Annotated in this window: 55 protein-coding genes and 1 other annotated feature (2 of these 56 only partly in view); of the genes, 3 read left to right on the top strand and 52 right to left on the bottom strand. The window is 42.2% G+C overall.

Annotated elements, in window-relative coordinates; translation table 11 throughout:
• The 45 genes from G476_RS0109875 to G476_RS0110105 form a co-directional block, all read right to left on the bottom strand.
• Nucleotides 1-83, bottom strand: the 5' portion of a protein-coding gene (locus G476_RS0109875) for a class I SAM-dependent methyltransferase (protein ID WP_026689965.1). The gene continues 571 nt to the left of window position 1, outside the view; 83 of the gene's 654 nt are visible here — the first part of the coding sequence; the start codon lies at nucleotides 81-83; its stop codon lies off the left edge, out of view.
• Nucleotides 61-720 carry an orotate phosphoribosyltransferase gene (gene pyrE / locus G476_RS21685; RefSeq protein ID WP_051314736.1) on the bottom strand — a complete coding sequence of 220 codons (660 nt, stop codon included), beginning with the start codon at nucleotides 718-720 and terminating at the stop codon, nucleotides 61-63. Before pyrE ends, G476_RS0109875 begins: the two co-directional genes overlap by 23 nt.
• Nucleotides 717-1,436 (bottom strand): orotidine-5'-phosphate decarboxylase, encoded by a 720-nt coding sequence (pyrF, locus tag G476_RS0109885; protein ID WP_035186354.1) that lies wholly within the window; start codon nucleotides 1,434-1,436, stop codon nucleotides 717-719. The genes pyrE and pyrF overlap by 4 nt, the downstream gene beginning before the upstream one ends.
• Nucleotides 1,412-2,347, bottom strand: a complete 936-nt coding sequence (locus G476_RS0109890) for a dihydroorotate dehydrogenase (protein WP_425387218.1) — start codon at nucleotides 2,345-2,347, stop codon at nucleotides 1,412-1,414. The genes pyrF and G476_RS0109890 overlap by 25 nt, the downstream gene beginning before the upstream one ends.
• Nucleotides 2,347-3,114: a dihydroorotate dehydrogenase electron transfer subunit gene (locus tag G476_RS0109895; protein ID WP_026689968.1), complete on the bottom strand. Its 768-nt coding sequence runs from the start codon at nucleotides 3,112-3,114 to the stop codon at nucleotides 2,347-2,349. Before G476_RS0109895 ends, G476_RS0109890 begins: the two co-directional genes overlap by 1 nt.
• On the bottom strand, nucleotides 3,111-6,314 hold the full coding sequence (carB, locus tag G476_RS0109900) for a carbamoyl-phosphate synthase large subunit (protein ID WP_026689969.1): 3,204 nt from the start codon (nucleotides 6,312-6,314) through the stop codon (nucleotides 3,111-3,113). The genes G476_RS0109895 and carB overlap by 4 nt, the downstream gene beginning before the upstream one ends.
• Nucleotides 6,307-7,413 carry a carbamoyl phosphate synthase small subunit gene (locus G476_RS0109905; RefSeq protein ID WP_026689970.1) on the bottom strand — a complete coding sequence of 369 codons (1,107 nt, stop codon included), beginning with the start codon at nucleotides 7,411-7,413 and terminating at the stop codon, nucleotides 6,307-6,309. Before G476_RS0109905 ends, carB begins: the two co-directional genes overlap by 8 nt.
• Nucleotide 7,414: 1 nt before the next feature.
• Nucleotides 7,415-8,695 carry a dihydroorotase gene (locus G476_RS0109910; RefSeq protein WP_026689971.1) on the bottom strand — a complete coding sequence of 427 codons (1,281 nt, stop codon included), beginning with the start codon at nucleotides 8,693-8,695 and terminating at the stop codon, nucleotides 7,415-7,417.
• Complete coding sequence (locus G476_RS0109915) at nucleotides 8,692-9,585, bottom strand: aspartate carbamoyltransferase catalytic subunit (RefSeq protein WP_026689972.1); 894 nt, start codon at nucleotides 9,583-9,585, stop codon at nucleotides 8,692-8,694. Before G476_RS0109915 ends, G476_RS0109910 begins: the two co-directional genes overlap by 4 nt.
• 338 nt (nucleotides 9,586-9,923) lie before the next feature.
• Nucleotides 9,924-11,243, bottom strand: coding sequence for a solute carrier family 23 protein (locus tag G476_RS0109925; protein WP_026689973.1), 1,320 nt, complete (start codon nucleotides 11,241-11,243; stop codon nucleotides 9,924-9,926).
• A gap of 150 nt (nucleotides 11,244-11,393) precedes the next feature.
• Nucleotides 11,394-11,930 (bottom strand): bifunctional pyr operon transcriptional regulator/uracil phosphoribosyltransferase PyrR, encoded by a 537-nt coding sequence (gene pyrR / locus G476_RS0109930; protein WP_026689974.1) that lies wholly within the window; start codon nucleotides 11,928-11,930, stop codon nucleotides 11,394-11,396.
• Nucleotides 11,931-12,132: 202 nt separating this feature from the next.
• The gene (locus tag G476_RS0109935; RefSeq protein WP_026689975.1) at nucleotides 12,133-13,056 is read right to left on the bottom strand and encodes an RluA family pseudouridine synthase; all 924 of its coding nucleotides are present in this window, start codon (nucleotides 13,054-13,056) and stop codon (nucleotides 12,133-12,135) included.
• Nucleotides 13,057-13,518, bottom strand: coding sequence for a signal peptidase II (lspA, locus tag G476_RS0109940; protein ID WP_026689976.1), 462 nt, complete (start codon nucleotides 13,516-13,518; stop codon nucleotides 13,057-13,059). It abuts the gene before it with no gap.
• A gap of 380 nt (nucleotides 13,519-13,898) precedes the next feature.
• Nucleotides 13,899-14,600 (bottom strand): TraR/DksA C4-type zinc finger protein, encoded by a 702-nt coding sequence (locus G476_RS0109945; RefSeq protein WP_026689977.1) that lies wholly within the window; start codon nucleotides 14,598-14,600, stop codon nucleotides 13,899-13,901.
• 217 nt (nucleotides 14,601-14,817) lie between these two features.
• Nucleotides 14,818-17,574: an isoleucine--tRNA ligase gene (gene ileS / locus G476_RS0109950; protein WP_026689978.1), complete on the bottom strand. Its 2,757-nt coding sequence runs from the start codon at nucleotides 17,572-17,574 to the stop codon at nucleotides 14,818-14,820.
• Between the two features lie 59 nt (nucleotides 17,575-17,633).
• Nucleotides 17,634-17,863, bottom strand: a binding site (T-box leader).
• Between the two features lie 75 nt (nucleotides 17,864-17,938).
• The gene (locus G476_RS0109955; protein WP_026689979.1) at nucleotides 17,939-18,442 is read right to left on the bottom strand and encodes a DivIVA domain-containing protein; all 504 of its coding nucleotides are present in this window, start codon (nucleotides 18,440-18,442) and stop codon (nucleotides 17,939-17,941) included.
• Nucleotides 18,443-18,840: 398 nt separating this feature from the next.
• On the bottom strand, nucleotides 18,841-19,614 hold the full coding sequence (locus G476_RS0109965; protein WP_026689980.1) for a YlmH family RNA-binding protein: 774 nt from the start codon (nucleotides 19,612-19,614) through the stop codon (nucleotides 18,841-18,843).
• 128 nt (nucleotides 19,615-19,742) lie between these two features.
• Entirely contained in the window at nucleotides 19,743-20,003 is a 261-nt protein-coding gene (locus G476_RS0109970; protein WP_026689981.1) for a YggT family protein, read from the bottom strand.
• Between the two features lie 13 nt (nucleotides 20,004-20,016).
• The gene (locus G476_RS0109975) at nucleotides 20,017-20,472 is read right to left on the bottom strand and encodes a cell division protein SepF (RefSeq protein ID WP_026689982.1); all 456 of its coding nucleotides are present in this window, start codon (nucleotides 20,470-20,472) and stop codon (nucleotides 20,017-20,019) included.
• Nucleotides 20,473-20,491: 19 nt separating this feature from the next.
• A complete protein-coding gene (locus G476_RS0109980) occupies nucleotides 20,492-21,175 on the bottom strand; it encodes a YggS family pyridoxal phosphate-dependent enzyme (RefSeq protein WP_026689983.1) in 684 nt (227 codons plus the stop codon).
• A gap of 34 nt (nucleotides 21,176-21,209) precedes the next feature.
• Nucleotides 21,210-22,043, bottom strand: coding sequence for a peptidoglycan editing factor PgeF (pgeF, locus tag G476_RS0109985; RefSeq protein ID WP_051314737.1), 834 nt, complete (start codon nucleotides 22,041-22,043; stop codon nucleotides 21,210-21,212).
• A gap of 70 nt (nucleotides 22,044-22,113) precedes the next feature.
• The gene (locus G476_RS0109990) at nucleotides 22,114-22,404 is read right to left on the bottom strand and encodes a YlmC/YmxH family sporulation protein (protein WP_026689985.1); all 291 of its coding nucleotides are present in this window, start codon (nucleotides 22,402-22,404) and stop codon (nucleotides 22,114-22,116) included.
• 274 nt (nucleotides 22,405-22,678) lie between these two features.
• Nucleotides 22,679-23,464 (bottom strand): RNA polymerase sporulation sigma factor SigG, encoded by a 786-nt coding sequence (gene sigG / locus G476_RS0109995; RefSeq protein ID WP_026689986.1) that lies wholly within the window; start codon nucleotides 23,462-23,464, stop codon nucleotides 22,679-22,681.
• A 121-nt stretch (nucleotides 23,465-23,585) separates the two neighbouring features.
• Entirely contained in the window at nucleotides 23,586-24,305 is a 720-nt protein-coding gene (sigE, locus tag G476_RS0110000) for an RNA polymerase sporulation sigma factor SigE (RefSeq protein ID WP_026689987.1), read from the bottom strand.
• 19 nt (nucleotides 24,306-24,324) lie between these two features.
• Complete coding sequence (gene spoIIGA, locus G476_RS0110005; RefSeq protein WP_026689988.1) at nucleotides 24,325-25,245, bottom strand: sigma-E processing peptidase SpoIIGA; 921 nt, start codon at nucleotides 25,243-25,245, stop codon at nucleotides 24,325-24,327.
• A gap of 222 nt (nucleotides 25,246-25,467) precedes the next feature.
• Complete coding sequence (gene ftsZ, locus G476_RS0110010; RefSeq protein WP_026689989.1) at nucleotides 25,468-26,652, bottom strand: cell division protein FtsZ; 1,185 nt, start codon at nucleotides 26,650-26,652, stop codon at nucleotides 25,468-25,470.
• 129 nt (nucleotides 26,653-26,781) lie between these two features.
• The gene (gene ftsA / locus G476_RS0110015) at nucleotides 26,782-28,092 is read right to left on the bottom strand and encodes a cell division protein FtsA (protein ID WP_026689990.1); all 1,311 of its coding nucleotides are present in this window, start codon (nucleotides 28,090-28,092) and stop codon (nucleotides 26,782-26,784) included.
• Between the two features lie 207 nt (nucleotides 28,093-28,299).
• Nucleotides 28,300-28,665 carry a small basic family protein gene (locus G476_RS0110020; protein ID WP_026689991.1) on the bottom strand — a complete coding sequence of 122 codons (366 nt, stop codon included), beginning with the start codon at nucleotides 28,663-28,665 and terminating at the stop codon, nucleotides 28,300-28,302.
• Nucleotide 28,666: 1 nt separating this feature from the next.
• Entirely contained in the window at nucleotides 28,667-29,365 is a 699-nt protein-coding gene (locus G476_RS0110025; RefSeq protein ID WP_026689992.1) for a DUF881 domain-containing protein, read from the bottom strand.
• Complete coding sequence (locus G476_RS0110030; protein ID WP_026689993.1) at nucleotides 29,362-30,075, bottom strand: DUF881 domain-containing protein; 714 nt, start codon at nucleotides 30,073-30,075, stop codon at nucleotides 29,362-29,364. Before G476_RS0110030 ends, G476_RS0110025 begins: the two co-directional genes overlap by 4 nt.
• Entirely contained in the window at nucleotides 30,053-30,844 is a 792-nt protein-coding gene (locus tag G476_RS0110035; RefSeq protein WP_026689994.1) for a cell division protein FtsQ/DivIB, read from the bottom strand. The genes G476_RS0110030 and G476_RS0110035 overlap by 23 nt, the downstream gene beginning before the upstream one ends.
• Nucleotides 30,845-30,986: 142 nt before the next feature.
• Nucleotides 30,987-31,889 carry a UDP-N-acetylmuramate dehydrogenase gene (gene murB / locus G476_RS0110040; RefSeq protein WP_026689995.1) on the bottom strand — a complete coding sequence of 301 codons (903 nt, stop codon included), beginning with the start codon at nucleotides 31,887-31,889 and terminating at the stop codon, nucleotides 30,987-30,989.
• A 498-nt stretch (nucleotides 31,890-32,387) separates the two neighbouring features.
• Nucleotides 32,388-33,488 (bottom strand): stage V sporulation protein E, encoded by a 1,101-nt coding sequence (gene spoVE / locus G476_RS0110045; RefSeq protein ID WP_026689996.1) that lies wholly within the window; start codon nucleotides 33,486-33,488, stop codon nucleotides 32,388-32,390.
• Between the two features lie 65 nt (nucleotides 33,489-33,553).
• Nucleotides 33,554-34,906, bottom strand: a complete 1,353-nt coding sequence (murD, locus tag G476_RS0110050) for a UDP-N-acetylmuramoyl-L-alanine--D-glutamate ligase (protein ID WP_026689997.1) — start codon at nucleotides 34,904-34,906, stop codon at nucleotides 33,554-33,556.
• Entirely contained in the window at nucleotides 34,907-35,881 is a 975-nt protein-coding gene (gene mraY, locus G476_RS0110055; protein WP_026689998.1) for a phospho-N-acetylmuramoyl-pentapeptide-transferase, read from the bottom strand.
• A 47-nt stretch (nucleotides 35,882-35,928) separates the two neighbouring features.
• Nucleotides 35,929-37,293 carry a UDP-N-acetylmuramoyl-tripeptide--D-alanyl-D-alanine ligase gene (locus G476_RS0110060; RefSeq protein WP_245579651.1) on the bottom strand — a complete coding sequence of 455 codons (1,365 nt, stop codon included), beginning with the start codon at nucleotides 37,291-37,293 and terminating at the stop codon, nucleotides 35,929-35,931.
• Nucleotides 37,280-38,758 (bottom strand): UDP-N-acetylmuramoyl-L-alanyl-D-glutamate--2,6-diaminopimelate ligase, encoded by a 1,479-nt coding sequence (locus G476_RS0110065; protein ID WP_026690000.1) that lies wholly within the window; start codon nucleotides 38,756-38,758, stop codon nucleotides 37,280-37,282. Before G476_RS0110065 ends, G476_RS0110060 begins: the two co-directional genes overlap by 14 nt.
• Before the next feature lie 95 nt (nucleotides 38,759-38,853).
• Nucleotides 38,854-40,797: a stage V sporulation protein D gene (locus tag G476_RS0110070; protein WP_035186365.1), complete on the bottom strand. Its 1,944-nt coding sequence runs from the start codon at nucleotides 40,795-40,797 to the stop codon at nucleotides 38,854-38,856.
• Between the two features lie 97 nt (nucleotides 40,798-40,894).
• Nucleotides 40,895-43,135, bottom strand: coding sequence for a penicillin-binding protein (locus G476_RS0110075; protein ID WP_026690002.1), 2,241 nt, complete (start codon nucleotides 43,133-43,135; stop codon nucleotides 40,895-40,897).
• Between the two features lie 17 nt (nucleotides 43,136-43,152).
• Nucleotides 43,153-43,521, bottom strand: coding sequence for a cell division protein FtsL (ftsL, locus tag G476_RS0110080; protein WP_026690003.1), 369 nt, complete (start codon nucleotides 43,519-43,521; stop codon nucleotides 43,153-43,155).
• 34 nt (nucleotides 43,522-43,555) lie between these two features.
• The gene (gene rsmH, locus G476_RS0110085) at nucleotides 43,556-44,488 is read right to left on the bottom strand and encodes a 16S rRNA (cytosine(1402)-N(4))-methyltransferase RsmH (RefSeq protein WP_026690004.1); all 933 of its coding nucleotides are present in this window, start codon (nucleotides 44,486-44,488) and stop codon (nucleotides 43,556-43,558) included.
• A gap of 43 nt (nucleotides 44,489-44,531) precedes the next feature.
• On the bottom strand, nucleotides 44,532-44,963 hold the full coding sequence (gene mraZ / locus G476_RS0110090) for a division/cell wall cluster transcriptional repressor MraZ (protein WP_026690005.1): 432 nt from the start codon (nucleotides 44,961-44,963) through the stop codon (nucleotides 44,532-44,534).
• A 297-nt stretch (nucleotides 44,964-45,260) separates the two neighbouring features.
• On the bottom strand, nucleotides 45,261-46,892 hold the full coding sequence (gene bshC, locus G476_RS0110095) for a bacillithiol biosynthesis cysteine-adding enzyme BshC (protein WP_026690006.1): 1,632 nt from the start codon (nucleotides 46,890-46,892) through the stop codon (nucleotides 45,261-45,263).
• A 106-nt stretch (nucleotides 46,893-46,998) separates the two neighbouring features.
• Nucleotides 46,999-47,382, bottom strand: a complete 384-nt coding sequence (locus G476_RS0110100; protein ID WP_035186368.1) for a DUF3397 domain-containing protein — start codon at nucleotides 47,380-47,382, stop codon at nucleotides 46,999-47,001.
• Nucleotides 47,367-48,287 (bottom strand): 2-dehydropantoate 2-reductase, encoded by a 921-nt coding sequence (locus G476_RS0110105; RefSeq protein ID WP_026690008.1) that lies wholly within the window; start codon nucleotides 48,285-48,287, stop codon nucleotides 47,367-47,369. The genes G476_RS0110100 and G476_RS0110105 overlap by 16 nt, the downstream gene beginning before the upstream one ends.
• A gap of 263 nt (nucleotides 48,288-48,550) precedes the next feature.
• On the opposite strand from G476_RS0110105, the gene G476_RS0110110 reads away from it, so the two are divergent.
• Nucleotides 48,551-49,033, top strand: coding sequence for an N-acetyltransferase (locus tag G476_RS0110110; RefSeq protein WP_026690009.1), 483 nt, complete (start codon nucleotides 48,551-48,553; stop codon nucleotides 49,031-49,033).
• Between the two features lie 203 nt (nucleotides 49,034-49,236).
• Here G476_RS0110110 and G476_RS24040 read toward each other — a convergent pair whose 3' ends face one another.
• The 4 genes from G476_RS24040 to G476_RS0110135 form a co-directional block, all read right to left on the bottom strand.
• Entirely contained in the window at nucleotides 49,237-49,788 is a 552-nt protein-coding gene (locus G476_RS24040; RefSeq protein ID WP_026690010.1) for an RsfA family transcriptional regulator, read from the bottom strand.
• Between the two features lie 163 nt (nucleotides 49,789-49,951).
• Nucleotides 49,952-50,704 carry an enoyl-CoA hydratase/isomerase family protein gene (locus tag G476_RS0110120; RefSeq protein ID WP_026690011.1) on the bottom strand — a complete coding sequence of 251 codons (753 nt, stop codon included), beginning with the start codon at nucleotides 50,702-50,704 and terminating at the stop codon, nucleotides 49,952-49,954.
• A 337-nt stretch (nucleotides 50,705-51,041) separates the two neighbouring features.
• Nucleotides 51,042-51,215 carry a 50S ribosomal protein L32 gene (gene rpmF / locus G476_RS0110130; protein ID WP_026690012.1) on the bottom strand — a complete coding sequence of 58 codons (174 nt, stop codon included), beginning with the start codon at nucleotides 51,213-51,215 and terminating at the stop codon, nucleotides 51,042-51,044.
• 40 nt (nucleotides 51,216-51,255) lie between these two features.
• The gene (locus tag G476_RS0110135; RefSeq protein WP_026690013.1) at nucleotides 51,256-51,759 is read right to left on the bottom strand and encodes a YceD family protein; all 504 of its coding nucleotides are present in this window, start codon (nucleotides 51,757-51,759) and stop codon (nucleotides 51,256-51,258) included.
• Between the two features lie 651 nt (nucleotides 51,760-52,410).
• Between G476_RS0110135 and G476_RS0110145 the strand changes: the two genes are divergently transcribed.
• Complete coding sequence (locus G476_RS0110145; RefSeq protein WP_026690014.1) at nucleotides 52,411-53,658, top strand: nucleotidyltransferase; 1,248 nt, start codon at nucleotides 52,411-52,413, stop codon at nucleotides 53,656-53,658.
• 167 nt (nucleotides 53,659-53,825) lie between these two features.
• Here the strand turns inward: G476_RS0110145 and G476_RS0110150 are convergent, their stop codons facing one another.
• Nucleotides 53,826-54,875: a SepM family pheromone-processing serine protease gene (locus tag G476_RS0110150; RefSeq protein ID WP_035186371.1), complete on the bottom strand. Its 1,050-nt coding sequence runs from the start codon at nucleotides 54,873-54,875 to the stop codon at nucleotides 53,826-53,828.
• The gene (locus tag G476_RS0110155; RefSeq protein WP_026690016.1) at nucleotides 54,847-55,656 is read right to left on the bottom strand and encodes a patatin-like phospholipase family protein; all 810 of its coding nucleotides are present in this window, start codon (nucleotides 55,654-55,656) and stop codon (nucleotides 54,847-54,849) included. The genes G476_RS0110150 and G476_RS0110155 overlap by 29 nt, the downstream gene beginning before the upstream one ends.
• A 297-nt stretch (nucleotides 55,657-55,953) precedes the next feature.
• Here G476_RS0110155 and ylbJ point away from each other — a divergent pair, with 297 nt between their 5' ends.
• Complete coding sequence (gene ylbJ, locus G476_RS0110160; protein ID WP_026690017.1) at nucleotides 55,954-57,165, top strand: sporulation integral membrane protein YlbJ; 1,212 nt, start codon at nucleotides 55,954-55,956, stop codon at nucleotides 57,163-57,165.
• 106 nt (nucleotides 57,166-57,271) lie between these two features.
• On the opposite strand, the gene coaD is transcribed toward ylbJ, so the two are convergent.
• Nucleotides 57,272-57,671: the 3' portion of a pantetheine-phosphate adenylyltransferase gene (gene coaD / locus G476_RS0110165; protein ID WP_026690018.1), read on the bottom strand. Its footprint extends 86 nt past the window's final position; only the last 400 of its 486 coding nucleotides appear in the window; its start codon lies beyond the right edge, outside the window; it ends in the stop codon at nucleotides 57,272-57,274.

The following is a 57,671-nucleotide window of genomic DNA, read 5'->3' on the forward strand; positions in this document are numbered from 1 at the left end:
AGCCCGGAAAGCCATGTTGTTTGCGCCATACGATCAAAAAAATCGACCCGTTCGTCAAATTCACCACTTGAAAACTTTCTCATTGGTATCACTCACTTCATGTTGTTGCGACCAGGTTTGGGGATCTTTTTGCCATTCCTTCAACATCTCTTTTTCTCTTAGGTTCAAATCAGTTGCTTCCTCAATAAGGGTGTTGAAATTCGTAATGGTGTGGCAAGGCATATCGGCCTCAACAAAAAGGTCCTCGGCTCTCTTTAATCCGTATGTAAAGATTGCCGCTACACCTAACACATGAGCCCCTTCTTCTTTGAGGGCATTTGCTGCTTGAATGGAAGATCCGCCGGTCGAAATTAAATCTTCAATAACCACTACCCGATCTCCTTCTTGTAAACGCCCTTCAATTCTATTTCCTTTACCGTGACCTTTCGCTTTTGAGCGCACATAAACCATAGGTAAATCGAGAGCTTCCGCTACCCATGCCGCATGAGGGATCCCTGCCGTTGCCGTCCCTGCAACAGCAGTCACTTCTGGATAGTGGAGATTGATAAGGTTTATAAACTCTCTTATTAACTCTTTTCTAACTTTCGGATAGGACATGGTAAGGCGATTATCACAATAGATTGGTGACTTTAACCCTGAGCTCCACGTGAATGGGTTGGTCGGTTGTAAAGCTACTGCTCCAATTGTAAGCAAATGATTTGAGATTGTTTGATTGTTCATGATCCACTTCCCCATTCCTTTTTGTACATTTGGTAGGCTTCTACTACATTTTCCGCCCTAGTAATTCCTCGTCCTACGACAATGGCTCCGGAACCGATTTGGTTTGCTTCACTAGGTGTGACTGTTCGGTGCTGATCATCTTTGGAGTCTGACAACAATCGAATACCCGGAGTAACAGTTAAAAAGTCAGGTCCCGACTCCTTAAGTATGTCTCCTACTTCTAATGCCGAGCATACGACACCATCAAGACCGCTCTCTTGAGAAAGTTTGGCCAAATGAAGCACATGTTCGTTTAAGCCCAAGCCCATCTTTAGTTCATCAGAGATCATGCGTGGTGTAGAGCTAGTCAAATGAGTCACTCCTATACAACGAGGCCTTACTTTACCTGACTCGGTTCCCTTTTCCAGACCTTCAATCGCTTTTTCCATCATTGTCTTCCCACCGAGTGCATGGACGTTTATAAGATCCACATTAAGCTTGGCGATATTTGTCATTGCTCGTTCTACAGTGGTAGGAATGTCGTGGAGCTTCAAATCGAGAAAGATTCTGTGGCCATCAGATTTTAACTCTTCGATTAAATCCGGACCTTCCCGGTAAAACAATTCCATCCCTACTTTTACAAACAAACGTTCATTAAAATGGGATAAAAAAACGTTCACCTCAGTTCGATCAGGAAAATCCAAAGCAACAATTAACGGGTGGTCAGTGGTTGTAATGATGGTCTCCAGCTCCTTCCAGTTAATTCACCGATATGATCAACATGGTAGTCTTTAAGTTTTTCTTCCAGTTCTTCGATGATCGTTGGACATGCGAAGGGATCAACGAAGTTTTGTGTTCCTACAGCAACAGCGCTCGCTCCGGCCAAAATCAATTCAAGTGCATCGTCTGCGTTAGTAACTCCGCCCATCCCAATAATCGGAATGGACACTTGTTGACTGACAGTGTAGATCATCCTCACTGCAACAGGTTTGATAGCTGAGCCTGACAATCCTCCCGTTTCATTGGCGAGAATGGGCTTGCCCGTTTTTAGATCAAGTCGCATTCCAAGAAGGGTATTGATCATACTTAATCCGTCTGCCCCACCTTCTTCAACTGCTTTAGCGATGGTGACAATATCTGTCACATTCGGGCTAAGCTTTACATAAACCGGTACATGGCACACATCTTTCACTCTCGCTGTAAGCTCCTTTGCAATGTAGGGATCGGTGCCAAAAGCAATGCCTCCTTCTTTTACATTCGGGCATGAAATGTTCAATTCAACAGCTTTTACATTCGGGGCTTTGGATACTACTCTTGCCACGTCCATGTATTCCTCTATCGTATTACCGGCAATATTCACGATGATTGGGACGTCAAAGCGTTCAAGCCATGGCAGCTCATTTTCCATTACAGACTCAAGACCTGGGTTTTGTAGGCCAATCGCATTGAGCATCCCGCCCGGTGTTTCAGCAACACGCGGGGTAGGGTTTCCCCGTTTCATTAAAGGGCTTACCGCCTTTACACAAATGGCGCCGAGTTTGGATAGGTCGTAAAACTCACTGTATTCTTTTCCGAATCCGAAGCAGCCGGAAGCAGGCATGATCGGATTTTTCAAATCTAACCCCGGTAGTGATACGTTCATTTTCATCAAACAACAACCTCCCCTGCTTTAAATACAGGACCGTCAGAACAGACTTTACGGTATCCAGCTTCATTTTTCATATCGCACACACAAGCAAGGCAGGCACCAATTCCACACCCCATCCGCTCTTCTAGTGAAAGAAAACCTGGAATAGGCATGTTTGACTCAATCGCCTTTAGCATAGGCCGAGGGCCGCATGCATAATAGCAATCCCCCGTAAGTTGTTTTGCGCCAATCACATCGGTTACAAAGCCCATCTCTCCGTATGATCCATCTTCCGTTGCAACAAAGGTCGGACCTAGACGAGAGAATTCTCTCTCATAGAAAACATCTTCTTTTGAGCGAAACCCGAGTACAGCAGTTACCGAGTGTCCTTTACTTGTTAGTTGCTTTGCAAGTTCGTAAAGAGGTGGAACCCCAATACCTCCACCTACTAAAAGACAGTGGGATTCACTCTTTAATTCTTCCATCGGAAACCCGTGACCAAGAGGACCTAGGACATTTACTCTCTCTCCCGGAAGCTTGTGACTCAATTTTTTCGTTCCGATCCCTTCAACTCGGTAAACCATCGTAAAGGTACGTTCATTAGTATCCACGCTACAAATACTGATTGGTCGTCTGAGGGTAGGCTCAATTCCGTCTGTGACTTTCAAGTGTACGAATTGCCCAGGCTCATTCATAACACTTACGAGGTCACCTTTGAGTGAACACTCGTAAATGTTATTGGCAATGGTACGTTGACTCACCACTGTCATCGCTTCAACTTTCTTCACTTTACCGCCGCCTTTCTGGCTGATCCCATGGCTTCTGTAGAGAAGCTGATCGTCTCCAGAACAGTAAGGAGGGCTTCAGCTGTATCCATACTTGTCAAACAAACAATTCCGTTTTCAACCGACTCACGGCGAATTCTAAATCCATCACGTGCCGGCTGCTTTCCTTTGGTTAAGGTATTGATCACAAACTGAGTTTTTCCTTCTCGAATCGTATCCAATAGTGTCGGACTTTCTCCTCCGATTTTTGAAATAACCGTTACAGGAATGTTTTCCTCTTTAATCTTGTCTGCTGTCCCTTCCGTTGCTAAAATTCTGTATCCGATCCGGTGGAACCTGCGAACGAGTGTCATCATATCCGTTTTATCTTTATCGGCTACTGTAAAGAGGACTGAGCCGAAGGTAGGGATATTCATTCCTGACGCCACAAGACCTTTATAGAGGGCTTTTTCAAGCGTGTCATCTTTCCCCATCACTTCTCCAGTGGATTTCATCTCGGGCCCTAATGTAATATCCACACTTCTTAATTTTGCAAAACTGAACACTGGCACCTTTACACACACTTGTTTTGCTTCAGGCAGGCACCCACTCGTAAACCCGAGGTCTTTAAGCTTCTCACCAATAATCGCTTTTGTGGCCAAGTTCGCCATGTTCACACCGGTAATCTTGCTTAAGAAAGGAACGGTCCGACTCGAGCGAGGGTTGACTTCCAGTACATATATCTCACCGTCACACAAAACAAACTGAATGTTCAACAGTCCTATGATATTGAGTCCTTTTGCAATGCGCATCGTATAATCCGTAAGCTTCTTTTTTAGCTTTTCGGAAAGTTGTTGCGGCGGGTATACGGCAATGGAGTCACCTGAGTGGACTCCTGCACGCTCAATGTGTTCCATAATACCCGGGATGACCACCGTTTCTCCGTCAGAAATAGCATCCACTTCTAATTCTTTTCCAAGAAGGTAGCGATCAATAAGGACCGGGTGCTTTTCATTTACCTTTACTGCTCTTTCCATGTATTTAAGGAGATCACGTTCATGGTAAACAATTTCCATTGCACGGCCTCCGAGAACATAAGACGGTCTTACGAGTACAGGAAAACCGATTTTTTTGGCGATCAATAGTGCCTCATTTACACTTGTAGCTGTTTTCCCTTCCGGTTGCGGGATCTTAAGCTCCATCATTAGCTGCTCAAACCGGTCCCGATCCTCCGCTGTATCCATGTCTTCAAGTGAGGTACCTAGGAGGTTTACGCCTCTCTCAACAAGACCGTCAGCCAAGTTTATCGCCGTTTGACCTCCAAACTGGACGATCACACCAACAGGCATTTCAAGGTCCACAACATTCATCACGTCTTCTACTGTTAAAGGTTCGAAGTATAATTTGTCTGAAATGCTAAAGTCCGTTGATACAGTTTCAGGGTTATTATTTATGATAATTGCTTCGTATCCCGCCTCTTGAATCGCTTGGACCGTATGAACCGTTGCATAATCGAACTCGATTCCTTGTCCTATGCGAATCGGTCCAGAGCCTAGCACTAGAATGGAAGGCTTGGAGGATACGATTGACTCATTTTCTTCTTCATATGTCCCGTAATAATACGGAGTATGAGATACAAATTCCGCGGCACACGTATCAACCATTTTGAAAACTGGAATGATACTGTGTTCTTTTCGAAAAGCTTCAACTTCTCGCTCACTTACATTCCACAGGTCTGCAATCGTTGGGTCGGAAAACCCTAGTTCCTTTGCCTCTCTTAGCACCTCTCCATCAAAAGGACGGTTATTAAGTTCCTTCTCAAGGTCAATAATCGTTCGTAACGTTTCCAAGTAAAAGAAGTCTACCTTAGTCATCTTGTGAAGCTCCTCCGTGGAGTATCCAAGGCGGATCGCTTCTGCTAAAAGGAATAATCTCTCATCATCTGCATTTTCCAACCTGGAACGAAGCCATTCATGACTCAGTTCGTCTCGGTAAGGCACGCTAATATGATCAATGCCGTTTTCAGTCGACCGTACCGCTTTTAAAAGACTTTCTTCAAGCGTTCGTCCGATGGCCATTATTTCACCTGTGGCTTTCATCTGTGTACCCAGGGAACGGTTGGCAGAATCGAATTTGTCGAACGGCCACCTAGGTATTTTTGTTACTACATAATCAAGTGCAGGTTCGAAACTGGCGAACGTTGTTTTCGTGATCGGATTTTCGCATTCATCCAACGTAAAGCCAGCTGCTATTTTGGCACTGAGCTTGGCAATTGGATAGCCGGTCGCTTTTGAAGCTAATGCGGATGAACGACTGACTCGCGGGTTTACTTCGATAATATAGTAATCTTCACTGTGTGGATCCAAAGCCATCTGTACGTTACAACCACCTTCTACCCCTAAAGCACGGATAATTCTGAGGGATGCATTTCTGAGCAGTTGATATTCACGGTCCGTTAACGTTTGGCTTGGGGCTACTACAATGGAATCACCGGTATGTATGCCAACCGGGTCGATGTTTTCCATGTTACATACGACAATAGCCTGATCGCTCGCATCGCGCATCACTTCGTATTCGATCTCTTTAAAGCCAGCAATACTCATCTCAATTAAACACTGGGTAACAGGGCTGTATGAGAGGCCTGCTTTCGTAATTTCTCTTAGTTTCTCTTCATTTTTGGCAATCCCACCCCCGGTTCCTCCAAGGGTGTAGGCCGGACGTACAATGACAGGGTATCCAATCTCATTGGCAAAATTGACCGCCTCTTCAACTGTATGAACAATCTCACTTGGTGGAACCGGTTCACCCAATTCACGCATCAGATTGCGAAACAAGTCTCGGTCTTCTGCTTTTTCAATTGCTTCAAGATTCGTTCCGAGAAGCTTTACCCCGTACTCGTCTAAAATACCGCTCTTATCCAGCTCCATTGCCATGTTTAAACCGGTTTGGCCACCTAACGTAGCCAAAAGGCCATCGGGTTGTTCTTGACGAATAATCCGACTCACAAACTCAAGAGTGATCGGTTCAATATATACGCGATCAGCAATAGCTTCATCGGTCATGATCGTTGCGGGGTTGGAATTGATTAGAACTACTTCAAAACCGTCTTCTCTTAATGCCTGACAGGCTTGGGTACCTGCATAGTCAAATTCAGCCGCTTGCCCGATGACGATTGGTCCTGATCCGATTACTAATATTTTTTGAACTCCTTCTATTCTAGGCATGAACAATCCCCTCTTTCTTTGTGACTGGTTTTTTAGTATCAATTAACGTTTTAAACGCCAAGAACAGATCTTTTGCATCTTCCGGGCCAGGGCTTGCTTCGGGGTGATATTGCACACTAAATGCCGGGTGAATGGAATGACTTAGCCCTTCTACACTCTGGTCATTCACGTTGATGTGTGTAATTTCAAGATCTGTCTCACTAACCGAGCGTGGATTTACGGTGTAGCCGTGATTTTGAGAAGTAATGGCTACTTTTCCTGTTCTCAAATCTTTAACAGGATGATTTCCACCACGGTGACCAAATCGCATTTTCTCCGTTCGCGCACCTGAAGCTAGAGCAAGCAATTGATGCCCAAGACAAATGCCGAAGATCGGCACCAATCCCATTAGCTCCTTTACCGTTTCTACTGATTCCGGTATATCTTCCGGATCTCCCGGTCCATTACTAAGCATCACTCCGTCGGGACTTAAGGCCATCACATCTTCAGCTGACGTGTTGTATGGCACAACAATCACTTCAAAACCTAAATGGTTCAAATCTTTGATGATGCCTTTTTTTGCTCCATAGTCGATTAAAACCACTCGCTTTCCAGAAGCGGGTGTCACGTATCTGGTTTTCGTTGAAACGTGGGCCACTTGTGTTTTAGGAAAAGATTGACTTTGAAGGGTGTTCGCCACTTGTTCAACGTCTGCATCCAGATCACAAAACTTCCCTTTCATCGTTCCGTGTTCACGGATCATTCGTGTAAGTTTTCTTGTATCAATCCCCATTAACCCTGGAATATTGTTGGCTTTTAGCCATTCATCGAGTGTAACTTTACTTCTGAAGTGGCTAGGATGAACGCTTGCCGATTTAACAATAAGGCCTTTGATATATGGAGTAATCGATTCAAAATCATCGCGATTGATCCCATAATTTCCTATTAGCGGGTACGTTAAGGTCAAAATCTGATCACAATATGAAGGGTCACTCATCATTTCCTGATAACCTGTCATGGACGTGTTGAAAACCACTTCTCCATGTGTCTCTTTTGTGCTACCAAATGCTTTTCCGGTAAATGTGACTCCATTTTCTAATACGAGCATGCGCTTTTTCATATTATCCTTCCTCCGTCCATACTTGTTTTCCGTTGAATATAGTCATCACTGGCCATCCTTTTAACACTTGATCGAAGAAAGGTGTATTTTTCCCCTTAGACACGATGTCATCTTTTGTGACCGTTTTTTCTTTGTTTAGATCAAGCACTGTAAACTCCGCTTTGCCTCCCTGTTCCAACTTTCCGAACGGTAGTTGAAATATATTTGCCGGCTTATCACTGAGCCAGCTGATGAGTTCACCGAGGGTAAAATGCCCCGTTTCCACTAAGTTCGTATATAGAAGAGGGAAGGCAAGTTCCAGTCCAATAATGCCAAATGGCGCTTCTTCCATCGGAAGACTTTTTTCTTCTTCTGTGTGTGGTGCATGATCAGTAGCAATAAAGTCGATCGTGCCATCAAGCAACCCGTTGAAAAGTGCTTGTTGATCTTCACTCCCACGAAGTGGCGGATTCATTTTATAGTTGGCATCGTTACCCGGAATGTCATCTTCACATAAAAGCAAATGGTGAGGAGTCACTTCCGCCGTTACGTTTATCCCTGCTTTCTTCGCATCCCGTATGACACGTACGCTCTCTTTCGTACTTACATGGCATACGTGGTAGTGCGCACCAGCTGCTTCAGCTAAAAGGACGTCTCTTGCAATGTGAACGGCTTCGCATACACTTGGAATGCCCGGTATATTCATTGTTTCAGAGAATCGACCTTCGTGAACGGCACCTCCATAAATCAAGCTGTTGTCTTCACAATGGGCAACAACAGCTTTGTTCAGCTTGGCTGCTCGTTTCATGGCTTCAAACATCATACCTGCTTCTTGAACGCCGACACCATCATCTGTAAAAGCGAAAATATCTTTCTCGATCGCTTCCATGTCTACAATTTCTTTACCTGCTTCACGCACCGTAATCGACCCATAAGGGAGTACGCGAACTTTTGCGTCTTTATGTATTTTCTCTAATAAACTGGCTACGTGCGTTGGGGAGTCAGGTACAGGTCTTGTATTCGGCATGGCCGCAACAGTCGTAAATCCGCCTTTTGCTGCGGCATGAGTGCCAGTAGCGATCGTTTCCTTCGCCTCTCCACCGGGCTCTCTTAAGTGAATGTGTAAATCGACGAAACCTGGTGCAACAAGGTTTCCTCTAAGGTCAACTTCACGATCTGCTTGGACGTCATTTGAAGTTGAAATGGCTTCAATCTTTCCAGTTTCTTCATTGACCAGTACGTGAACCCCTTCTGTTAGTTTTGAGCCTTCTAAAATGATTCCGTTTTTATATACCGTTTTCATACTGTCTCCTCCTTTAATGATAATGCACGTTTTAACACTGCTTTTCTAACAGCTACTCCATTTGTAATTTGTTTAAAGATTCGAGACCTTTCACATTCAACTACAGGATCGGCAATTTCAACTCCTCGATTAAAAGGAGCCGGGTGCATGATAATGGCCCCCGATTTCATACGTGCTTCTCTTTCTTCCGTTAAACCGTAGGTTTCATGATAGTTCTCTTTCGTCCAATCTCCTTTTTCTTCATGTCGCTCGACTTGGATGCGAAGGAGCATGATGACATCAGCCGTTTCAACAGCTTCATCCATTGATATGACGTTGCCGCACGTAATATCGTCGTCCATCCACTCGGGAGGTCCCGCAAATGATACTCGTGCACCTAACTTTCGTAACATGCGGGCATTCGTTCGTGCTACTCGACTGTGGCGCACATCTCCAATGATGACAACATTCAAATGTTGAAAAAACAGGAATTCTTGTTGAATGGTTAAGAGGTCCAGTAAGGATTGTGTAGGATGGTCACCTGCCCCGTCACCGGCGTTAATGATAGGAATAGAGATTCCTTCGAGGCTTTTGTAATACCCCTTTTCCGGGTGACGAATGACAACGGCATCACAACCGATTGCTTCGAGGGTTTTAACGGTGTCATAGAGAGTCTCTCCTTTTTGTACACTTGAATGCTCTACATCAAAAGGAAGGACGTGAAGGCCAAGCTGGTGTTCAGCCATTTCAAAGCTTGATTTTGTACGTGTGCTTGGTTCAAAAAAGAGGTTGGCTACCGATTTTTGCTTTAAAGGCTCGCTATCCTTTTTAACAAGGAGGCTGCTTGCATCTGATAGTAGCTGATCGAGTTCAGTAGCCGTTAAATCATCTAACGTTCGTAATTGAAACATGACGTTCACTCCTTTTGGTTGTTTGAAAGCGATAAAAAATGCACCCTGAGGCTTCTCAGGGTGCACAATGGTGGCGCTTTGGATAGACGTAGGGAAGGTTTTCCCTACACGTCCTCTTCACGCTGTGTTGTACCCTTTCATGCCTCTCTGGACTTGATTAAAGGATGGCTGTTTTGTAATGATTGCTGATATTCTTATTCCAATATATTTTTGCTGTAACCAGCGTTACTGCTAATCGCGGCCCCTTCTTCATATGAAGGCACTGAAAAAGTTCGTTCTTTACCTTTTTCAATGCCTTCCATGGAAGAGGGAGTCACAGCTCCTATTCTTCCATGCCTTTAAGCGACTTCACGATCTTTTTCATTTGAAGCGAGCATCTCTTCCTCGTCAATGGTCTCGTTCTTTCTCCCAGGAAGGATGAAGTTCAGGGCAATACCTACTACCGTTGCAAGTGCCATTCCGGACACTTGAATCGCATCATTGACTTCAATGAACGCTCCACCGATCCCGATAACCAAGATGACCGATGCTATGATCAAGTTTCTCTTTTCACCCAGATCCACTTTGTTTTCGATCATCATGCGAAGGCCGCTTGATGCGATGATTCCGAAAAGGAGAATGGATACGCCGCCCATAACCGCTGTTGGAATGGTTGTAATCAGTGCAGATACTTTTCCAACAAACCCGAACATGATTGCCGTTACAGCTGCCCCTCCGATTACGAACACGCTGAACACTCTTGTAAGAGCTACAACCCCGATATTTTCTCCATAAGTCGTGTTAGGAGGTGCTCCTAGGAAAGAAGAAAGGAGCGTTGCTATTCCGTCACCAAAGATGGAGCGATGTAGTCCAGGTTTTCTAATAAAGTTTTTACCTGTTACTTTACTCAAAACCATCTGGTCCCCGATATGTTCAGACAATGTCACAAGTGCGATTGGTACCATGATGAAGACAATTGCCCAGTTGAAATCCGGAGTATAAGTCACAAATGGGACTAAGAAATCTGGTGCTTGAATCCAACTCGCTTCCCTCACAGCAGTGAAATCTACCAGACCTTGTGTGAAAGCGAATGAATAACCTCCCACAATCCCGATCAAAATCGGAATCAGTCCGAAGAATCCTTTAAAGAATGCTGAGGCAACAATCGTAATGGAGAGCGTGATCAAAGCGACTGTAAAATGAATGCCGCTATAGCTTTCCGTTGCCGGATTATTCATAGCCATGTCGATGGCCACTGTTGCAAGTCCTAAACCGATCACCATGATAACCGGTCCCACTACAATCGGGGGCAATAGGTTCATAAGCCAGTTAACTCCTGTTGCTTTAATGATTAAAGCAACAACTCCGTAGATGATTCCGGCAAAAAAGCTTCCGATCATCGCCCCTTCAGGTCCCCCGATGGAAATCGCTGCGATCAGTGGCATGATAAAGGCAAAAGACGAGCCTAAGTATGCCGGTATTTGACCTCTTGTTACGAGGAGATAAGCAAGGGTTCCGAGACCACTTGATACTAAGGCCACTGCAGGGCTCAACCCTACAAGCATCGGAACTAGGATGGTAGCGCCAAACATGGCGAATAAATGCTGGATACTCAGGACAATCCATTTGTCTAGTCGAGGGATTTCATTGATGCCTACTGTTTCTTGTTGTTTGTTCATTGTTAATTCCTCCTTTTTTTGCAAACAAAAAACCTCTTTGTTCCCAAAGAGGTATCATCTGCCTAGTTAATACACGGATCGTGTACACTGGAGGAGAGTACCCCTTCTCGGCCTCACGGGACCGAGTTAAAGGGAGGTTTTTTGTTTTCTTTACCTTTGTAAAATAACAACTTCATCGATCTGATCGACTTCACTTAGCCTTGCTTCAACAACTTCAGACTTGCTTGTTGGTACATTTTTACCGATAAAATCAGGCCTGATTGGCAACTCTCTATGGCCTCGATCGATGAGAACAGCCAATTGGATTTGCGCCGGTCTGCCAAGGTCGATGAGAGCATCGAGTGCCGCTCTTACGGTACGGCCGGTATAGAGTACGTCATCGACCAAAATCACTTTTTTATTTGTAATGTCAGTCGAGATATCCGTACCTTTAATTTCAGGTTCTTCATTTTTCGTCTTAACAGTTAAATCGTCGCGGTACAAGGTAATGTCAACCTCTCCGACCTCAATCGATTCCCCTTCAATCTGTTGGATACGCTCTGCTAAACGATTGGCGATATAGATGCCTCTTGTTTTAATTCCTACAAGCACACAATTCTCAATCCCTTTGTTTCGTTCAATAATTTCGTGGGCGATTCGCGTAAGCGCTCGGCCTATTGCTTTTTCGTCGAGAATCCCTTTACTCATCTTGCCACCACCTCGTTTCATCCATATAAAAACCCCTCACAGTCAGCCTGAGAGGGGTTGATCGCATCATTCAAGTTATACCATGTGCATAAAAAGATGCACGGGTCACTTTGCGTTTTCCTTCTCAGTCTCACGGGACTGTATTTAAAGGGCGTATTCACTTTTTAATCTGTGGTTATTATCACACGTGAGTCAGTTGAAGTCAACCATTTTCTCGTTTTAATTGAGACAATACTTCTTCCATATCCCCAGGCATTGGCGCTTCAAAACGCATCTCTTCACCTGTGCGAGGATGGACAAACCCAAGTACACGAGCGTGTAGGGCTTGGCCTTCGATCGGGTACGTACTCTTTTTACGAGGGCCGTATTTAGGGTCGGCCATAATCGGGAATCCAATATACTTCATGTGTACACGAATTTGGTGGGTACGACCTGTTTCAAGCTCACACGATACGTGAGTATGATTCTTAAAACGTTCAATTACTTGGAAGTGTGTAACAGCGTCTCGACTGTTTTTCTCGGTCACAGTCATAGCCTGGCGGTCGTCTGTGTCCCTCCCGATTGGAGCATCAATCGTTCCTGTGTCGTGACCAATGACACCGTGAACAATCGCATCGTACACACGCTTTGTCGTTTTTGCTTTTAATTGATCGACGAGAGACTCATGTGCTTGATCGTTTTTGGCAACCATTAATAAGCCGGATGTATCTTTGTCGATTCGGTGTACAATTCCTGGACGGATGATCCCGTTTATACCTGATAGGTCCTTACAATGGTGCATTAACCCATTAACAAGAGTACCGCTTGTGTGACCCGGTGCAGGATGGACAACCATTCCTCTAGGTTTGTTTACGACAAGGACATCTTGATCTTCATAAACAATATCTAAATTCAAATCTTCAGCTACAATGTCGATTTCTTCTGGTTCAGGTTCTTTAATTGAAATGTGATCTTGGTCTTGGACTTTATAATTGCTTTTTACCGTATCTCCATTTACTTCGATATGCCCGTCAGCGATAAACTGCTGGAGCTGCGATCTGGAAAATTGATCAAATTGATCGGCCAAAACTTTATCAATCCGTTTGCCTTTTTGTTCTTCAGTAATGGTTACATTAAATTCATTCATTTATTTTTTCTCCTGCTTCTTTTCTTCTTTAAATACGTAAATGATTAGCATACCAACCCCAACTACAAGGGCACTATCTGCTACGTTAAAAATCGGGAAATTATATGTACCTATATACACATCGAGAAAGTCCACTACTTCCCCAAATAGTAATCGGTCAATAAAGTTACCGATCGCTCCGCCTAACACAAGTCCCATTGTTATACCAAACAGCGGATTGTTCTTTCCTTCTTTTTGGATATAATAAGGGACAATAATGAGTACAGCTATCGTAGCAATAAAAAACAGCCACATCTGTCCTTGCAGCATTCCGAAAGCCGCCCCTGCATTTCTGTGAGACGTAAGGTGAAAAACATTTTCAATAATAGGAATCGATTGTCGAAGTTCCATATTTTGTACGACGAGCCATTTTGTAAACTGATCCACAATGATAACGATGATCGCTATGGCATAGTAGTAAATAGTCTTCAATTGTTTTCCTCCGTTCCAAACGTTTACCCTTCTGCATTTTAGCACAGGTTGGAAAAGGTCACAATACGAAGGTTATTTAGTTGACGATAATCTTTTTATGTAAATAGATAAGAACAGAAGTGTTCACTATGAATGGAAAACCGATCAAGGATATACGTAACAGATATCCCGCTACCCAAAATATATTTCATTTTCTGTGGTAAACGGTTGAGCCTCCTCGTGGTGCGGAGAGGCCACTGAAAAAGTAACCCCCGACTTTTTCAGTGCCTCCCTGCGCACTGCGGGAGTCATCATATATTTCATCCGCTCTGAGAACGAATGATTCGTATTCAACTCTAACCACTCTCTTTATGTCCCAGATTCCTCTTTTATTATTCTTGTTCTTCACTATCAGTATTGTCAGACCATTCTTGCGTCAAGCTATTTACATAATGATTATAATGCTCATTTCGTTCAAATTTCACACTGTCTGAGCCGTGATACCCGCTCATATCCGTTGATAAGAACCCTTCAAGATCTTCAACATAACCTACTAGTTCCGTTGAAAATTCCATACCAAGTTCATCATATACCCCATCAACTTCATTAAACTGACTAACGGATTGTAAGCTGTCTTCAGCATCAAATTCTGTTTCGGTGTCATCATTGTCATAATTATACCGATCGAATCCTCCGAGTACTTCCTCTTCTGACGGCCGATCGTAATAAGCTGGATCAGAGTTTTTACTTACAGCATCTACCGTTGTTTTGGCGAGTGGGTTTGCCTCTAGCCTTTCCATCGGTATCTGCTGTCTTGTCTTCTCACAAATTCCATACGTCCCTTTTTCGATTCGTTCCAGCGCTTTATCAATGTTTCTTAAATGATTTTTCATTTGTTCATGCAACGCCAAGTCCTTACTTCGCTCGAATAGGTCTGTCCCGCCATCTGCAGGATGATTATCATAATTGGATAGTTCTCCTGTCCGATCTCGCAAGGATTCATTAAGTCCGAACTGATCTGCATATGCCATATGCTCCAAGACTTCAGCTTTTTCATTCATCAGTTTCATTTCAATGTGATCAAATTGTCCCATTAGTTGTCCTCCTTTCAGACAAGAATATGTGGACTCCTTTCTATTTTCTCCCCCACCTGAATACTTAGACTGGACAAGTTTTTCTATATAAGGTAATGGTCTTTTTCGTGAGTCCTTCACATTTGGATGAAGAGCAATTTCACCACTACTAATGCGAAATAAATAAACACAGAAAAAGCCAAAAGAACCATCTAGGTCCTTTTGGCTTTTTGTTTGATTACATGTAGTGATTTTCTACGGTCTCTGCACAGCTTGAGCATAAGCTTGGGTGGTTTTCGTTAGAACCAACCGTTTTACTTACAACCCAGCATCTTTCACACGTTTCCCCTTCAGCAGGAGAAACAACCACACTTACGCTTTCGTATGATTTGGCTTCAGATGGTGCATTGCCTTCTTCCAAAGTAACTTCGGAAGTAATGAGTAATTTGTTTAAATGAGGTAATTCACTTAACAGCTTGTAATCCTCACCTTCAGCAAAAACATGTACATGAGCAGTTAATGATTTTCCGATTACTTTTTCACTACGGGCTTCTTCAAGGGCTTTTAATACATCGTCACGAAGCTCCATGAAACGATCCCATTTCTTTGTAAGCTCTTCTGCGTTTTCATAAGTCTTTTCTTCAGGCATATCCGTAAGTTGGACGTTTGCTGCTTCTTTTTGCGGCAGCTCTTCCCACGCTTCGTCCGTTGTATGGCTTAAAATTGGGCTTAAGAGCTTCAAAAGGCTCACTAATACTTCATACATAACCGTTTGAATACCGCGACGAGTTGGATCGTCTGCGTGCTGGATATAAAGCGTATCTTTTGCAATATCCATATAGAACGAGCTCAAGTCGATGGTACAGAAGTTATGGACTTTGTGATACACCTGGGCAAACTGATACGTATCATAAGCATTTTTCACGTCTTTTACAAGATCGTTGAGCTTTACAAGCATGTAACGGTCGAGTTCACTTAAATCGGCTTCTGAAACCGTGTGCTGTGTTGGGTCAAAGTCGTGAAGGTTACCAAGCAAGAAGCGGAATGTGTTACGAATTTTTCGATATACTTCTGCTACTTGTTTTAAGATGTTATCCGATACTCTCACATCTGACTGATAATCGACCGATGCTACCCACAAACGAAGAATATCTGCACCTAGTTGATTCATGACTTTGTTTGGAATAACGACGTTACCAACACTCTTACTCATCTTTCGGCCTTCACCATCTAGAGTAAATCCGTGGCTGACAACAGACTTGTATGGTGCTTTTCCTGTAATCGCAACAGCCGTTGATAAAGAAGAGTTGAACCAACCGCGGTATTGGTCGGATCCTTCAAGGTAAACATCAGCCGGCCGCTGAAGTTCAGGGCGTTCAACTAAAACACTTTGGTGAGACGATCCTGAATCGAACCAAACGTCCATAATGTCCATCTCTTTTGTAAATTCACCGTTTGGACTATGTTCTGAAGTGAAGCCTTTTGGAAGAAGATCCTTAGTCTCCCACTCAAACCAAATGTTTGAGCCGTGTTCACGGAATAAAGCACTTACGTGATCGATTGTTTCATCGTTTATGATCGGTTCACCATCTTCTCCATAAAAGATCGGAATCGGAACCCCCCATGCACGTTGACGGGAAATACACCAGTCTCCTCTGTCACGGACCATGTTGTAAAGACGCGTTTCTCCCCATTTCGGTAGCCACTCCACACTGTTTACTTCACGCAAAAGATCTTCACGAAAGTCTTTAATTGAAGCAAACCATTGAGCAGTCGCTCGGAAAATGACCGGCTTTTTCGTACGCCAATCGTGTGGATAAGAGTGTGTCATAAATGAAAGTTTAACCAAAGCTCCTGCTTCTTCAAGTTTTTCTGTGATCGGTTTATTTGCAGTATCATAGAAAAGCCCTTCAAAACCAGGTGCTTCCTCTGTCATTACACCTTTGTCATCTACCGGGCATAGCACATCTAGTCCGTATTTTTGACCAACAATATAATCATCTTCCCCGTGTCCGGGTGCTGTGTGAACACAACCTGTTCCAGCATCAAGTGTAACGTGATCACCTAGGATGACAAGACTTTCACGGTCGTAAAGAGGGTGCTGGGCTGTTACATTCTCTAGTGAGGCCCCTTTCATCGTACGCTCGACCGTTACATCTTCCCATTCAAGAGCAGCTGTTAGGGTTTCAAGTAGACCTTGAGCGACAACATACTTTGATCCGTTCACATTTACAACTGCGTAATCGAGTTCAGGGTGCACGGCAATACCCAAGTTTGCAGGAATCGTCCATGGTGTTGTTGTCCAGATCATGAATTTCTCATCTTGCCGAAGAACACCTTTTCCATCCTTTACATTAAATGACACATAGATGGATGGGGATCGTTTATCTTCATATTCAATCTCTGCTTCAGCAAGAGCAGACTCTGAAGATGGGCTCCAGTAAACAGGCTTTTTCCCTTTGTAAATATACCCTTTTTTCGCCATTTCACCGAAAACTTTAATTTGTTGAGCTTCATAATCATGTGTAAGAGTAATATATGGGTTATCCCAGTCTCCTCGAACACCGAGACGTTTGAATTGCTCACGTTGACTGTTTACTTGTTCAAGAGCATACTCTTCACATTTTTTTCTAAACTCGGCAACGCTCAATTCTTTACGCTTTACTTTCCCCTTTTTCGTAAGAGCTGTTTCAATCGGTAAACCGTGAGTATCCCATCCGGGTACATACGGTGCATGAAAGCCGCTCATGGACTTGTAGCGTACGATAAAGTCCTTTAAGACTTTATTTAACGCATGCCCCATATGAATGTCACCATTAGCGTATGGCGGTCCATCATGTAAAACAAAAAGTGGGCGTCCTTCCGTGCGTTTTTGTACTTGGTCGTAGACGTTTTCTTGCTCCCACTTTTCTTGAATGCCAGGCTCACGATTTGGTAAGTTTCCTCGCATTGGAAAAGCCGTTTTCGGCATCAAAAGCGTTTCTTTGTAGTTCATAGATCTTCCTCCTGTATTTTAAATCCTATTAATAAACAACAAAAAAACTCCTCATCCCAAATAGGGACGAGAAGTTTACCCGTGGTACCACCCTAATGAACGACCAAAAAAATCGTTCACTTAACGCATTCGTAACGTGAATGAAGCGACACGGCTTACTCCGAAATGCTCGTTTCAGTGTGTGACTCAAGGGTGATCTTCCGTTTATCAAGTACACCGGGCTTACACCACCCCCGGATCGCTTGTTTGTACATAATAATAAACGTACTCTCCCTGTCAACGTCGTCAATATATGTTTCCATTATAGACATGTATGCTAAAGATTATAATGGAAATGTTAAAATTCTGCAACCGATTCGGTTCTTTAGCCTTTAGCGTTTTCATAAGCTTCGTCTGCTTCTTCTACACCCCGTGCCAAGTCATCCCACTCATCTCCGGATAGCATTTCAAGTTGAGCTTCAACAAGCATCTTAAAACGCGTGCGATAAACCTTGGATTGTTTTTTTAGCTCTTCAATCTCAAGAGCAATTTTTCGCGACTTTGCAAGTGATTCATTTATGATACGATCCGCATTTTTCTCAGCTTCTTTTATAATAAGCTTCGCTTCTTTATCGGCACTTCGCTTTACTTCTTCAGCCGTTTCCTGAGCTACGAAGATGGACTTGTTTAATGTGTTTTCAAGATTTGAAAAGTGATCGAGTTTTTCTTCAAGGTCGTTGACGCGATCGAAAAGTTCCTTTTTCTCTCGAATAACCATTTCATAGTCCTTAATGACCTGATCTAAAAATTCATTTACTTCATCTTCATCATATCCGCGAAATCCACGGGTAAACTCTTTGTTGTGAATATCAAGTGGGGTTAATGGCATTACAGGCACCTCCAATTAAAATCGTGTTGTATAAAGACCTTGTAAAAACAGGCACGGCCCTCCAACTTATGTACTATTGACTTTGATTCGACATCATTTCAACGAATTCCTTCTTTTATGTCAAATTTCTTATGGTTGTTTTTGTAAAATGAGTATCCTCATTCATCAGTATGTAAGGCTCCGCTTCTCGCCATCCGCTCCCTATCCTTAGGGGTGCCGGCGAGCCAGTAAAAACACCTGCTTCTTTCTCTACTAGTAACGCTTCGTAGCGTTCTGTGTCGAAGCAACTTCCTTGAGGACTCACGATGTAAATGCTTGTCACTACTAGCGTTCAGCTACGCATAACAAAAGGACACGACACTTTACATTGAACAAAAGATTCGTTAAATGTGTAGGGATTACTCCGGAAATCCGACAATGAGCTTTATTTTATCTTTCTTTGTTCTACCTTCATCGGATATTACTTTGGCTCTCCCTTTTCCTCTTACGGAAAGAACGTCACCTGGGACTAGTTGCATCCCTTTGTCTGTCGTCACCTTCCAATTTACTTTAACAAATTCCCCTTCAATAATCTCTTTCATTTTGGAGCGGGAAAGGTTGAACATCTCAGCAGCAACCGTATCAAGCCTTAACGACGAGACCATTACCATTGACTCTTTCCACGAGTCATTAGGCTCAATGATATGCTCGAAATTGGTTCTCTCCAACTTGACGGAAGCTTTACCGATCTTGTGAACGTTCATTTCTACATAGTCGGAAATTTCATTAGCAATAACAAATTGCAACGAATCGTTTTGTTGCAAAATGTCACCGAACTTCTCCCTTTTCAAACCAATATTCATTAATGCACCTAAAACATGAGGATGCTCAATTGTTACGAATTTGGATGGATATTGAACTTCAAATAAAGTAACCATGAAGTCTTCTTGTTCGAGTTGGTAATAGCTTGGGTATAAAAGGGCACGCTTACGTTCAGCCTTTTCATGTCCACCAAAAAAGGAAAGGCACACATCTCCTTGATTGCCTATGAGATTTTTAGTAATGAGTTGCTGCCTTGGATCAAGAAAGTCAGTAAGCTTGGGACTATATTGGTCCATTACAATTTCTTTCCACTCAAGAACATGATCCACGAAGGCGTGCTCATCTTTTCGATAATGTTCGTACACACTCATGGGGGCTAACTCCTTTTTGTAGCAGTGCTTTCGTTTAAAATAATTTGACCTTTTTTATCCAACAGACTTAAGGGTCACTCTTCTAACTCAAAAAGGCGCGGACCTGTTAGTCGCGCCTTTACCGAAACTTAAAACCAACCAGCGATTACGAAAAGACCTTGTCGCGCGAAATTGAGCACTAGAAGGGCTACGATTGGCGAGATGTCAATCATGCCAAGAGGAGGAATAATGTTTCTAAACGGTGTTAAATATGGTTCAACAAGCCTACCTACCATTTGACCGAATGAAGATTCCTTCAAGTTTGGCACCCAAGACATAAAGATATAAATAAAGACTAAAAAGGAGTAAAACATCATAAGCGTTGCAATTAAGTTTATTACTGTAATCATTTCAATCACCTACCTAAAAATTCTGTCTGTCATCCGAAAGAAGCTCGGAAATCGACCCCGTGACATCTACATTGTCCGGTGTGCATAAAAAGATGTTTAAACCAAGCTTTTGAATGTCTCCTCCAATAGCATACACTGTTCCACTCAAAAAATCGACGACTCTTTTTGCTTGATCCTTATGAATACGCTGCAAATTAATGACTACTGTCTTTCTGTTTTTTAAATGATCAGCAATATCCTGACACTCATCATAACTATGAGGCTCAATGAGCATCACTTTTGCACTGGATTGCTGAATACTTGTTAAGGACACCACGTTCCCTTTCTCTTTTTTCTCATTCGAATGAGAAGGGCGTTCTTCACGCTCTCGATCGTGCTGCTGATAGGAAGGTTCTTCATAAGTATCAGTATCTTCTACAAATTCATCTTCCATTTCAAAAAAACGTTTGATCTTTGTTTTGAGTCCCATTTTACACCTCTCCTTTTTACTATCGTTCTTTTCCTAATAACGCAGAGCCTACCCTTACGAAGGTTGCTCCTTCTTCAACAGCTACCTTATAGTCATTGCTCATGCCCATCGATAACTCTCGGCAAGGGGCGTGAGGATAATTCCTTTTTTCTACTGCTTCTTTCAATTCTCTAAGCTGTTTGAAGTACGGCCTTACATCTTCAGGGTCGTCAACAAATGGCGCCATTGTCATTAAACCGACAACTTCAATTGCTGGGTAATGCCTTAATTCTTCAATGAATGGTATCGTTTCTTCTGGAGTTAAGCCGGATTTAGACTCCTCTCCTGATACATTCACTTGAACGAAACACTTCAATGGGGCTTGTCCTTCAAAACGCTTCTGAATTTCTTTAGCAAGACTCATGCGATCGAGTGAGTGTAAATAGTCGAAATGGCCAACAATGTGTTTGACCTTTTTACTTTGCAGGTTGCCGATGAAGTGCCACGTCCCGATATCTGGGATTGCCTCTCGTTTCTCGACACCTCCCTCAATTCGATTCTCACCGATGTGCCTGATCCCCGCTTGTAAAGCTTCCTTTGTTCTCTCAAGAGAAACATACTTTGTAACGGCGATGACTGAGACAGCCTCAGGTTCACGGTCAACACGCAAACATGCTCGATTAATTTCATCTTTTATTTCAAAAAAGTTTTCTTTAACTGACACCACAATGCCTCCTTACGTCTAAGGCCATTCATCATTACCTTAAACCGATAAAGCTCATCATTCTACCTGTTTTTCCATTATCCCGACGGTGGGAATAAAATAAGTCTGATTGTTCATATGTACAGTGGGTAGATACAAACACTCGATTCTCTTGTACCCCTTCTGCTAGAAGGAGGTCTCGATTAATTGCCTTGAGGTTAATAAGATAATGATCTTTCCTCGTTTTTTTTACGCTATCTTTTGCATTCAGTGGTAATCGATTAACTTGTTTTACGACTCGCTCATCCACTTCATAGCATGGCATGGAAATGGAGGGCCCAATAGCAGTGTATACATCTTTAGGATGAGCACCTGCCTCTTTAAATGCTTTTAGCATGCCTCCTGCGATATTTCCGACAGTTCCTTTCCACCCTGCATGAGCAAGCCCTACAAGCCCTTCTTTTGGAGCGAAAAAATAAAGTGGCACACAGTCTGCATACATACTAACGAGTAAGACACCTTTGTCTTTTGTAAAAAAACCGTCTGTTCCTTTAATAGCCGTTTCTAACGTGGTACTTCCTGCTCCACGATCACTAGCTGTTATTTCTTTTATTTGATTACTATGAATCTGTTCTCCTACGACCATCTCATTTAATTGAAACCCTGCAGCTTTTGCTAATTTCTCTCGATTTTTAACTACCGTTCTAGGGTCATCTTCTGTATGAAGACCTAAATTAAGCGACTCGTAGGGGCCTATGCTTTCTCCCCCGTGCTTCGTCGAAAACCCAGCACTCATTTCAACCTGCTCTACTCTCGCAACGTCTATAAAGGGTGTAATTTGTAAATATAAAGGGGAGCCTGATTCCGTAAAAAGGGTTTGTTTCGCCATAATCATACCCCCGTGTCATTGTTTCTTTTTATTCTACCATTTTTTTTCGCGTACTGGAACAAAGGAACGGTTAATAAGTCGTATCGCCCTTGCTTGGCGGTAAATATTGCCCCTCTGTAAAGCTATTATCATTATGCCGAACCAAGATAACGTCAGAACCAATTTTAATCACGTTATTCCAAGGAATGACAACTTCTTGATCCTTTCCACCAAAAAGGTTCATTACTTTACCTCCCCCAATAATCAACGCCTCTACTCTACCTGTATTTAAATTAATATCAAGATCTGAAATGTGACCTAACAACCTTCCATCGGCCAAGTTCACAATGTCTTTTGATTGAATATCCGAAATTTTAAGCACGAAAGTCCCCCCTTATCTTTTCTACCATTGTATGCGACCGTATAAACGGTTATGTTTGGCATGGAGAAAGGGTAAGATACGTCTTTAACGTGTAATAAACAAGTTCAAAATCAAGTGGATCAGAGACACAAGAAAACACCCGTTTTACCCACGCCTGAATGAATCGCGAGCAAGTATAGACGCAAGATGATCCTTTAGCAACAAACAAAAGATCGTTCTTAATAAAATTACAAAAGGCCAAAACATGAGGAGCACCACATGTTTTGGCCTTTCTTTACTCTTTAGCGTGTTTATTCATTTGTTGAATTGCAGCTTTTTCAAGTCGCGACACTTGCGCTTGGGAAATGCCTATCTCGTCGGCTACTTCCATTTGGGTTTTACCTTGGAAAAAGCGCATGTCCAAAATCAGTTTCTCCCGATCATTCAATCGAATCATCGCTTCTTTCAAAGCGATTTCTTCAATCCATTGCGAATCCTTTTGTTTATCGTCACTAATTTGATCCATCACAAAAATCGGGTCGCCACCATCATTGTAAATGGGTTCAAACAAGCTAACCGGATCTTGTATGGCATCGAGGGCAAAAACGATGTCCTCTTTAGGTACGTCGAGCACTTTCGCAATTTCTTGAATCGTCGGTTCACGGTCCCGCTTTTTCTCACTCATTAGCGTATCACGAACTTGCAACGCTTTATAAGCAATATCACGAAGGGACCTTGAGACGCGAATCGGATTATTATCCCGAAGGTAGCGTCTGATTTCACCGATGATCATAGGGACCGCATACGTTGAGAATTTTACATTCTGGCCCAAATCAAAGTTATCAATTGACTTCATCAAACCAATGCACCCAACTTGAAATAAGTCGTCCACATATTCTCCACGATTGTTAAAGCGTTGAATGACGCTTAAAACAAGGCGCAGGTTGCCGTTAACAAGCTTTTCCCGCGCTGACGTATCACCGTTTTGCATTTCCTCAAACAAAATGCGCATTTCCTTGTTTTTCAAGACCGGTAGCTTTGATGTATCCACACCGCAAATTTCAACTTTGTTTCGTGTCAATGCCTTCCCTCCTAGCAGGAGCTGATGTACAAAATCAGTTTCTCCGCCTGAGGGAAATTTATGCAGAAAGTGAGATTCTACAAATATTCACTTAACTTACAAATTAGAAAAAACCTTGATATTAAACCATTTTATTGAATTCTTTCCTTAACCTTTTAATGATTCTTTTTTCCAATCGTGATATGTACGACTGGGAAATACCTAAAAGGTCGGCCACATCCTTCTGCGTTTTTTCTTCATCACCCGCTAGACCAAACCGTAGCTCCATGATTTGTTTTTCTCTTGCAGTTAGGGTTTCTAGTGCTTTCACGAGAAGTTTGCGATCGACTCTATCTTCGATTCCTTTGGTGATAATGTCCTCTTCAGTACCCAACACATCTGAAAGAAGAAGTTCATTGCCATCCCAATCGATATTTAACGGTTCGTCAAAGGATACTTCCGAACGAATTTTGTTGTTTCTTCTTAAATACATTAAGATCTCGTTTTCGATACAACGAGAAGCGTAGGTAGCTAGCTTGATTTTTTTCTCAGGATCAAAGGTATTCACTGCTTTAATTAAGCCAATGGTACCAATGCTAATGAGATCTTCAATATTAATCCCCGTATTCTCAAACTTTCTTGCAATATAGACAACAAGTCGAAGGTTTCTCTCGATCAACATCGATCGTACAGCTTCATCACCGTTTGGCAACTTCTTTAAAAGAAGTGCTTCTTCTTCTTTTGTAAGAGGTGGTGGAAGTGCTTCACTTCCACCGATATAAAAAACCTCGTCGGCTTTTAGACCGAGTTTCATAAGAACTTTATACCACCAAAGTTTTATCTTCATTTTAAGTATTCTCATTGTTTACCCCCTATTGTATTTATGCCGAGGATTTTTTCTGCTCAGAAAACATCCCTGGGTGAAGAATACAATCATAGTCATCAACTGAACTAAGCGGTGTGTAGCTAAGACCTACCAAAACATTCGTACACGTAAACCGTTCGTTTTCCTTTTCAGGATAAACCTCCACACATTCCGGCTTTAGTGCCCATAAAAATTGATGGTTTTTTCCAACCGTACGATAAGGCACGAGCGTAACACTAAATTGTTCTACAGCTTGGAAATCAGTCACCCCACCCGTGCCTTGTTCCGTTAATTCAACAAGCTCTGTAGGGAATGAGTGCCTATGCTTTGTCATATCAATAATCATGACAGGTCGATTTGAAATGGGGTCTTTTAGTTGATTTCCACTGTCCACAAACCCTTTTAAATTCAATTCAATCCCAATTGTGTTTACTTTAACACTCATAATTTGGTCATAACGAATTTTCGCAGTTTCAATGCCATAAATGGATTTTTTAGAGAAGTAGTAAACCACTGGAAATCCAACCACGACAAACAGCCAACTGACACCACTTCCGAATCCACTCATTCGCGTGGCAAGCGTACCGTTAACAAAAAACATTTCCGTTGAAAAGAACGAATGGGCAGCGATTAACCCCCCACCTGTCATAAAACTAACAAAGTAAAACATCATCCAAGCTTTTAAAAATACTTTAAACCCTTTAAACCCAAACGTTGCATAGACGATGATCAGTGAATACAAAGCCTTAAATAATGGGTGCGCCACGAGAGTTGATACAGGAGAGAATAATAAAAATAAGTACATAGAAGCAATAAAAGCACCAAGGACTAAACGTCGCTTTTTTACTGACCGTTTCAGGGCTAAAGCAGTCAATGAGAGTAGCATCCAATCAATTAAGAAATTGAGTAGCCATATCACATCCATATAGAGTGTCATGTAGAAACCTCATTTAAAAAGAATTTGAGATTAGTATAGCTTAACCCCTGTTCTATGTCTGTCACTTTTTGGATGGTGAATGCATGTTATTTTGAGAGATTTCTTATGAATTTGTCAAAATCAGCTTTAGACAAACTTCACTTAAAAAGATATTGACTATCATTACCTTTTCTTAAACAACAAAAAAAAGCAGCCCTTTAAAAGGGACTGCTTTTTTCATTATTAACGGCGACGACGGTTACGTAAGAAAGTAGGAATATCCAAGTTGTCGCCACTATCTTCTTGAGGTTGCTTGTAGCTTTTGTTCGACTGTGGTTGTGGCTCACGAGCAGGTGGCTCTTCATAAGTTGGTTGAGCCGGTTGTTGGTGCGTTTGTTCCGGACGAGGTTGAGGAGCTGGTGCTTCTCTTCTCGTTGTATTCATTTGTTGGCGAGCCATCGCTGGACGGTCCTCAACATCATCAAAACCTGTGGCAATCACCGTAACAACGATTTCATCTTTCAAGTTCTCGTTAATGACGGAACCGAAGATCATGTTTACTTCGCTGTCAGATGCAGAAGAAACGATTTCAGCAGCCTCGTGAACTTCAAAGAGACTCAAGTTGGAGCCACCCGTAATGTTCATCAATACCCCTTGAGCGCCATCAATTGACGTTTCAAGTAATGGGGAGCTGATTGCTTTTTTAGCGGCCTCTGCCGCACGGCTTTCACCGGTTGCAATACCGATCCCCATTAAAGCAGAACCCTTTTCGCTCATAATTGTCTTCACGTCGGCGAAGTCGAGGTTAATGAGTCCTGGTACAGCGATTAAATCGGAAATACCTTGTACACCTTGACGAAGAACGTTATCCGCTTCACGGAACGCTTCTAGCATTGGTGTGTTTTTATCGACGATTTCAAGTAAACGGTCGTTAGGAATCACGATAAGCGTGTCCACTTTTTCCTTAAGGGCGCCAATACCGCTTCCTGCTTGGTTCATTCGCTTACGACCTTCAAATGTGAACGGACGTGTTACTACTCCGACAGTTAATGCTCCAAGATCTTTAGCAATCTCTGCAATAACCGGAGCTGCTCCAGTACCAGTTCCGCCGCCCATTCCGGCTGTGATGAAAACCATGTCTGCTCCACCTAGAACTTCTTCTAGTTGTTCACGACTTTCTTCAGCTGCTTTCTTACCGATATCAGGATTTGCTCCTGCTCCTAATCCACGAGTTAACTTTCCGCCAAGTTGGAGTTTCTTTTCGGCTTTTGAAAGATGTAGAGCTTGGGCATCCGTATTCACCGCAATAAACTCTACCCCTTGCAATCCATTTTCGATCATTCGGTTTACGGCGTTACTTCCGCCGCCACCTACACCAATTACTTTTATCGTAGCTAATTGCTCCATGTCCATTTCAAACTCTAACATTTACGATCCCCCAATCTATCATGCTATGCATGATCATCACTTTTCATTGTACAGTCCATTCAATACCCGCAACATTCAGGTTGCACAGTTAGCTACCTATTGGTATTGCGGAAGTCTTGTCTTCACCGTTTATTCGAAAAAGACTTTGAACAGTTTAGACATACGTTTTTTTACGCCAGCGTCTTCCTGTTTTTCCGGAACTGGTTGTTTTTGCTTTTGTTTTTGCTGTTTTTTCGATGCGCGTTCTTGACGCTCTTCTACTGGTTCATGATCGACTTGTGCTACGCCAGCGGCAATCTCTTTACCTTGAATCTTAGCACTTCGATGAGCGTATTGAATCAATCCTACACCGTTTGTATATTGAGGCTCTCTCACTCCAATATAATCTGGTATAGCTACGCGGACGTTTTTTTGGAGAATTTCACGGGCTAATTCAAGTACACCCGGCATTTTTACACATCCACCAGTTAGGACGTATCCTCCAGAAACATCTTTAAATCCAAGTTTTTGAACTTCTTTATGAACTAACCCTAACATTTCTGCCATTCGGGGTTCAATAATTTCGGCTAAATCGGCTTGGGAATATTCTTGCAATTCGTCACTGCCAATCTCGGAAACTTCGAAAAGCTCATCTTCTGAAGCATGGTCAATATAAGCACAACCGTACTCACGCTTCACTTTCTCTGCTTCTGAAGTTGATGTACGAAGACATACACTAATGTCATTGGTCACATGGTCGCCTCCATAAGGAAGGACAGTCGTACCTTGAAGCACGTTATTTTTGAAAACAGAGACTGTTATCGATCCCCCACCAATATCCACTAGGGCACAACCAAGGCTACGCTCGTCCTTTAAAAGGGCGAAAGAGCCTGCTGCCAGTGGCTGAAGAGCAATATCCGCGATGTGAAGGCCCGCTTTTTCAACGCATCGTAAAAGGTTATGTAGCATCGTTCTCGATGCCGTGATAATTGTGCCTTCCATTTCTAATCTAACACCAATCATACCACGAGGGTCATTTATTTCATCGAGTCCATCCACAATAAACTGTTTTGGGTGGACATTAACGATCTCTCTTTCAGGTGGGATTGAAACAACTTGTGCAGCGTCGATCACACGGATGATGTCCTCATCGCCGATTTCTCTATCTTCACTTGAGACAGCAACAACACCGTGACAAGGTTGAAGCTGGACGTGATTCCCTGAAACGCCAACAATGATGTTTTCAACCTTTAGCCCTACCATACGCTCTGCTTTTTCAACAGCAGTTCGAATAGAACGAACCGTTTCATCAATATCCACGATGGATCCTTTTCGAATTCCCTCTGATTCAGCTTCTCCTACTCCGATAATATTCAACGTACCATTGGCCATTTCTCCAATAATGACTCGGACAGTAGATGTGCCGATGTCCAACGTCACGTACGTATCATGGTTGTTCATTCTCTGGCACCTCCTTTAAGTTCCTCCATCTATGTAACATCGGTTGTCCAATGCTTCATTTTCTTATTTTATAGAAATGTACATCTCCAAGAGAGTACTCTCTATTTAAGAACAATAACTCATAGATTAGTAAGTACACAATGTATTCCACATCTTTTTTACATTCCCTCTTTTTTTTCCTTATTTATTAGGAAATAATCAGGAAAGTTAAAGGGATGTGGGTGAATCGTTTTTTTTCTTTGACCAGCGTTCAAGAAGCAGCCTTCTAATTTGAGCAAGGTTGTTAAACAATCTCACCCCAAAAGCAAAAACAGCAGCTAAATATAAGTCTACACCAAGATGAACACCTAGAAAAGCCAAACCGGCCGCTAAAATAATATTTGAGAAAAAACCTGTAATAAATACCTTTTCTTCAAAGGTTTTTTCCAAATGAGCACGTATTCCACCAAATAACGTATCAAGCGCTGCTAGAACCGCAATGCTTAAATAGCTCGTATAAGCATCAGGCACACGAATACCAGTAGAGAGTCCGAGAAGGATACCTACCAGAAGTCCAATAAATGGTAGCCACATATTAAGAATCCTCCTTAACCGGAGTCATATAACGGACACGCATGGACTGATCATAAGCAGGTACTGTGAGATCCTTCATTGGAGTAGATGAAAACTCCAAGTTCTCATATTGTAAGTATTCCTTTACTTCCGATGTCATCATATAGTGGTGCAGTTGTTCCGGATCATCTGCAAGGACTCGTACTTGCAACGGAAATGTCGTTATTCTACGACTGTTAATTAATGTAACACCCTGCACTTCTCTAATGGGGGTCGTTGATACTATTCGCTGAGATCCCACGGCAATGTCCTTTGCTCCATAAATATTTAGTTCATTTATTAACATTCTTACGAGATGCGAAGGCACAGATCGAATGGCCCCACCTTGATAATGCTGATCGAAATACGGGACAATCTCAATTAAGATCCCTTCCCCGCTCGCTTCCGTGAGCCCAGCACTTCTTTTCAAGTCATCAATTGCATCTTCAATGACTGTTTCTACGTTACTCGTATCTTGTAACTGCTCTAGCATTTCCTCATTTTTTGTTAATTGTTCCATCAGTTCTTGTTGTCTCTCTTTTTCAACAGTAAGCTCTTGCCTTAATTCCATGACTGATCTTGTATCGCGGACGATTGGTTCTTTCGTAGTCTGGAATTGAATAGCAACCATAAACCCAATAATGGTTGTAACGGCTGTGAAGATCATCATCTTGTCCTTCAAGATGTTACCCCCTCTTCAAAGAAAGGGTCTAAAAGAACCTCATTTTTCTTCTCTACCCGCACTTCTACATTATCGTAAAGGAGCTGATCTACTACACCACCAGTTAAGTTCACTGCCAAGTTCAACTGTTCACTTTCACCAATTGCAGTAATAACAAATGGCGCAAAAGAACGATTACCGTCAATTTCAATCACAGGACCTATACACTGTATATAAGAGTTTTGGTTAATCCGATGACCATTTACAGCGATCGCCTCTGCCCCGGTAACCAGCAGTTCATCAATGACTTTTTGTACGTGCATCTCATGAACGATATAATTGTTTGCATGTTGATCATCCGGAACATAATCTGCATCATCGAGTGTAATTTCGATCCCTTCTCCTGTAACAGCTACAGCCCCTGTGAGCATTCTTAGCTTGTCCATATCTTCCACTAGGTTAAAATAACGTCTTTCGTGATTGGCTACTTCCTCTTCAATCAATTTCATTTCAGACTGAATCAGTCGTAATTCTTCAGTCAAATTACGGTTAACCGATTGCTGCATTAGAATATCGTTTCTTAAATCGTCTTCAACTTTCCATTGTGAACCAGTATCCGCTCTAAGAGAACGGTCGTCACTTGTTAATTGATACGAAAAGGCGATAATAAAACCAGCAAAGAGGAGCACGAAAGACAAAACAACATGTCTACCCTTCACTCTCACCTGCATCTTCCCCCTCAATACTTTCGTCCGTTGTATAGCTTTCAAAATAAGGACTCATTCTCATATGGATAATACCCTTAGCATCTCTATCTAATTGGGAAACGATAGTAGGATAAGGGGCGATTCGTTCAGAAAAATTCCCCATCGTTGAATGCACTTCAAACCCATCATTCATAAATACCTTTAACTGCTGTGGATCGTTCTCTGCAGGAACAAGATGGACTTCTGAAATACGTTGGTGGAGACCTTCTGGCAGCTTTGTCAATTCAACAGCCATCTCTGTTAAAGCATCGTTTTCCAAAAAACCATACATGACCGGTGCGTCATAAGGCCTTTCAGTCCGATCTGTATTAGCCAAAATCCCTCCAGTTTCTAGCATCGGCAAGTAATCTCCACTCTCGTTTACATACGCAACGCGTGAGTACTCTTCAACAGTCACCACTACCGTATTCGGTAAATGACGTGAAAGAGAGGCTTCTTTAATTTCAGGGTGTGCTTCGAGACTGTTTACAATGTTACTAGCATCGTATCGCCACATGCTAACATCATCCAATAAATGTGTTAATCCGATTAGCTCATCATCCATTACGTGTTCATTTCCATATACCTTTACACTCTTCACATAGCTAAAAGAGGATTGAAAATAAATAACAGCAGTCATTAAAAGAAAGAAACCACTCACGTAAACAATGAGCCGCCTGTTCGCCCTTTGCTTCCTTTTCTCCTTCAAAGTCGGAATTCGTCCTTCGATCTCAACGACTTTTTTCTCATCCACCTACGTTTCTCCCCCCTTTCTTTATCAGATAACTGCATGTTTTTGTTACTATGTTCATCACTTCAAACCATTTATGTTAGTCCAAGCATCCTTGACCATTGGCAGCCAAAAAGCATTTTCTACGATTCGATTCGATCCGATCTCATGCTCGTTGCCCTACCACTTCAACTTCAGTAATTAAGTCAACGTTGTTTCGTTTCTTTATAGTTTTCTTCACATGGGCAATCAAAGCCAATACATCTTCACACGAGGCCTCGCTTTTGTTAACAATAAAATTGGCATGCATCTCGGATACTTGAGCACCGCCGATGGTATGTCCTTTTAAGCCAGCTTCCTCAATAAGCTTCCCGGCATGGTTTGGAAGAGGATTACGAAACACGCTGCCGCAACATGGAAAGTTCCATGGTTGAGTATGACGTCTATAATCTTTGTTCCGTTGCAATATAGCCTTCAACTGTTCTTTATCACCAGCAGTAAGCTCAAGTACCGCTTCCACGCATATCCCTGGATCTTTTTGTAAAATGGATGTTCTGTAAGAGTAGTCAAGGTCTTCCCTGTCTAGCCAGCGAAACGTTCCATCAGGATAGAGAACACGAACTTTTTTTACAACAGATGACATGTCACTTCCGTGGGCACCTGCGTTCATAAATACGGCCCCACCAACAGTACCTGGGATCCCACCAGCAAACTCCAATCCACCAAGACCATTTCGACTTGCAATGGTTGCAAGTTTAATCAAAGGATACCCACCACTAACCGTTACTGTTGCTCCTTCTATTTCCATTGGACGAATGGTTTCATTGAGCGTAATAACGACACCTACAAAGCCCTTATCAGAGACAAGTAAGTTCGACCCCTTGCCAATCACAAACCACTCTACTTGCTCCCGTGTAATGATCTGCATAGCTTTTTCCAGCGAAGTGATGTCACGAGGAGAGAATACGACGCTCGCTGGTCCCCCAATTTTCCAGGTTGTGTATTTCTTTAAGGGTTCGTGTGTTTTTACCTCCCCATGCGTTGATAGCTCCTTTACAAGCTGTTCCACTCGAAAACCCCCTCCATTCTTTTAAATTGCCAATTTTCATTGTTTAGAAGATTTCCACTTTGTAAATACTGAATTTGTCTTATTTCCTGTGTGAATTCTACTTATTATTATAGCTTAAAAATGTTTAACTTGATATGTGTTATGAAAAAAGTGGATATATTTTTTACTGACGAATTAGAAGGTTTTCCGACTCTCTCTGACGGCTTTTGCACGCAAAGGGTTGTAAAAAATTCGTAACTGGACGATTAGTACAGGATCACTTTGATAACCCCCTCTTAGTTGGGAACGTTTTAGCTCTAAAGGGTTTTCATAAGGCTATTCCCGTATAGATTGTGGCTTTTTAATATCATTCTGCAAGACCTAACTCTCAATATCATTCTAAGGATGCCAAGACTTAGGCTTTAACGCTCTAAAGAATACTACCAACTAACTCACCCTCTCAAACAAAAGGCGCTTTAAAAGTGAGATCCACTTTTAAAGCGCCTTTTGGCTGTTTATTTACGTTTTTGCGTAGCGACTAACGCTCAAGAGAACACCTACAGAAGAAAGCATTAGTGTAAGAGACGACCCGCCGTAACTTAGTAGTGGTAAGGTAATGCCTGTTACCGGCATCAGTCCTGTTACTACGCCAACATTAATCATGACTTGGATGGCGATCATTCCGATAATTCCAGTTGCAAGAAAAGTACCAAACAAATCAGGAGCATGCAATGCAATTCTTAGGCCTCGCCACAATAAAATGGCGAATAACAAAAGGACGAACGTTCCACCAATAAATCCAAGCTCTTCCGCTAAAATAGCAAAAATAAAATCTGTTTGGGGCTCTGGCAAATAAAAATACTTTTGTCTGCTCTCACCGAGCCCAAGCCCTAGAAATCCTCCAGGACCAATGGCATAGAGTGATTGAATAATTTGAAATCCACTTCCCAATGGGTCTTGCCAAGGATCGAGAAAAGATACGATCCTCTTTAAGCGATACGGTGCTGACAAGATTAAGCCAACAAGTCCACCAAGCCCAAGCATCCCGATAACGGCAAAGTGAGAGATTCTAGCACCGGCAATAAAAAGCATGACTACACATGTTAGCATCATAACCATCCCAGTACCCAAATCCGGCTGAAGCATAATTAATCCAAAAGCCACTACCGCCAGTCCGAGTGTTGGGAAAAGACCCTTCTTCCATGTGGTCACATGTTTTTGATGTTCTGATAAGTATTTTGCTAGAAACACTATCATTGCCATCTTCATAAATTCTGATGGTTGAATAGAGAAAGCACCTACTCCTAGCCAGCTTTGCGCTCCTCCTCGAACTAAACCTACTCCTGGTATTAACACGAGTATGAGAAGAGCAAAACAAATGATCATCAGCACTTTAGCCCAAGAGCGCCAAGCCCAATAATCCACATGCATTAAAAAGATCATTGCCACTAAGCCGAGCCCCGCAAAGAACAACTGCCTTTTCAAAAAGAAGAAAGAGTCGTCAAATTTAAATTCAGCCCATACGGCACTCGCACTGTATACCATAATCATGCCAATGATCAGGAGCCCAATGGTTGCGGCAATCAAAATAAAATCCGGTGTTGTTTTTGTTTTCGGCAATAGAGACACCCCAGCCTTCTTATTCTCTACTACCGATTGTATGACCGGATTGGGACAAACATGACTTAGCTGTCGATCTTTTCAATCGCTGCCATAAAGCGATCTCCTCTTTCTTCAAATGTTTTAAACTGATCCCAACTTGCACATGCAGGAGACAACAATAACACGTCACCTTCGTTTGATAGCTCATAAGCCTTTGGAACTGCTTCATCAAGCGTGTTAACCTCTATAACTTTCGCACCGGTATCCTTCGCCACCCTTGAAATTTTTTCTTTTGTCTCACCATACGTTACGACCCCATGAACGCCCTTAAGCCAAGGAGCAAGCTCATCAAATTCATTGCCGCGGTTTAAGCCACCTGCAATGAGGACTACAGGTTGATCAAAAGCTTTAAGAGCCGTGATCGTTGCAGGTATATTGGTCGCTTTTGAATTATTATATATAGCTCGTCCGTTCAAATTTTTAACAAATTGCAATCGGTGCTTCACCCCTGTGAATGACTTCAGAACCGAAGCGATTTCTTTTTTATCTACACCATAAAAACTCGCAACAAGGGCAGCTGCAAGAGCATTTTCAATATTATGATCTCCTGGGAGACTCATTTCTTCTTTATGAAGGATGGCTTCTCCATTAACGACAAGGTACCCATCCGTTAAAGATGCCCCTTCACTAAAATGTTCCTTTACAGAAAAAGGACACTTAACTCCTTTTGCTTCTTTCACGAGCTCTCGAACGGTTGGATCGTCGTAGTTATAGACGATTACGCTCGTTTCATCTGTATTCTCAAACAGTCTACCTTTGGCTTTAGCATAGGCTGTTGAATCCCCATGATAGTCCAAATGAGCATCAATAATGTTTAATAATACACCTACTTGAGGCTTGAACGTCGTAATGCCCATCAATTGAAAACTGGAAAGTTCCGTGACCATAACATCGTTCTTTGTTGCACCTTGAGCAACTTCACAACTGACCTTGCCAATGTTACCGGCAATGAGTGGCTTGCGGGGTCCACGGGCGAGCATGTCGTAAATGAGCGTCGTTGTCGTTGTTTTCCCATTTGATCCTGTAATACCCACAATCGGAGCCTCACTGATTTGATAGGCAAGCTCCACTTCCGTAATGACGGGGATATTCAACGACATAGCTTTTTCAATCAAGGGATTGTCATAGCGAATACCCGGATTTTTTACAATACACGCTAATCCTTTATGCACGAGTGAAAGCGGATGTTTTCCACACACTACCGTGCACCCTAGACTTTCAAGCCCTCTTGCGGCTTCATTTTCCTCAAGAGGCTTTTGGTCATTTACCGTCACTTTTGCACCTAGGTTAAACAACAATTCCGCTGCTGCCGTTCCACTTTTCGCAAGACCGAGAACTAGAACGTCTTTACCTTTATACTTCGTTACCTCTCTCATTTATAACCACACCTCTAAGTAGATTCCAGCTGTTGCAAATAAAATACCAACCAGCCAAAACGTCACAACAACGCGCCATTCACTCCAGCCGGATAATTCATAATGGTGATGTAGCGGACTCATCTTAAACACTCGCTTACCCCTAAGTTTAAATGATGCCACTTGAATAATAACGCTCAGCGTTTCAATAACAAACACGCCACCAATAATGACTAATAGCAATTCAGTTTTAGTGAGGATGGCGATCGCACCAATGGCGCCACCTAACGCTAGAGATCCTGTGTCACCCATAAATACTTTTGCAGGGTGCGCATTAAATACGAGAAACCCGAGAACAGCCCCTACAATGGCTACACTAAACAAAGAAACGGTATACATGGAAGCAGCATAAGCAACGATCGCAAAGGCACCGAAAGCAACAGCTGATGTTCCAGCCACAAGACCGTCAAGCCCATCAGTTAAGTTCACTGCATTTGAAGCACCGACTAAGATCACAATGATAAGTGGTAAATAAAGCCAACCAATATCAAAGCCAACGTTTGTACCCGGAATGAATATTTCTGTTGATAAACCGGATTGGAGTAAAACGATATAGAAAATGACTGAAATCACAATTTGGCCTAACGCTTTTTGAAGAGAAGTTAATCCGAGATTGCGTTTTTTTACTACTTTAATAAAGTCATCCAAAAATCCTAATAAACCAAATCCAAGAGTGACGAGTAGAACTAAAAAGATTTCTACATTAAGAGAATGAAACTGTGCTCCTATAATCAACGTTGTTACTACGATGGATAGAATAATCATAATTCCGCCCATTGTAGGAGTTCCTGTTTTTTTCTGGTGTGACTTAGGACCTTCATCTCGGATGCTTTGCCCGAACTTCAACCGTCGTAAAAACGGAATGAAAATCGGCGAAAGTACTACCGTAATTAAAAAACTCATAATAAGTGCGAATAATAAACCTTGTTCCAACATTGAAGGAACCCCTTTCTACTTGCGCAATCGTAACTGCATTTCTTGTTTTATTGTAATGGTTCAATATATTGTTCGAATTTCAACCCGCGTGACGCTTTGAAAAGGTAAACGGTACCTTGGTCGTGCAAGGAAGCAAGATAGTTGTTTGCCTCTTCTTTATCCGTAAAGTGATTAAGCTGAGCGTCGAGGTTTCCTTCTTCTTTAAGAGCATCCGCAATCCAAGATGCCTTTTTGCCTATGGTTACCACATGAGTACACGAACCGGGAATATGGGTGGCCACAGAACGATGTAGCTGTTCCTCTTCATCACCAAGTTCCAGCATGTCACCTAATACCAAGACCTTTTTTGTATAGCCTTCCATTTTCTTTAACGTTTCAATCGCCGCAACCATGGAAGTAGGACTTGCATTATAAGCATCATTGATTAATAAGGCCCCTTTGCTTGACTTGAGCCTTTCCATTCGCATTCCTGATAGTTTTAAATTCAAAAGGCCACGACGCACATCTTCATCCGTTAGTCCGAGGTGTGCTCCAAGCGCTAAAGCATAAAGGGCATTTTTCACGTTATGAGCTCCAAGTACGGGGAGTTCGAAATCCCCACTTATTCCCTTCACCGAAAACGTTACCCCACCTGACGTATTAACAAATCGTTCTGCCATAAATAGTGCTTCGCTACTAAATCCACAAGAGATGACACTTGTCTTCCATTCCCGATCAAGTAAAGGCTCATCTGCGTCTAAAATGAGTACACCACTAGCTTTCATCCCATCTACGATTTCACCTTTCGCTTGTGCAATACCTTCTCGAGAACCAAGGTGTTCGATATGCGATTCACCAATATTAGTGATCACTCCATAGTGTGGATTGACCATTTGACTGAGAAAAGAGATCTCACCCTTATGATTCATCCCCATTTCACAAACAAGAATATCTGAATCCAAAGGCATCTTCAAAACCGTCAAAGGAAGCCCAATATGGTTATTGAAGTTCCCTCCCGTTTTATGAACGTTGAATCTTTCCCCCAATACTTGGGCGATCATGTCCTTCGTTGTAGTTTTGCCATTGGATCCCGTCACCCCAATGATAGTAGGGTCTACTTCATTTAAGTAAGCTTTAGCAAGGTCTTGTAACGCTTCAAGGGTATCCGATACAAAGTAGACAGGAAAGTCAGGCGGAAGATCATTGGGTAAGGAAAGACCTTCCTTCCACAGGGTTCCTTTTGCACCGTTCTCAATAGCTTGATTAATAAATTGGTGCCCATCAAAACGGTCCCCAACAATGGGAACGTACAAGGCCCCTTCAAGCAGTGTACGCGTATCGATGCTCACACCGTTAAAGCTCTTTGGGGTCTGACCTTGAGCAGAATTTGAGATTTTTCTTACAATAGCAGGATTAAGATTAAGCATTTCCATTGGTTAACGCCTCCAATGCTTGTTTTGCTACTTGACGATCATCAAAATCATACGTATGTTCACCGATAATTTGATATGTTTCATGCCCTTTACCTGCAATCAATACCACATCTTTGGCAGTTGCCCGTTGAACAGCCTTTTCAATCGCTTCTTTTCGATCCACAATCACATCGTAATGATCCGATTCCATCCCGGCTTTCATATCTTCAAGGATTTGTACAGGGTCCTCCGAGCGAGGGTTATCAGAAGTTAAAAACACAAAGTCGCTTTGTTGATCGGCAACCTTCGCCATTTGCGGTCGCTTCGTACGATCTCGGTCTCCACCACAACCTATGACAGTGTAAACTTTCCCTGTTGCAAATTCATTAATGGTTTCAAGGACATTTTCAAGACTATCTGGAGTATGAGCATAATCAACCAAAACAGTAAAAGGGTCTTCATCACTCGTTACCTTCTCAATTCTACCTGAAACTCCACGTACCTCCTCCAAGCTTTTAATCACTTGTGATAAAGGAATCCCCGAAGGTCGTACAGCAGCAATAGCGGCTAGAGCATTATAAACACTGAATTTCCCTACCATATTTAGACGAATAGGCAAGCTTTCTTCCGGGGTTTTCACAACAAACCTTGATCCACCTTCATCAAACGATAGGTTTTCAGCTGTAATCTCTGCATCCTTTTCAATGGCGTATTGAATAACAGGGGCAGCTGTCATTTTTAATAGTTCTTCAGAGGCTTCATCATCCCCGTTTAAAACAGCTAACGTGGTTTGATCAGGATAGTACCCATTACCCAGCTGGGCAAATAGAAGCCCTTTAGCTCGTAGATACTTTTCCATCGTTTCATGATAGTCCAAGTGGTCTTGAGATAGATTCGTGAACACAGCAACATCATAATGACACCCGTGTACACGTCCCATTTCAAGGGCATGTGAAGACACTTCCATGACTACACTGTTACAGCCGGCCTCTTTCATTTGATTGAATGTTTGTTGCAACGGTAGGGATTCCGGTGTAGTATTTTGCACTGGAAGTTCTTTACCACCAAAACGAGTGTACATCGTCCCAATCATACCCGTTTCTTTCTTTGCATCAGTCAAGATTTTTTCAATAAGGTGAGCCGTTGTCGTTTTACCGTTCGTTCCCGTGACTCCGATAAGGTGCATATTAAGAGTGGGGTAATTGAAAAAACGGTTCGCAATTAAAGCCATCGCCCTTTTAGAGTCTTTCACCAAGATCTGAGGAACCTCAGTGTCCAGCCTCTCTTCCGCAATGATCGCAACTGCCCCTTTGTTTACAGCATCTTTAAAAAATCGATGCCCATCCACTGTAAAGCCTCGAACACAAATAAATAGTCCGTTTTGCGCTACTTCCCTGGAATCCATATGAACAGATTCAATCATTGGATCTTCTTTACCTATGTAATCGTAATAAGGCAGGCATTCGATAAGTGATTTTAATTTCATTGACATATGTATATCCCTCATTTCAATTCTTCAAAACAGATGGTGCAGGAGGAGAGAGCCCTCTCCTCCTGATTTGAAAATGCACCGTTACCATTTTACTGATTCTCTTCTGTTTTGTCATCCATATATATTCTGACGACTGAGCCTGCTTTTACTCGGGTTCCCGGATCAGGTGATTGAAGAACTACTTCTTCTCCTTCCCCGGATACATCGAGTTTAAGCTCATAATATGCTTGATTAATATCTTTAATGGTACGACCGATCAAATCAGGCACTTCCAAGATCGGTTCATCGTTCCACATTCGTTCCTTTTCAATCTGTTTTTCCCTCTTTTTTACACCCATCGCTGGAAGGGCGTCTCCTATAATGTTCCCTACAATCGGCGCAGCTACAATTCCACCGAATTGAAGTGTTTCTTTCGGGTTATCAACGGCCACGTAGACGACAATTTGCGGGTCATCTGCAGGTGCAAATCCGATGAAGGAGACGATATGATTGTTTTCAAGGTAACGACCACCTTCTGCCTTTTGGGCTGTACCGGTTTTTCCTCCAACACGGTATCCATCCACAAAAGCTCCTCGCCCCGTTCCTTTTGCCACAACATGCTCGAGTGCATCGCGAATTTTCGCGGAGGTATCTTCACTTATTACGTCTTTTTTCATTACCGGAGACGTTCTAGATACGACTTCTCCAGTATCAGGGTCAGTCCATTCCTTCGCTAAGAATGGCGTATATAAATATCCCCCGTTAACTGCTGCTGCCACAGCCGCCACTTGCTGTATAGGCGTAACACTTACACCTTGACCGAAAGCTGTAGTGGCTTGCTCAAGAGGTCCTACATTATCAATATTAAACAAGATCCCTTTTCCTTCTCCTTGAAGATCGATACCGGTCTTTTCCCCAAAACCGAAGTCATGGATATAATCGAACAACTTTTGTTTCCCTAACCGTTCTCCTAAAACGACAAAACCCGGGTTACATGAGTTTTGAACAACTTCAAGAAATGTTTGGGATCCGTGTCCACCCTTTTTCCAACAACGAAGGCGGTGTCCAGCTACTTCAATAGAGCCCGGATCATGGAAATGGTCATTATGAAGATCGACTTTGCCTTCCTCTAAAGCTGCAGCCAGAGTAATAATCTTAAAGGTAGACCCCGGCTCATATTGACTCCATACAGGCTTATTTTGGTTGTAAATTTCTGGAGGTACTTCATTAAACCTACCCGGGTCATAATCGGGCCTTGAGCTCATTCCCAATACTTCTCCAGTATTAGGGTTCATCGCAATAGCGATCGCTCCATCAGGATTGTACGTCGCTTCAGCAATGTCCAGTTCACGTTCAATAATCGTTTGGATGTTAGAATCGATTGTTAGAGTCAAATTCATACCATCTAACGGCGGGGTATATTCGTCAGCCAAGTTCGGCATTCGCCTTCCCTTTGCATCTGAGTAAAAGGAGACATGGCCTTCTTCTCCCCGCAGATATTCATCATAATAAAGTTCGAGACCTGTGAGCCCTTGGTTATCAATACCTGCAAAGCCTAAAACGTGAGACAAATACTTTCCGAAAGGATAGTGCCTCCGATTGTCTTCAGCAATATAGACGCCATCAAGCTGAAGAAGTCTCACTTCGTTTGCCAATTCATTCGAGATTTTTCTTCCCTCAGGATTGATTCGAACAATGGACTCCTTTTTTGTCACCAGTTCATAAGCTCTCTGAAGATCAAGGTTTAATACGCCGGCAAGCTTTTCAGCTGTTTCATTCGGATCACCCACTTGTCTTGGGACAACCAAAACACTCGGTGCACTTACATTGGTTGCTAGTGGTGTTCCATTTCGATCCCTTATTTCTCCTCGCTTTGCTTCAAAAGGGATGTTCCTACTCCACAAATCTGCTGCTTTTTCACTCAGTTCATGCCCTTGCACCAGCTGAACATACGCCAATCGTCCAGAAATAACCCCAAACACGACAAGACCGATAAACAACGAGATGATTAACCGCTTCCGCACGGTCACATTTGATACCCGCCTCACATTCATATATGAACCTCCCACTCTATTCAAAGACCGGCTTGGTTCAGTTTTATGTAAAGAAAGGACAGGTTAGAACCTGTCCTTTCGGCGAATTACACCTATGTTAGTCCATAAAGAAGTCATCTTCCTCTTCATCTTCCGCTTCGGTTTCTTGTTCCGTTCCAAGAGTCTCCTCTTGATCGAATTCACTTTCTTCATCAGAATCCGTTTCGTCTACTTCAGGTTCGTCACCACTTCCAAGGACGATCGCAATCGATTCGCCTCCTTGAAGTAACGCACCAGGTTCAATACTCTGCGTTCGCACAAATCCACTGCCATCAATAGAAACATTTACTTCAGCAAGCCTTGCCCACGCATGTACTTGCCTTCCTGACCACCCGGTCATATTCGGGGTCTCAATTGTATCTCCATCTGTTTTGATAAAGACCCTTTCATATGGGAGGACAGCCATGTCATCATTAGGAGAATGGGAAGTGACAGTGGTTCCGTTACCAATAATAACAGGTTCTAGACCGTAATCTTTTAATTCTTCTTCCACTTTATCAACGGAATCCCCTGTCAAGTCTTCCATTGTGATGCCCACTTCTTCTACATGCTCTTCTTCTACACTTTGCGGTGTTATATTCAAATATTGTAGACTTTGCTGCATTACTGGCTTGAACACCTTAGAAACAGGTACAGCTCCTGTTTCATGAAGATCAATATTCGGTCGGTCCACTGCAACATATACAATGACTTCCGGATCATCTGCAGGAGCCATACCTATAAAGGAATAAATATGGTTACCGTGGCCGGTTAACCTCCCTGGTCCATCAGGGTTATTTATTTGAGCTGTACCGGTTTTACCTGCTATATCAAACCCTTCGATCGCATATGGCTGACCTGTACCTGCCGATGATGACACAACGGTCTCCATCAATTCCAAAACCTTACTGGCTGTTTGTTCAGATATAGGTTGTCCGACCACTTCCGGCTCCCCTTTTGACACCAGTTCACCATTATCAACATCGTAAACCCGGTCAATTACATACGGCTTCATCATCTGTCCGCCATTTGCGATTGCTGTAGCCGCCTGCACTTGTTGTATCGGCGTTATAGCAGATCCTTGGCCAAAAGCAGTTGTAGCCGCATCGATTGGTCTGAAATCAGCAATCGCACTAGAGGCTTCATTGGGAAGATCAATGCCTGTAGGCTCCCTTAGACCAAACGCATCTACATAGTCAAAAAAAGTATCAGGCGTAAGCTTTTCTAATGCCAACTTAGAGAAGGCTACATTTGAAGAGCGTTGGTACCCTTCATCATACGTGATCTCTCCCCAACCTCTACCGCCATTATGGTCGGGAATGCGATCAGGCCCAATCTGGTAAGTACCCGATTGAAACGTCTCGTTACCATCATAGACCCCCTCTTCAATTGCCGCTGCCAAGGTCAGTGTTTTAATCGTTGAGCCTGGTTCAAAACGTGAACTTACTGCAAAGTTTGTATAATTTGTAATTGATTCATATTGGTTTGGGTTAAAGCTTGGACGATTACTCATAGCAAGAATTTCTCCTGTTTTCGGGTCGGCAACAATACCTATCATCCGTTCAGGTTCATATTCTTCATCCACTTGCGTTAACGCTTGTTCCAATACCATTTGAATTTTTTTGTCGATGGTTAAGTAAACATCATTTCCGTTTTTAGCTGGATCCACAATATTTTCCGTATTTACAAGTGATCGCCCTGCGCCATCTCGTTGATACGTAATGGATCCATCTTCGGACCTTAGAAGTTCGTCAAGGCTTTGCTCCAGCCCCATTCTAGCCACACTCATATCTCTCTCGGTATATCCGACTAAATGAGAGGCGAAGGTTTGGTTAGGGTAGTAACGCTTCGGGTCTTTACGGAAAAGGATTCCCGGGATTTCCAAATCATTAATTGCATCTCGATCCTCTACACTTAAATACCTGGCACCAGGGATTTCCACTTGTACAAGGTCTTGTGATAAGCGTTCCCTTACCATACCCACATCCAAATCAAGAACAGAACCAATTCTCTCTGCTGCTTCATTTGGGTCAGTCACGTGATTTCCATAAGAATCATCTAGAACAGCAATCATTGTATATGACGCCACTTCTTCTGCTATCGATTCTCCTTCTCGATCAAGGATGGTTCCCCTTTTCCCTTCAATAGAATGGGTTTGAGACCACCTTTGTTCTATTAACGCTTGTAAATCCTGCCCTTGCACTTCCTTAGATGCTTGAATATACACAAATCTTCCAAATAATACACTTATAAAGAAAAGGAAGATTCCGAGAACCCATAGGGCCCGCACGGTAATCTTCCTGCTTTTTGTAACTTCCATTTCATAACACCCGCTTATTAATCCTGATTTTGGATTACTCTTACATTTTGATCATTCAATTCCATTCCAAGTTCAGTCTGGGCAATGTGAAGGATACGGTCTGGTTCGGATAAATCTTTCACCTGAAGAGATAATCCTTCATTTACAGTTGACTGCTCCACAATGCTTCTTTCTGTTTGTTGAATCTCATGGTTGGCAATATAGATCGTCGCATAGTTTGAAAGCATTACATAAGCTGCAAACACAACCCCGATAAACGCCAATGGATATATAATTTTTTCTCCCTTAGTAATCCCGCCCCTAAAGACACGTTGCTTCTTTTGTTTAGGCTGTCTTTCAGGCGTCGGATGAAGCGGTTGTTGGACTTGCTGTTTTGCCAAACTCATCGGTTACCCCTCCCAGTTTCTCATATTTCTCTCTCTAATTTTTTTCGGCGATTCTCAGCTTCGCTGACTTCGCTCTTGAATTTTTCTCTAATTCTGTTTCGTTTGCCAAAATCGGCTTTCTTGATACAAGTGTTAATTCCGGCTCAAAACCTTCTGGAATGACCGGCATCCCTTTAGGTAACTCCGGCATTTTGCTTCTCTCTTTAAAAACCTTCTTACAAATCCGATCCTCTAAGGAATGAAACGTAATGACAGCGATACGACCTTTCTCTCGAGTAAGCTCAATAGCATCTACCAAGGCTTCCTCAAACACGTTCAACTCATCGTTTACTGCAATTCGGATGGCTTGGAACGTTCGTTTAGCCGGGTGTCCCCCTTTACGTCTCGCTGGAGCAGGTATCGCATCTTTGATAACATCTACAAGTTCACCGGTTGTTTCTATCGGCTTGTCTATACGTCTAGCTTCAATCTTTCTTGCAATGTTTTTGGCGAACCGCTCTTCCCCATATTGACTGATTATTTTCATAATCTCTTGAAACGACCACTCATTTACCACTTCGTAAGCTGTAAGTTCTTGTGTTTGATCCATTCTCATATCCAGTCTTGAATCGTAACGGTAACTAAACCCACGATCCGCTTCGTCAAACTGTGGCGACGATACACCAAGGTCAAAAACAATTCCATCTACTTTAGTAATACCGAGATTATGAAGTTCTTCTTTTAAATGGCGGAAGTTCGAGCGAACAAAGGTAATGCGTTCTTTGTAGGGTTCCAAACGCTCTTTGGCAAAAGCTAGAGCGCGATCATCTTGATCAAAACAAATCAACCTGCCCGTTTCACCCAATTCACGAGCAATTCGTTCGCTGTGCCCTCCACCTCCGAGAGTACAATCGACATAAATGCCTCCCGGGCGTATTTGAAGTCCTTCTACTGTTTCTTCCTTGAGTACCGTTTCATGTTCAAACATCTTTACACCTGTCCTTTAACTGCTTGTCAACCTTGCACTACGATTACAAATCGAAATCTACAATGCCTTCGGCTATTTCTGCAAATGAGTCTTCAGATTCAGCAACATACTCTTCCCAAATCTCTTTACTCCAAATCTCAACACGGTTTGAGACACCGATGATTACACATTCTTTTTCCAGCTTGGCATAAGACCTTAAAACAGAAGCAATATTGGCTCTACCTTGCTTGTCCAATTCACATTCTGTTGCACCGGAGAAGAAGAATCGCGTAAAGGCCCTCGCATCTTTCTTTGTAAACGGCAAGGTTTTCAGCTTTTCCTCTAAGTGTCTCCATTCCTGTTCAGGATAAACAAACAAACATTGATCCAACCCTCTTGTGACAACGAAGGAGGAGCCGAGATCTTCACGGAATTTGGCCGGGATAATCATCCTGCCCTTCTCGTCAATGTTATGACGAAACTCTCCCATAAACATCTCGACACACCCCCTCCCCCACTTCTTAATACTAATCTACCACATCGCCCCACTTTCCTCCACTTTCTTTTGAAAAAAGTTTTTAAACTGTAATAATTCATTAAATGAGAGTTAATCAAAAACCCTTTACCATAGGAGTTATCAAGGCTTTACAAGTGAAGTGGGAGGTTGTGGAGTGCCGGTGGGGGGAATGTGGTGTGAATAAATAAAGGCTACTCTAAGTTGGTGAGTTAGAAGGTGGCATAAATGAAAAAGCCGACTAAAAGGTTATACCTTTTTAGCCGACTTCAACTATAGTCAAAGAATGACAATTGTATGTTTATCTGGACGAGGTCCTTCCTTCATAACGACTTCAGTGATACGACAAATGATATCCGTACCAAACTCATTTATAAACGGAAGTACGTTAATGGTCCGCTCTTGAAGTCCCTCTTGAGGGCGAAACACTACTTGGACATAATCATATCGATCCAATATAGGGGTAAAGGATTGATGAACGTGTTTATCGATTTTCTTTTTATAATTCGTAATCACCCGTTGCCCCGCGTCTAAATACGGATCAACATCGACCCCTTCTATCCCTTGCTCTAACAAGATATCGTTTATCTTTCTGATAGACGCTTCAATTTCAGCACTGGCTTTATCAAAGGAAGGCTCATAATCATCAGGTTTGTGCTCGTCGTACCAACGCTCTTTCTTACCCACAACCTTACCCTCAATCGCTTCTCTCAAGGTAATGTCCCCTTTTCCAATCCCCTTGTGAGCTCCACGGTCAACTAAGGTAAACTGCATTCTAGGAAGTAGAGGTGGCATACGAAAACCAAATTGATGAAACACCTCTTTTAACGTTCCCCAGTACTTGATTTCACCAGCTCCGCCAACAAAACCAAGAACTGGCAATAACCATTCTTGCATGAGTGGTCTAGTAACTACATTATTACTCAAATCAGACGGTGTTTCTTTTGCGATGCGAAGCATTTCTTTTTTCGACCAAGATCGAGAATGTTCTTTGTCGGTGAATAGTTGATTTTCACGGTCATAATAAAGGAGGGTTCTTTCTCCTTGTACGTGAAGAAAGAGGTGAGTCAAATCTCGATCAATCGTAACCGGTTCACCAAAACCCGACTCCTTAAATTGTAACGCTTTCTCTATAAAGGCCTCTCTTACAATCTCGTTTTTATCAATGAGTTCATGAAAAAAAGGCTGTTCCATTTGTCTGATCGCTTCATGATGGGCATCCAATAAGACGATGCCAGTGCCTGCAAATAATTTATGAATAACTTTAGCAAATAATGTAACGTAACTGTCCGATTGGTCAATCAGCTCCGACCAGTCAAGATAAATCCTCTTCGTTTCCGCCGTTTCTTCCAAGTGAAGAATCGCCTCTTTAAGAAGGGATTTCGCCTGGTTTTTATCAATGGAACGATGAGATGCCGGTATTTTCACATCATTTCTTTCTCTCATCGCAAAACGCTTTAAGTCATGTTTATGGTGGACAAAGAAATGATTTATTTCATCTATATCATGGTCTTCCCCTGCTATCCAAAACACCGGAACAACAGGAACCCCAAGATCTTTTTCTGATTGATTGGCATGTGCTAATATCGAGATAATTTTATGAACAGTGTACAAAGGTCCGGTAAATAAACCAGCCTGTTGCCCTCCCACAATCATAACGGACCTAGGGTCGCTCAGTTTTTTAATTTGCATCTTTGTAGCATTGGAAGCGCCCATTTCATAATTAAAAGAAAAAAGCACGTCTCTCAACGCTTGACGATTAAAGGAGCGTTCTGATAATTCACCGAGGCGCTTCTTTAGGCTTTCTTCCCCATATCCATAATCATAAAAAGACATGAGGGTTTCTTGTAACGTTATGTATTTATCTAAAAAAGGGTTCAACCCCGAAACATCTTCGTATTGCATATGCATATGTAACAACCTCTCGCCTTCATTGAACATTTCAAAGATATGGCTTTTATTATAGCAAAGTTATAAATGATCACCAAAGAATGCGGCTCGAGATTGTATTCGCTTTTTATGCGTACATTAGGGTTACAAAGCCAACAAACATAAGCACAAAGTGGAGAACGAAAAACAAAACAAATTGAAAACGCCATACACCCTTCATGATTCGAACAAATTCAACATCCTCGTACATCTTCCAATGAACGATTGTAAAACCAATCGCTGTTAGTAAAAGCAATGCCAAGACGTAGCCTATTAAAGAAATACCCCAAATCTCAAGAATAAAGAAATGAACCGATAACATAAAAAAGATTAAACTTACATCAACAGCCACTTTTAACGCAAACACTTTGTTCCTCGTAAGCTTCACACTTACGAGATAAACCAAATACATACTGATTATTGGAGCTGTGATCAAAGTGGCAATAACACCAGCTACTACGTTTCCAAACATTCTCTCCACCTCCTTTCCATCCCTTTAATTGATTGATGGAGAAAAGCTACCAGTGGCATAGGCAACTCCTTTTTCTCTCCTAGCGTCAATAAGTAGCCAGTAATGGACTCCGCTTCTGTTTTACGTTCATTTTTTATGTCTTGTAGCATAGACGAATGGTTTTCATACGTATTTAATAGAACTTGCTCAACGACCTCCCAATACACAGGAATATCAATGACAGATTTAATTTCATCAAACACAAGCTGTGCGTTATGGTAGTATTCATCAATTTCTAGTAGTGCTCCATTTTTCACATTGTACATAGCTGTGAGTGGGTTAATGACACCGTTGACTACAAGCTTTTCCATTTGCAATGTTTGAATATTTTCTTCATACGTAGTCAAAAACCCTCCTTTCACCATTTTTTCAATGAAACGTTCAGGTTTTTTTTGAAAGCTTGTCCATGGTCCGATTACCCACATCCCTACACCTGTATGTTTGACCTCTACACCCGTATTGCTTCGCATGGCTCCATGAGTTATGACACTTGGATAAAGACTGCATGCCGAGAGATCACGGTTAGCTTTTTCCATGTGTCCCATGCCATTCATAGCAAATATGATGGAGCTCCCAGACAACCCACTTTTCTTTAAAACTTGTAGGACATCGTCCAATTGCGTCTGTTTTACTGCAATGACAATGATTTTATAAGCTGGATGTCCCCACTCTTCTATTGACTTAGCTTGAAGCTTCTCTTTTATTACCATGTTTTGATTGCTTTTATGTAAAGTGATCCCTTTTTCGTTTATACGATTAGCTTGATCTTTGCTTTTTGTATACACAGTCGTATCTAATTTTCCAATCGCGCAATAGGAAGCAATGAGCATCCCTACCGAACCGCCTCCAATAACTGCTATTTTCACACTCACAACCTCCAAACCAGGACTTTTACGCTACTTATTTTAACATAAATACCATTGATGTACGTTTTTTCCTTTTACAGCGTTCTCCTATCCCTTTTTTATATAACCACTTGTCTTTTATACTCATGCGCAACCAGCAAGTAGTCTCCAGCTTCTATAAAAGAGGCTTAGCTGAAAGATTTTATTTAAATTATGAAAATATATAGATAATTCAGCCGATGTTATAGTAAAATATAATTAATCGATATGTTGGAGGGACAGCTATGGTTGATATCCATGAAGTTAAGCGCTTACGTATAAACTTTAAGACATTAGAAGAATTTGAAAACTTCCGCGAGTACGGCTTGCAGGAGTTGTCTATGAAAGAAGATCTTCAAGGTAACATGATTGACAACGATAGTGAATCACCTTTTTATGGGGTTTACTACGGAGATAAGCTTGTTGCAAGAATGAGCTTGTATAAAGTAGGTGCTAAGTATGACCGCTATTTCGAACCTGCACAGGACTACTATGAACTGTGGAAGCTTGAAGTATTGGAACACTATAAAGGTCGAGGGTTCGGTAAACAATTAGTCGATTATGCGAAGTCCCTTGGTCTGCCAGTCAAAACAAATGCACGCCAGCGTTCAGACAGCTTTTGGGAGAAGATGGGCTTTGAACCCCTCACCTATGATACACAGCGTGATCGAGGCGAAAATCCTTACGTTTGGTTTCCAAAAGGGGTAAAAGAACAAAAGCCTGAGTAAGGGCTCATGTATGGATTGAATTGAAAGCGCTTAATGAACAAAAGCTTATTGGGTTTGAGTGGGCTATCAGTATTTGTTTTTCTGGTCTCATTGATACCGAAGCTAGAGCAATGAGTGGTGAAGCCTTGTGATCCTAGAATACAATTTCTAAGCTACGAAAGAAAGCACAGACTGACATTAATCCAGTCTGTGCTTTCTTTCGTTTACGTTGGAGAAGAGGCTGTTGTCTTATTTCTTTTCGCTGCCCGCTCCACGACATTAATCATTAGTTGGTAATCATTTTTTATTAGTTCATAATCATCTTTTACTTTAGCCAACTCTTCAACTAAAGCTTGATTTTCTTGCTTAAGAGCTTCGATTGCTCCTTGTATCTCTTCAGGATCCACCACTCCATCATAGGACTGTAAATACTTCTTTTGTTCGTGTAAAAAAGTAATTACTTCATCAAACGCCTCTACCACGTTTTTCGATCCCGATCCACCGCCATTTGGTGTTTCTGCAATCGGACTTTTCAAATCTTCACGGTTGTTTACTTTCATTGATTTACGTTGCTTTTTGGCCAACTGAATGGCAGTATCGTATTTTTTTCGGATAGCAGAATTCCACCGAAACCCACAGGCTGCAGGCGTTCGTGAAAGCTTTTGGCCAACTTCCTCAAAAGCTGCAAGCTGGGTGCTGCCTTCCCGAATGTGTCTTAAGACTACTTCTGCCAATGTCAAGTCTTCATCACTATTCCAAGCATCCTGACGAACCAATCGTACACCCCTCCTTCACACTTCTCATTCGTTCACCTTAACTATATGCACTTAATAGAAAAGATAGACTGGTTTCTCTTATTTTAAGTATGAACGGTTTAAGGACGAGTATACAAAAGACTTGAAGATCGTACTAGAGGAATGATAGGACATTCCTTAGATCTTACTTATTTGATAGAAAGCGCTCTACAGCTTCATGGTGTTCGTCTTTAGCCCATAACTCAGCACAAGCATCCACTTCATTTTCAATTTGAATAACGATGGAATCATTTTTTTCTTTTGGAGAAAGAGCTTGTTTATAAGCTCGTAACACACCAGGGGAGATCGCGTCCCATTGTTTGCACCATTCCAAAAACTCATCTTCGTTTTTAACAATGTGTTGTATCCAACCAAGTGCCAAACTTTCCTTTGCACTAAAAAGGCGTGCTGTCGTTAGCATCGTTAAGGCACTCATGTACGGAACTTTCTCTCTCAGTAAAGTCGCTCCTCCCCAACCGGTTGTAATTTGCAAGCGCCCTTGTACAAAGCCTGTTTTGGCTTGAGGTACTGTCACTCGGAAATCACAGGCTGCAGCGAGTTCACAGCCTCCTCCCACCGCATGACCATTAATAAATGCAATCGTAAGCATAGGAAGGGATCGAATTCGTTTTAAAATACGACTTACCGGAACCAGCATACCTAGAGCCTCTTTTTTCGTTCTTAACGTATGGAACTTGTTGAGGTCGCCACCTGAGCAAAAAGCGTCACCGGCACCAGTAAACACGACATACTTTATATCCTCCTTCTTTTCCAATTGGTCAAGAATATCGTTCAGTTGATTCACCACATCGAGATCCACGGCATTTTTAACTTCTGGTCTATTTAGCGTAATCTTTGCGAATCCTCTATCTTCATATGTAAAAATGATGTTTCCCATCACAGTCAACTCCCTTCAAGTTTTCGTTTATCTATATCGGGATGGTTCCAATAGAGTTAGCCTAGAGGGCGGACCATAACTGAAACATGAGAAAGCACGCTTCACTACATCCTTGCTATCCTTCCCCCACCCTGTTTTTTCTATTATTATCTTACTACGCATGACATTACCTTTGTAAAGAAAAGATCACCGCTCAAGTCGATCGTTAAATCCCAATGACGATGAACAATTCACTCAAGTCGATCGATAAATCAACATCAACCATCATTAAAAATGTTTCTGAAAACAAAAAAAAGACAGGGAGGAAATGGCATCCTCCCTGCGTCAATAACGACCATTATTTGTTTACAACGTCTTTTCCTTTGTAAGATCCGCAAGCTTTACACACTCGGTGAGAAAGCTTTGCTTCACCACACTCCGGACAATTTACCATGCCAGGTACGCTCAATTTGATGTGCGTACGACGCTTGTTTTTACGCGTTTTACTTGTTCTGCGAAAAGGTACTGCCATGAATGACACCTCCTTGAATATTCGTTCAATTTTACTTTTGTTACTTGTCGAAAAACTTTTCCAACTCTTTAAGCCTTGGATCGACCTTTTTTTCCTGTTCTTCAGGAGTGACCATTTCCCAATCCTTCCCTTCAACAGGAGCAGGACCTTCCTTGGCATCACTAAAGACTTGCATCGGTTTTTCCAATAAAATACGTTCTCTAACGTAAGGCAATAAATCTACCGTGTTATCTTTTACTTCATGAACGTCATCTTCCTCTTCGAAGGTGGCCCATTCATCCAACTTGAAAATCTCGTTGGCTTCGATGGAGAAAGGATATTCTACATCATTTAACGTTCTAGCACACGGAAGTGTCATAGACCCTTTGATCTGTAACCGAAACGTTACAGAATCTTGGGAAAAGACGGCTTCGCCTTTTACGTGAACAGGGGTGATTTCCCTGATTTCACGATCTGTTAATTTCACATCTGAAACATCAACCGATTCGTCGATGTGTAATCCTTTTTTCTTATAGGATAACAACTGTTGAACCGACCATTTCATTCTTTTTCACCTCAAGACAACAAATGTTATTATATCCTTGTCAAAACCGTTTGTCAAGGTAACTTCTTTACAACACAACTCTTTTTTATCATTCACGAAACCTAATCATAGCAAACATTTTTTGAAAAAGAAATCTTATCCATCCTTTTTTTATTCAATTTTTCGATTATCCACTCGTACCCATTTATAAGGCTTTGCTTCACGCCACCCGCTCTCTTTCTGCGGCGTTGCCAGCGAGCAAGTAGAGACACCCTGCTTCTTCCTCTGTAAGTCTTTGTAGCCTTCTGTATAGAAGCAACTCGCAGAGAGCTCGTCTTTGCCGCAGGAGTGTCGCTACTAGCGTTCAGCTACGCATAACAAAAGGGTACGGCACTATTACTATTATTGACCAAATCTCTTTGAATAGGATCATTTTAAAAGAGCGTTTTGTTTAAACCTGGTTTGCATAACATCACCTCTATTGCCATACCTGTATAATCCTCACGACTACAAACAACTCCCGTTTACATGGAATACCACCTAATTCTACTTTTCCACGAAAAAAACAGTTTAAACTTGCACCTATTTTGCTTATGCTTGTAATTAGAGAGATGAGTAACGAACTATAGGAAGCATTCATTTTAAAAAGCTAACAAAAAGGAGAGCATGATCATGAGATCAGTTGGACTTATTGTCGAATATAATCCCTTTCACAACGGACATCTTTACCACTTAACAGAGTCGAAAAAAGTGACTAAAGCCGATGTCGTAGTTGCGGTCATGAGCGGATCCTTCCTTCAACGAGGTGAGCCTGCTCTTGTGGACAAATGGGCTCGTACGAAGATGGCCCTCCTGGGTGGGTGTGACCTTGTGGTTGAATTACCGTATTTATACGCTGTTCAACACGCCACTCTTTTTGCAAGAGGGGCAGTCGGAATTTTGGACAAACTCGGTGTAGATACCATTGCATTCGGTAGTGAAAACGGAAATATTGACGCGTTTCAAGAAACCATTGCGTTTATGAAAGAATACAAAGCATCCCATGACAAAGCGATAAAGCCCTTCTTGGAAAAAGGGTTTAGTTATCCACGCGCATCTAGTGCAGCGTATGAAAAATTGAAACCAGCTTCGTTCACAGGAGTAGACCTCACCGCCCCCAATAACATATTAGGGATCCAATACTGCGAAGCTTTGGATGAATTGGACAGCCAAATCATCCCTTATACGATTACTCGTGAAAAAGCCGGTTACCACGATCCCGTCCCAACGGATCAGGCAATTGCGAGCGCAACTTCCATACGAAACATCCTATCGTCACCCAACGGGACACTTGAAGACGTCCGGCCTTTTGTACCGGATACAACATATGACGTATTACAGAGCTACCTAAAAACTTATGGAATGATTCATCAATGGTCGAACTACTTCCCAAACCTGCAACACCAAATAATCACTCAATCCACCAACGAACTAAAGGAGAAATATGAAGTATCAGAAGGGCTTGAGCACCGTTTTAAAAAAGCGGTTATGAAAGAAACAGACTTTGAAACCTTCCTCTCCTTTATGAAAACAAAAAGGTATACTCGAACGCGCCTCCAACGCGCCATGGTTCATATGCTATTAAACACGACGAAAGACGAAGCAAATGAGTGGGTTCATCCTTTATCTCCCGACTACATTCGCATTCTTGGAATGAGCAGCTTAGGACAAACCTACTTAAGTCGCATCAAAAAGAAACTCGACATCCCACTTATCTCTAATGCAAGTAAAGGCACAAAGATCCCATCTCTTCAAAAAGACATACTAGCCGCAACCATTCATCATATGCCCCTTGTCCAAAGGGGTACAGGATCTGTTACAAAAGAGTATAAGGAGAAACCGGTCATCCTGAAGAAACATAATGAAGGAGCCTCTGTATAGAGAGGCTCCTTCATTTTATCTGTGGCTTTATTTAAATGGCATTGTCTCCAGTCGGTTGCGCCCCTGATACGAGAAACCCACTCGTATTAGGACAAGCAACCTTTACGCTCATGGCTTCAAAGGCATTGAAAATAGTAAAGTTCAAACTTTCCCAGTGGCTTCTTTATTTATCCGAGCTTTTGTTCCAAATATTCAAGTGCTTCTTCAAAAGTATCCACACCTACGACTTCCATGTCCGTACCGATAGACTGGGCCGTTTCTAAAGCGATAGAATAATTCGAGCCTTCTATCCCTTCCTCATTCGGAGCAAAAAAGATTTTAGCCCCTGCTTTATCAGCGGCAATTACTTTTTGTTTGACTCCACCTATTCTTCCTACTTGACCTTCTTCATTTAATGAACCCGTTCCGGCAATTTCATGCCCTTTTGTAATGTCTTCTTCAATTAGTTGATTATAAATCTCTAGGGCAAACATTAATCCTGCAGAAGGCCCTCCGATTTGAGCAGTGTCAATAAAGACATCAGGGTTTCTCACAAGCTCTCTATCCGTCACGGGGTGAGCAATTCCAATCCCTCCACGCTCTCCAGTTGGGTCAAGCTCTTCGGGGAATGGCTCGATGCTTACGGTTACGTGAAGCGTTTCATCTTCCCTTTCAACTACAAGATCCACTTCATCACCAACACCAGAATCTCCGAGCTCTTCTAGAAGGTCTTCCGCTTTTAAGGTTTCCTTTCCATTCACTTCAATGATCCGGTCACCTATTTCAAGCTTTTCTTCCGCATCCATACCTTCTACAAAACTCGTTACTAGAACGCCGTAATTATCAAAATAAGCTTCTTTACCTGCAGCGTTATAAGCGATAAGTACGGCTACATCTTGAGAGCTGGACATCATCATGAGTTGTCGATGGTGATAATCTTCATCCGATTCACCTTCCGGCCTAATGAGGTCTTCTGCAATAAGCTCTCTTTCGTTAGATAAAAGAGACCATACATAATTAATGGTATTGGCTCGACCCATCCTTACCGTAGTTAAGCTCAATGTTCCTTCATATTCATACCCATCTTCTACTTCAATAACTTCACTGAGCACTTTCGCCTCTCCGGGAATGCTAAAGTAATAAGGAAGATGGTAAAAGTTCACAAATAAAAGCACTAAGATAAATACAGTCCAACGAAAAACAGATCCTTTAATCGTTTTCTCCTTCTTCTCTCTCATGATGCTTCTCCTTCCATGCAGCTACTCTTTCTTTTAACAAATCCAAGTGCTTTTCCATCTCTTTTTCACCTTGAAGAATAATCTCTTCAACTTCTGTAAATTGAGTGGCATTGATATGTTTAAAAATCGGTCTGATCATTAAATCGGAGTCTATTTCCCGATATCGTACCATTTCTTTTTCCATGATGTCCATACTTTGGATGATCACATCGTAAATGGAAGTGATATCGGGCTCCGTATTAAAATATGAGACATCGACGGCAATGATCATGTCGGCTCCCATCTCTTTCACCACGCTTACAGGAACACGATCAATCACACCGCCATCCACGAATAAACGCCCATCTATCCTCTCAGGAACGAGGATTCCGGGTATAGCGATACTGGCACGAACCGCTTGAGTGACGTCTCCATCTTTAAAGACAACCTTCTCTCCTTTTTTTAAGTCAGTGGCTACAATAGCCATTTTAGGAGACAGTTCTTCAATCTTTTTTTGTTTTACAAGCATTCGGATAATGCTCTTTGCTTTTTCACCTTTAATAAACCCCATCTTAGGTACGGTAAAATCCAAAAAATATTTCCTTCTGAACTGAAGGGCCATCTTTTCAATCATTTCTGGACTGTGTCCTGCACTAAACAATGATCCAACGAGCGCTCCCATGCTACTTCCCGCAATGTAATCGATAGAGATTCCTTCTCTTTTTAACACTTTTAATACTCCAATATGGGCAAATCCTCTTGACCCGCCCGATCCGAGGGCCAATCCTATTTTCGGGTTCATGTTTATCCCCCTATTCCGTCCATCAAATTTCAAGACTGTTTTGGTCATACTTGCAGGTATTTCTCTAACCGAAAAGCGGTTGAGTACATGGCTCCCTGCGATCTTTACAGAAGTAGTAACAAAGGCAGTAAGTGATGTAGTGTCTGGAATGAATCTTCTTACCTGCAAGACTATTCCCTAAAAAACGACTATTACTCGCTAGGTCCACCTTCATTTCAGGTCTAAACATCCTTAGTAAACGTATATTGAACAGAGGACAAGTTTATGATGATTCTGCCTGAGAGGAGGCCAAACAGCTTGACTGCCTCATCTGTAAAAACAATCTTATTTGGAGGTACGGCGACTTTTTTAGCCATTACCTTTATATTGTTCCCAAAAGATGCCTATGAAGCCTCTATTCGTGGTCTGAACATGTGGTGGGAAGTTGTCTTTCCTTCACTTCTCCCGTTTTTTATAATGAGTGAATTCTTGATTGCTTTTGGCGTAGTCACTTTTATCGGCGCTCTTTTCGAACCGATCATGCGTCCTCTTTTCCGTGTGCCTGGAGTCGGAGGGTTTGTATGGGCAATGGGGATGGCTTCTGGGTTCCCTGCCGGCGCCAGACTTACAGCCAGATTGAGGAAAGATAAGAAGATATCACGGATTCAGGCTGAGCGCTTAGTTTCGTTCACAAATGCATCTAATCCTATTTTTATATTTGGCGCCATTGCTGTAGGTTTTTTTCACAACCCTGCTTTAGGCTTTTTTTTGGCGGTTTGTCATTACGGAGGGAACCTCCTCGTTGGTCTTGCCATGAGGTTTTACGGGAAAAATGAAGAACTGGTATCAACTAGACCCTTTTCCATTAAAGAAGCATTTAGCATGATGCATCACGAGCGGTTAAAAGACACCCGCCCATTAGGGAAAATGATGGGGGATGCCGTCCACTCTGCTGTGACCACCTTGCTAATGATTGGCGGATTTATTATTCTTTTTTCAGTATTAAATCGCTTACTAACGGTTATACATTTATCTGATGTTTTTGCAATCGGCGTTACTGTTCTGCTGACTCTTATGAATATTCCAAATGAATTAAGCCCAGCTTTGATCTCAGGATTATTCGAAATTACAATTGGAAGCCAAATGGCTAGCGTCTCAGCCGGCACAAGTCTATATCATCAAATGATTATCACAAGTTTTATACTAGGCTTTAACGGGTTTAGTGTACAGGCACAAGTAGCCAGTATATTAGCCGAGACAGATATAAGGTTTAAGCCTTTTTTCTTTGCTCGACTCATTCATGGCGTCTTGGCTGCGATTTTAGCTGTCATTTTATTTGAACCACTATACATGCAAAGTATCAAAAAAAATGCGACAGAAGTCTTTGCTCCCGGATATTATGAACCTGTTTATCTTCTTTTCGCATCTCTGTATGAGTGGCTCACTCAATTCGGTGGTACGATAACGGCTTGTACCTTAATCCTTTTTATTGTTCTGGTAGCTATAAAACAAGATCAAAAAATGATTTGAATATACTATGTGGAACGGTATATCCGACCCCTTTGGTCCTGTAAGTAAGTTTAAAGGAAAGGAACGATTCTTTCCTAACCTGTTTAACTTAGTGTCAGAGCAATATTTATATACGTCCGTGCTTTTCTTGAAGAGCTCTTTGTACATTCTGTGGTACAAGATCACTCACGTCAGCATCGTATTTCGCAAGCTCCTTTACAATGCTTGAGCTTAAATAAGAATAATGATGGTTTGTCATCATAAAGAACGTCTCAATTTCTTCATCCAGCTTACGGTTTATAGAAGCCATCTGAAGTTCGTATTCAAAATCTGAAACAGCACGCAGACCTTTAATGATCGCACTTGCTTTTTTTTGTCTAGCATATTCAATGAGCAATCCATCAAAGCTATCCACTCCAACATTTGATAAATGTGACGTCGTTTCCTTTATCAAATGAACTCTTTCTTCAACTGAAAAAAGTGGCTGTTTACTTCGATTATTAAGAACCGCGATGATCACTTTATCA

The organism is Alteribacter aurantiacus DSM 18675, assembly GCF_000429705.1.
GTDB lineage: Bacteria > Bacillota > Bacilli > Bacillales > Salisediminibacteriaceae > Alteribacter > Alteribacter aurantiacus.

What these genes read in the sequence shown, in the direction of transcription:
- G476_RS0110030 (WP_026689993.1), bottom strand. Translation starts at nt 30,075, where the DNA reads ATGCAGGTGAGAGTGAAGGGTAGACATGTTGTTTTGTCTTTCGTGCTC.
- pgeF (WP_051314737.1), bottom strand. Translation starts at nt 22,043, where the DNA reads ATGGCGAAACAAACCCTTTTTACGGAATCAGGCTCCCCTTTATATTTA.
- G476_RS0109890 (WP_425387218.1), bottom strand. Translation starts at nt 2,347, where the DNA reads ATGAAAATGAACGTATCACTACCGGGGTTAGATTTGAAAAATCCGATC.
- carB (WP_026689969.1), bottom strand. Translation starts at nt 6,314, where the DNA reads ATGCCTAGAATAGAAGGAGTTCAAAAAATATTAGTAATCGGATCAGGA.
- G476_RS0109970 (WP_026689981.1), bottom strand. Translation starts at nt 20,003, where the DNA reads ATGATTACAGTAATAAACTTAATTGCAACGCTTATGATGTTTTACTCC.
- G476_RS0109955 (WP_026689979.1), bottom strand. Translation starts at nt 18,442, where the DNA reads ATGCCATTAACCCCACTTGATATTCACAACAAAGAGTTTACCCGTGGA.
- G476_RS0109905 (WP_026689970.1), bottom strand. Translation starts at nt 7,413, where the DNA reads ATGAAAAAGCGCATGCTCGTATTAGAAAATGGAGTCACATTTACCGGA.
- ftsZ (WP_026689989.1), bottom strand. Translation starts at nt 26,652, where the DNA reads ATGTTAGAGTTTGAAATGGACATGGAGCAATTAGCTACGATAAAAGTA.
- G476_RS0110075 (WP_026690002.1), bottom strand. Translation starts at nt 43,135, where the DNA reads ATGGAAGTTACAAAAAGCAGGAAGATTACCGTGCGGGCCCTATGGGTT.
- G476_RS0110145 (WP_026690014.1), top strand. Translation starts at nt 52,411, where the DNA reads ATGAGATCAGTTGGACTTATTGTCGAATATAATCCCTTTCACAACGGA.
- G476_RS0109935 (WP_026689975.1), bottom strand. Translation starts at nt 13,056, where the DNA reads ATGAATGAATTTAATGTAACCATTACTGAAGAACAAAAAGGCAAACGG.
- G476_RS0109915 (WP_026689972.1), bottom strand. Translation starts at nt 9,585, where the DNA reads ATGTTTCAATTACGAACGTTAGATGATTTAACGGCTACTGAACTCGAT.
- G476_RS0110135 (WP_026690013.1), bottom strand. Translation starts at nt 51,759, where the DNA reads ATGAAATGGTCGGTTCAACAGTTGTTATCCTATAAGAAAAAAGGATTA.
- bshC (WP_026690006.1), bottom strand. Translation starts at nt 46,892, where the DNA reads ATGCATATGCAATACGAAGATGTTTCGGGGTTGAACCCTTTTTTAGAT.
- G476_RS0110070 (WP_035186365.1), bottom strand. Translation starts at nt 40,797, where the DNA reads ATGAATGTGAGGCGGGTATCAAATGTGACCGTGCGGAAGCGGTTAATC.
- ftsA (WP_026689990.1), bottom strand. Translation starts at nt 28,092, where the DNA reads ATGAACAACCATGATACGTACGTGACGTTGGACATCGGCACATCTACT.
- G476_RS0110020 (WP_026689991.1), bottom strand. Translation starts at nt 28,665, where the DNA reads ATGTGGCTACCATTTATTGGACTTCTGGTAGGTATCCTTCTCGGACTC.
- G476_RS0110120 (WP_026690011.1), bottom strand. Translation starts at nt 50,704, where the DNA reads ATGGGAAACATCATTTTTACATATGAAGATAGAGGATTCGCAAAGATT.
- mraY (WP_026689998.1), bottom strand. Translation starts at nt 35,881, where the DNA reads ATGTTGGAACAAGGTTTATTATTCGCACTTATTATGAGTTTTTTAATT.
- G476_RS0110150 (WP_035186371.1), bottom strand. Translation starts at nt 54,875, where the DNA reads ATGAGAGAGAAGAAGGAGAAAACGATTAAAGGATCTGTTTTTCGTTGG.
- G476_RS0110155 (WP_026690016.1), bottom strand. Translation starts at nt 55,656, where the DNA reads ATGAACCCGAAAATAGGATTGGCCCTCGGATCGGGCGGGTCAAGAGGA.
- G476_RS0110110 (WP_026690009.1), top strand. Translation starts at nt 48,551, where the DNA reads ATGGTTGATATCCATGAAGTTAAGCGCTTACGTATAAACTTTAAGACA.
- G476_RS0110060 (WP_245579651.1), bottom strand. Translation starts at nt 37,293, where the DNA reads ATGGAAATGCTTAATCTTAATCCTGCTATTGTAAGAAAAATCTCAAAT.
- rpmF (WP_026690012.1), bottom strand. Translation starts at nt 51,215, where the DNA reads ATGGCAGTACCTTTTCGCAGAACAAGTAAAACGCGTAAAAACAAGCGT.
- G476_RS0110100 (WP_035186368.1), bottom strand. Translation starts at nt 47,382, where the DNA reads ATGTTTGGAAACGTAGTAGCTGGTGTTATTGCCACTTTGATCACAGCT.
- G476_RS0109945 (WP_026689977.1), bottom strand. Translation starts at nt 14,600, where the DNA reads ATGGGACAATTTGATCACATTGAAATGAAACTGATGAATGAAAAAGCT.
- spoIIGA (WP_026689988.1), bottom strand. Translation starts at nt 25,245, where the DNA reads ATGACACTCTATATGGATGTGATATGGCTACTCAATTTCTTAATTGAT.
- G476_RS0109965 (WP_026689980.1), bottom strand. Translation starts at nt 19,614, where the DNA reads ATGAGTGTGTACGAACATTATCGAAAAGATGAGCACGCCTTCGTGGAT.
- G476_RS0110065 (WP_026690000.1), bottom strand. Translation starts at nt 38,758, where the DNA reads ATGAAATTAAAATCACTTATCGAATGCCTGCCTTATTACGATTACATA.
- G476_RS0109910 (WP_026689971.1), bottom strand. Translation starts at nt 8,695, where the DNA reads ATGAAAACGGTATATAAAAACGGAATCATTTTAGAAGGCTCAAAACTA.
- pyrE (WP_051314736.1), bottom strand. Translation starts at nt 720, where the DNA reads ATGAACAATCAAACAATCTCAAATCATTTGCTTACAATTGGAGCAGTA.
- sigE (WP_026689987.1), bottom strand. Translation starts at nt 24,305, where the DNA reads ATGAGAATACTTAAAATGAAGATAAAACTTTGGTGGTATAAAGTTCTT.
- G476_RS0109925 (WP_026689973.1), bottom strand. Translation starts at nt 11,243, where the DNA reads ATGAACAAACAACAAGAAACAGTAGGCATCAATGAAATCCCTCGACTA.
- G476_RS0109975 (WP_026689982.1), bottom strand. Translation starts at nt 20,472, where the DNA reads ATGGGACTCAAAACAAAGATCAAACGTTTTTTTGAAATGGAAGATGAA.
- rsmH (WP_026690004.1), bottom strand. Translation starts at nt 44,488, where the DNA reads ATGTTTGAACATGAAACGGTACTCAAGGAAGAAACAGTAGAAGGACTT.
- mraZ (WP_026690005.1), bottom strand. Translation starts at nt 44,963, where the DNA reads ATGTTTATGGGAGAGTTTCGTCATAACATTGACGAGAAGGGCAGGATG.
- murD (WP_026689997.1), bottom strand. Translation starts at nt 34,906, where the DNA reads ATGAGAGAGGTAACGAAGTATAAAGGTAAAGACGTTCTAGTTCTCGGT.
- ileS (WP_026689978.1), bottom strand. Translation starts at nt 17,574, where the DNA reads ATGAACTACAAAGAAACGCTTTTGATGCCGAAAACGGCTTTTCCAATG.
- pyrR (WP_026689974.1), bottom strand. Translation starts at nt 11,930, where the DNA reads ATGAGTAAAGGGATTCTCGACGAAAAAGCAATAGGCCGAGCGCTTACG.
- ftsL (WP_026690003.1), bottom strand. Translation starts at nt 43,521, where the DNA reads ATGAGTTTGGCAAAACAGCAAGTCCAACAACCGCTTCATCCGACGCCT.